Consider the following 57,671-nt stretch of genomic DNA (forward strand, 5'->3'; position numbering starts at 1 on the left):
GACTGGGCGGTCAGCCGTCGCCGCTGCTCGGTCGGGTCGACCAGCTCCGAGTACGCGGTGCCCAACTCCATCCCGAACGCCACCAGGTCCCACCGCTCGGCCAACCGGGGATCGGACCGGTGCTGCCGGGTCAACGGCGACATGTCGGTCGGGAAGTCCAGGTAGAACGTGGGCACGTCGGTACGCGCCTCGACCAGTCGCTCGTACAGCTCCAGCAGCAGTTCGGCGCGCTCCCACCCCGGGTCGTACGGCACCTGAGCCGTGTCGGCGAGCCGGCGCAGGGTGGCGACGTCGGTGTCGACGGTCACCTCCTCGCCCAGCGCGGCGGAGACCGCCCCGTGCACCGTGTGCACCGGCCACGGCCCGCCGATGTCGACCAGCTCACCGGTGCCCGGTCGACGGGCCAGTGGAGCCCCGTGCACCGCCACCGCCGCCGCGACGATCAGCTCCCGGGCCAGCTCCCGCATGTCGTGGTAGTCGGCGTACGCCTGGTACGCCTCCAGCACGGTGAACTCCGGGTTGTGGCTGAAGTCGACACCCTCGTTGCGGAACACCCGGCCCAGCTCGTACACCCGCTCGACGCCGCCCACGGCGAGCCGCTTGAGGTAAAGCTCCGGGGCGATCCGCAGGGTCAACCGCAGGTCGTAGGCGTTGCTGTGGGTGACGAACGGGCGGGCGTTGGCTCCGCCGTGCACCCGTTGCAGGATCGGCGTCTCCACCTCCAGGAAGTCCCGCGACACCAGGGTCCGCCGCAGGCTGGTCAGGGTGGCGCTGCGGGCGCGCAGCAGGTCCCGGGCCTGCGGGCTGGTCGCCAGGTCCAGGTAGCGGCGGCGGACCCGCGCCTCCGGGTCGGCCAGGCCGTGGTGCTTGTCGGGCAGCGGGCGCAGGCACTTGGCGGTGAGCTGCCAGTCGGCCACCCGGACCGACACCTCGCCGCGCCGGGTGGCGTACACCTCGCCGGTCGCGCCGACGTGGTCGCCGATGTCGACGGTGGCCCGCCACCGGGGCAGCTCCTTCTCCAGCACCAGTTGCAGGTCGCCACTGCCGTCACGGATGGTGACGAAGCAGATCCGACCGTGGTCACGGACCAGCAGCACCCGCCCGGCCACCGACACGGTCTCCCCGGTGCCGGTGTCCGGGGCCAGCCCGGCGTGCCGCGCCCGCACCGCCGCACACCCGTCGGTACGCGGCCACCCCACCGGGTACGCCTCGACGCCCTGCGCCCGTAGCCGGTCCAGCTTCGCCCGCCGGACCCGCACCTGCTCGGGCTGCTGCTCGCGGGCCGGTTCGGGGCTGACCGCGTGCACCGTGGCCGCGTCCGGCGGCACGAACCCCACCCCGCCACCGGCCGGGGGTGCCCCGTACAGCGGGGACGGCCGGCCGCCGGGCAACGCCACGAAGCCCTCCGCGACAGCGGCGGCCAACCCCACCCGGGCCAACTCCCGCCGCTCGCCGAAGCACAGGTAGCGGGGCGTCCAGTGCGGCTGGTACTTGGCGTTGGACAGGTACAGCGACTCCAACTGCCACCAGCGGGAGAAGAACAGCAGCGTACGCCGCCACAGCCGGATCACCGGGCCGGCGCCGATCCGGGCGCCCTGCTCGAAGACCGACCGGAACACGGCGAAGTTCAACGACACCCGCTCGACACCCAGCCGGGGGGCCGCACCGAGCAGCGCGGCCACCATGAACTCGGTGACCCCGTTCTCGGCGGTGCGGTCCCGACGCATCAGGTCCAGCGACAGGCCGTCGGTGCCCCACGGGCTCAACGACAGCAGCGCCCGCACCCGGCCGGTGCCGTCGCGGGCCTCCACCAGCACGCAGTCACCGTCGGCCGGGTCACCGAGCCGGCCCAGCGCCATCGAGAAGCCGCGCTCGTGCTCGGTGTCCCGCCAGCGGGTGGCCAGGGCGGCGAGGTCGGCCAGCTCGTCCGGCGGGATCTCGTGGTGCCGGCGGACCAGCGCGGTGTGACCGGCCCGCTCGACCCGGTGCACCGCCTGCCGGACCGGACGCATGTCCCGCCCGCCCAGGTCGAACTCCCGGGCCAGCAGGATCGCCTCGTCGCCCAGTTGCAGCACCTTCAACCCGTGCCGGTGGTAGGCCCGCGCGCCGGCCTCGCTGGCCCCCATCACCGCCGGGGTCCAGGCGTACTCCCGGGCCTGGTCCAGCCAGGCGGTGATGGCCGGACCCCACGCCTCCGGGTCACCCACCGGGTCGCCGCTGGCCAGGCTCACCCCGTTGACCACCCGGTAGGTCAGCGCCGCCTTCCCGCTGGCCGAGAAGATCGCCGCCTTGTCCCGTCGGGTGGCGAAGTAGCCGAGCGAGTCCCGGTCGCCGTAGCGGGCCAGCAGTTCCCGGATCCGCTGCTCCTCGTCGGGGTGCAGCACGGCGGCGGCGCGCTGGGAACGCAGCAGGGTGAACAGGCCGGCCAGGAAGGCGACCGCGCCCATCCCGCCGAGCAGCAGGTTGACCCAGCCGGGGGCCTGGCCCTGCCGGGTGACGTCCAGCGTGATGGCCCCGCCGAAGACCTTCTCGATGGCGTACCCGACCCGGTCCAGCAAGCTGCGCAGGCTGCCGGGCACGGCGGTGAGCAGCAGGTAACCGAGCCCGACGGCAGCCGCGGCGAGGCCGAAGAACACCCCGAGGGCGCGGCGGGTGCTGCCGCTGCGGACCCGGGCGTAGAACTCCCGCCGGGCGGTCAGCAGCAGGGTCAGGGCGGCGGCGGCGAACCCGATGCCCACCCAGACACCGACGGCGTCGATCAGGGTGAACAGCTGCCGGCCGGCGTCGTCGGTGAGCTGGTCCGCGCCGACGGTCACCAGCACCAGGCCGGTCAGCACCCCGACGACCAGGCTGAGGATGAAGTAGACGACCAGCACCCAGTACGCCAGCCGCTTGCGGCGCAGCACCGCCGCGGCGAGGGTGCCGAGGAACACCGCGTACGCCAGGTTGGCCGGTGCCGGCACCAGCAGCGTGTCGATGGTGGTCCGGACCGGCTGGAACTCGGCGTTGGCCGCGCTGCTCACCGCCGCCAGCGCGCAGATCGCGGCGATGAACCACAGCAGCGCCGCGAACATCCGGGGCACCTGCCGCCGCCAGTCCCGCCCGGCCGGCCGGGGCGGGTGGCCGGGCCGCCGCGCCGGGGTCGGGGGCGCCGACTGGGGCACCGTCGTCGGGGTCACCTGACCTCCCTCACGTTCCCGCCCCGACCCGCTCCAGGTCGGGGCGGGGGTGCGGCACGGCACCGGTCGGCGGGACCGGGTCATGGTAAGCATCCGGGGCGATGGCTCGCCGTGTCGCGTTTTCTCCGCCGGACACTGCGGGTAATGGGCCGGACAGCACCGTGGCGAACCCGCCGCGGCGGGACGGGACGGACGGTGATGGCGATGACCAGTGGGGTGGCGGCCGGGGCGGTGGCTCCGGAGCGGACCGGGCCCGACCGGCTCACGGTGGGCGTGGAGGAGGAGTTCCTCCTGGTCGATCCGCACACCGGTGCCGCGGTGCCCGCCGTCGACCTGGTCATGGCGCAGGTGCCGGCCGAACTGCGCGGGCAGGTGGAGCGGGAGTTCCAGACCAGCCAGATCGAGATCGGCAGCCCACCCGGGTTGGAGCTGAGTTCGATCCGGCACTCGCTGGGTGTGCTGCGCGGCGCGTTGGCCGACGCCGCCGAGCGGGCCGGCGTCCGGGTGCTGGCCATCGGCACCGGCCCGGTGGCGGGACCGGTGCCGCCGGTGGTGGACAAGCCCCGCTTCGACCGGATGATCGACCGGTTCCGGCTGCTGGTGCCCGGCCCCGGCAACAACGGCATGCACGTGCACGTGGGTGTCCCGGACCCGGACACCGGTGTGCAGGTGCTCAACCACATCCGGCCGTGGCTGCCGGTGCTGCACGCGATGACCACCAACTCGCCCTTCTCCGAGGGGGTCGACACCGGCTACGCGAGCTGGCGTTCCGTCGAGTGGGAACGCTGGCCGTCGGTCGCGCCCACCCCCTACCTGGAGTCGTACGAGCACTACGAGCGGCTGATCCGGCAGTTGATCGCCAGCGGGGTGATGCTCGACGAGGGGATGCTCTACTGGTACGCCCGGCTGTCGGCGAAGTACCCGACGGTGGAGGTCCGCATCGGTGACGTCTGCCCGTCGGTCGACGACGCGGTGCTGGTGGCGGGGCTGGTCCGGGCGCTGGTCGCCACCGCCATGGACGACGTGGCGGCGGGCCGCCCGCCGGTGAACACCGACCACCACCTGCTGGTGGCCGCGCACTGGCGGGCCGCCCACGACGGGTTGGAGGGCGACTGCGTCGACCTGACCAACGGTGAGCTGCGCCCGGCCTGGGAACTGGTCGACCGGCTCGTCGAGCGGGTCCGCCCGGCCCTGGAGGCGCACGACGACCTGGCCGAGGTCACCGAGCTGCTGGCCACGCTGCGCCGGCACGGCACCGGGGCGGCCCGGCAGCGGGCCGTGTTCGCCCGGTCGGGCCGGCTGGAGGACGTGGTCACCGAGGTCGCCCGGCAGACCCGTGGCTGACCGGCCCGCGCCTGAGCGGCGTCCCACCGGCCGCCGACCCACGGGTGGCCGGTCCGACGGCGGCCGACCTGACGGTGGCCGGCCCACCAGCCGCCGGCCTGACGGTGGCCGGCAGGTCGACGGGTGGCGTGCGGCGGGGCGACGTGCGGCAGGGCGGTCCAGGGGCGGCCGGCGCGTGGAAGACTGGGCGTCGTGACGGAGCGGCTGATCGTCGTCGGTGGGGACGCCGCCGGGATGGCGGCGGCCTCCCAGGCCCGCCGCCGCCGGGACGCCGACGACCTGGAGATCGTGGCGTTCGAGCGGGGACACTTCACGTCGTACTCGGCGTGCGGCATCCCGTACTGGATCAGCGGGCTGGTGCAGGAGCGGGACGCGTTGATCGCCCGCGACCCGGCCACCTTCCGCGACGACTTCGCCATCGACGTACGGCTGCGTACCGAGGTCACCGGCATCGACCTCGACCGTCGGGAGGTCACCGCCCGCCGGCTCGACGACGGCGGCGAGGTCCGGGAACCGTTCGACACCCTGATGTACGCCACCGGCTCCGTCCCGAACCTGCCCGACTGGGCGGACGACGACGTCGACGGAATCTTCGGCATCCAGACCCTGGACGACGCGGCGGCGCTGCGGGCCTGGCTGGACGCCGACCCGACGCCGACCCGGGCGGTGGTGGTCGGCGGCGGCTACATCGGGGTGGAGATGGCCGAGGCGCTGATCCAACGCGGGCTCGCCGTCACCCTGGTCGAGCGGGGCGAGCAACCGATGGCCACCGTCGACGAGGACATGGCCGGCCTGGTCGCCGACGCGATGCGCGGGCTGGGCGTCGAGATCCGTACCGGTGTCACGGTCAGCGGGGTCGAGCAGCGCGACGGCCGGGTGTCCGCGGTGGTCACCTCCGCCGGCCCGGTGCCGGCCGACGTCGTGGTCCTCGGCCTGGGCGTACGCCCCAACACCGCGCTCGCCGCCGCCGCCGGTCTCCCGCTCGGCCAGACCGGCGGGGTCCGCGTCGACCGCCGGATGCGGGTCGCCGGGGTGCCCGGCGTCTGGGCGGCCGGCGACTGCGTGGAGACCCTGCACCGGGTCACCGGCCTGTCGGTGCACATCCCGCTCGGCACCCACGCCAACAAGCAGGGCCGGGTCGCCGGGATCAACATCGGCGGCGGGTACGCCACCTTCCCCGGGGTGATCGGCACCGCCGTGACGAAGGTGTGCGACCTGGAGGTGGGGCGTACCGGGCTGCGGGAGCGGGACGCCACGGCGGCCGGGTTCGAGTTCGTCTCGGTGATCGCCGAGTCGACGAACCGGGCCGGCTACTACCCGGGGGCCCAGGCGATGACGGTCAAGCTGATCGCCGAACGGCCCACCGGTCGGCTGCTCGGCGCACAGATCGTCGGCCGTTCCGAGGCGGCGAAGCGGATCGACGCGCTGGCCGTGGCGCTGTGGAACGAGATGACGGTGGACGAGATGACCGCCCTCGACCTCGGCTACGCCCCGCCGTACGCGCCGGTCTGGGACCCGGTGCTGATCGCCGCCCGCAAGGCCGTCGACGCCCTCGACCGCTGACCCGCCGCCTCCCGCCCACCCCCACCGACCACCCCGCGCCACCCTGCCCCGCCCCGCTCTGCGCCGCACCGCCGCGCAAGGCGCGCCGTACCGCTCCACCGTGCGCCGCACGCCGCACCATCGCGTCACGGTGCGTCGGCACGCGTCCCTTTGTGGAGAGTTGTTGTCGCCCCGGCGACAACAACTCTCCACAAAGCATGGTCTGCTCGGCGCATGCGGATGCCTGGCGACGACGATGCCGCCCTCGACTGGTTGATCTTCACGCAGGCCGGGGTGGTGAGCTGGGCACAGGCCACCGCCGAACTCACCCCTTCCCGGGTCCGCCACCTGCTGGCCACCGGCCGCTGGGAGCGGGTGTGCCGGGGCATCCTGCGGGTCGGCGGCGGCCCGGTGACCGTCGACCAGGCACGCTGGGTGGCGGTGCTCGCCGCCGGTGCCGACGCCGTCCTGGCCGGTCTCGCGGCGGCGCAGGCGGGGGGCCTGCGCGGACGCTGGCGGCACGAGGCGGTGGACGTGCTGATCCCGTACCAACGGCAGGCCCCCGACCTGCTGCGCCGGCTGCCGCTCGGGATGCCTGCGGTGCGGGTACGGCGGACCCGGCACCTCGGGGACGAGGACCGGCAGCGGGGGCGACCGGACCGCACCACGATGGCCCGCTCGCTGCTCGACGCCGCGCAGTGGATGCGCAGCGACGACGACGCGCAGGCGGTGCTGGCGGCCGGCTGCCAGCAACGGCGGGTGACCCCGGGTGAACTCGACGCGGTGGCCCGCCGGTTGCCGCGCCTGCGTCGGTCGACCCTGATCCGGCAGACCATCGGCGACCTGGCCGGCGGGGCGGAGGCGCTGTCCGAGATAGACCTGGTCCGGCTCTGTCGCCGGTACGGGCTACCCCGGCCCGAGTTGCAGCAACGGCGACTCGACGCCGACGGGCGGACCCGCTACCTGGACGCCTACTGGCGGCAGTGGGGGCTGCACGTCGAGGTCGACGGGGCACACCACATGGACGTCCGGCACTGGGCGGCGGACCTGCGCCGGCAGAACGGGGTGTGGATCTCCGGGGACCGGATCCTGCGGTTCACCGCCTTCGACGTCCGCCACCGCCCCGACGAGGTGGCGGCCCAACTGCGCGCGGCGCTGACCGCCGCCGGCTGGCGCCCCTGACCAGCCCCACCCGCCTCACCGCCTGCCGCCCGGCGCACCCGGTCGTCGCGCGCTTTGGGGAGAGTTGTTGTCGCCAGGGCAGCAACAACTCTCCCCGATCCGCACAATGGGCCGATGGAGATTCCGGCGGGGTTGTCGTGGGTGCGGCAGACGCCGGAGGGGCGGGAGTGGCTGGCCACGCTGGCCCGGTGGCGGGACGAGTGCGCGCGACAGTGGTCGCTGCGGCTCGGGCCGCCCTTCCCGTACGCGTTCGCCTCGCTGGCGATGCCCGCCGACCTGCCCGACGGCACCCCGGCGGTGCTGAAGTTGCAGTACCCGGACCCGGACAGCCGGCACGAGGCCGACGCGTTGGCGCACTGGGACGGCGAGGCGGCGGTCCGGCTGCTCGCCCACGACCCGCAGCGGCGGGCGCTGCTGGTGGAGCGGTGCCGGCCCGGCTCACCGCTGCACGAACTGCCCGCCGACGAGGCGGTGGACGTGGTGGCCGGCCTGCTGCCCCGGCTGTGGCGGCGGGTGGCCGGGCCGTTCATCCCGCTCGCCGAGGAGGCGACCGGCTGGCGGCACCGGCTGCCGGAGAAGTGGGACCGGGCCGGCCGGCCCTACGAGCGGCGGCTGGTCGACGCAGCGCTCGACCAGCTCGACCGGCTGGTCGACAGCCAGGGCGAGCAGGTGCTGGTCAACCAGGACCTGCACGCCGGCAACGTGCTGCGGGCCACCCGCGAGCCGTGGCTGGTGATCGACCCGAAGCCGCTGCTGGGCGAGCGGGAGTTCGCGGTGGTGCCGATCGTGCGCGGCGTCGAGCTGGGGCACTCCCCCGAGGCGGTACGGCGTCGGCTCGACCGGGTCACCGGCGCGCTCGGCCTCGACCGGGACCGGGTGGTCGGCTGGACCATCGCGCACTGCCTCGCCTGGAGCCTGGACGGCGACACGGTCTTCACCAACCAGGTCGAGGTGGCCCGCTGGCTGGTCGACGGCACGTAGGCGTCGCCCGTGCTCAGGGTTGACAGGTGGGGCACCAGTAGAGGTTGCGGCCGGCCAGCCCGCCCCGACTGACCGGGCCGCCGCAGACGTGACACGGGGCGCCGTCGCGGCGGTAGACGTACACCTCGCCGCCGTGCCGGTCGACCCGGGCGGGGCGGCCCATCGCCTCGGGCAGGTGGGCGTCGCGGACGGTGTCGATCCGGCCGCGCGTCACCGCCAGGGTCATCAGCGCCACCAGGTCGGCCCAGAGCGCCGCCCAGCCGGCCGGGGTGAGCTGCCGGCCGGGCAGCGTCGGCCGCAGGCCGGCCCGGAACAGCGCCTCGGTCACGAAGATCAGCCCGGTACCGGCCACCACCGACTGGTCGAGCAGCAGCGCGGCCAGCGGGGTCGGGCTGCGGCCGATCCGGGCGTACGCCCGGTCGGGGTCGGCGTCGGCGCGCAGCGGGTCCGGGCCGAGCCGGCCGCGCAACGCCGCCACCTCGGGCGGGGTGAGCAGTTCACAGGCGGCGGGTCCGCGCAGGTCGAGCCAGTGCCGGTCGCTGGCCAGCCGCAACCGGACCTGCCCCACCGGTACGGGCGGCTCGCCGTCGCCGTCGGTGAACCTGCCGTACAGGCCCAGGTGGACGTGCAGGGTGCGCTCGTCGGCGTGGTGGTGCAGCAGGTGCTTGCCGTACGCCTCGGTGCCGTGCAGGACGGTGCCGGAGATCAGGGCGGCACCGTCGGCGAAGCGGCCCTGCGGGCTGCCGGCGGTGACCTTGTCGCCGGCGAACAGCTCGGCGTGCCGGGCCGCCAGCCGGTGGATGGTGTGTCCCTCTGGCACGGGCACCAAGGGTAGTCAGGCGACCGGACCCCACCGACGCCGGTGCCCGCCCCAGCCCGCACCGTCCCGGCCGGCACCGCCCCAGCCCAGCACGGCACGGCCCCAGCCCAGCCCGACAGGGCCCGGCACGACACGGTCCGGGCGGCTCGGCACGGCCCGGACCGGTCTGGTCCGGCACGACACGGTCCGGGCGGCCGGTCCGGCGCGGTGGAGTGTGGTCGATGGACGTGCGGGGTACATCCAGGTCGTTCCCGCGTGGCGGCCACCGACCCTTCCGAGGGCTCCACGCATCGACAAGGAGGTGTGGTGGTGAACGTTCCTTCGCTCCTGCGTCGTCGTACGGCGCAGGACAGCAACGGTGACGGGGTGGTCGACGCGCGCGACGACCAGCCGGTGGTGACGGACCGGGACGCCGAGCGGGCGACGTACCGCAGCGGGTCGCTGGCCACCGACGGTGAGCGCGACGCCGACGTGGCGCGACGCAGCGCCGAGCGTGCGGACGCCACCCGGCGTGGCGTCGACGGCCGCGTCGACGCGGGCGGGTCCGACCCGGATGCGGAGCGGCGGGCGGCGGAGCGCGGCGCGCTGGCGCGGGCGGCGACCGCCCGCAGCGCCGTCGACGGCAGCCGCAGCGCCGCCGCCCGACCCGGCACGGTCGACGAGGAGCCCCGGACGCCGACCGACCCGATCCGGGTCGCCGACGCCGGCCCGGTACGCACCGCGCCGCGCCCAGTGGACGCGGACCGCCCGACCGACCGGGACCGGACGACGCCCGACGACCGGACGGCACCCGCCGCACCGGCCGGCGTCCCCACCCGGAGCACCGACCGGGACCGGGTGACCGCCGACGAGGTCCGCCCGGAGCCGCCGGTGGTGGCCGGTCCGAAGCCGAGGACGAGCCTGCTCGCCACCCTCGGCCTGATCGTGTCGGTGGTGGGCGCGGCGTTCGTGCTCACCGGTCCCCTGGCCGGGTACGGCATCGCGCTCGGCGCGCTCGGCGCGGTGTTCTCGGTGCTGGGCCTGATCGCGACCCGCCGTCGACACGTGGCCGGCACGACGGACGCGCTGGTCGGCGTGTTGGTCGGCCTGGCCGCGGTGGTGCTGGGCGTGCTCGCCTTCACCGGCCAGTTCGACTGGCCGACCACCGACGGCGACTGGGTGGCCCGGTTCCGGGAGTGGCTTGACTCACAGTTTGTGGACCGGTTCTGAGGGCACATTTGATCTCGCCGGCGGTTCGCCGGCGACGTTGGACCAGCCGGTTCGCCGGCACCGCCCGACCAGTCTGGTGGTTCACCAGCCGGGCACCCACTCGTTCGGGGGCAGCGGTTCGCCGCCACCGATGCGCACAGGGGCCGTCACTCCCGCCGGGGTGACGGCCCCTTCGCTGCGCGCTGCCACGCAACGGATCGCCGTCGCGGTCGGATCACACGCAACGAACCGCTGCCGTACGCAAGTCTCGGCGGTGGTTGCCGCACCCCCGGGGCACATACCGTTGAGCCACGGCGCCAGCCCGTGGGCCACGGAGGCCGGGCGCGCCCGACCCCAGGAGCAGGACAATGACGATGGACGCCACCAGCCAGCGCTTCCTGATGTGCCGGCCGACGTACTTCGCCGTCGACTACGCCATCAACCCGTGGATGGACCCGACCGCACCGGTCGACACCGCGCTGGCGATCCGGCAGTGGGAGCAGCTGCGCCGCACCTACCTCGACCTCGGCCACACCGTCGAGCTGATCGACCCGGTCGCCGGCCTGCCCGACATGGTCTTCGCCGCCAACGGTGGCACGGTCATCGGGGACCGGGCGATGGCGGTGCAGTTCCGCGACCCGCAGCGCGCCGACGAGGCCCCCGCCTACCGGGCCTGGTTCGAGGCCGCCGGCTTCGAGGTGTACGACCCGAAGCACGTCAACGAGGGCGAGGGGGACGTGCTGCTGGTCGGCGACCACCTGCTCGCCGGCACCGGGTTCCGTACCGCGCACGCCTCACACGCCCAGTTGCAGGAGGTCTTCGGTCACCCGGTGGTCACCCTGCAACTGGTCGACCCGCGCTTCTACCACCTGGACACCGCGCTGACCGTGCTCGACGAGCGGACCGTGGCGTACCTGCCGGAGGCGTTCTCCCCCGGCAGCCGGGCGGTGCTGCGCCGGCTCTTCCCGGACGCCGTCCACGCCACCATGGCCGACGCCGAGGTGCTCGGCCTCAACGCGGTCGGCGACGGCCGGCACGTGGTGCTGCCCGCCCAGGCCACCGGGCTGGCCGCCAAGCTGCGCGACCGGGGTTACCAGACCATCGGTGTCGACCTGTCCGAGCTGCGCAAGGCCGGCGGCGGACCGAAGTGCTGCACGTTGCGACTCCGTCAGGGAAAGGCGAGCCAGTGATCGAGGACATGCTGCGGACCCCGTCCGCCGTCCGGGACGCGGAGCGGTACACCGCGCACAACTACCACCCGCTGCCGGTGGTGATCTCCTCCGCCGAGGGCGCCTGGCTCACCGACGTGGACGGCCGTCGCTACCTGGACTGCCTGGCCGGCTATTCGGCGCTGAACTTCGGCCACCGGCACCCCACCCTGATCCGGGCCGCCCACGAGCAGCTCGACCGGCTCACCCTCACCAGCCGGGCGTTCATCCACGACCAGTTCGCCGACTTCTGCCGGGAGCTGGCCGCGCTCTGCGGCAAGGACCTGGTGCTGCCGATGAACACCGGCGCCGAGGCGGTGGAGACCGGCATCAAGGTGGCCCGCAAGTGGGGCTACCAGGTCAAGGGGGTCACCCCGGGGCAGGCCAACATCATCGTGGCCGACGGGAACTTCCACGGCCGGACCACCACCATCGTCAGTTTCTCCACCGACGACGACGCCCGCGCCGACTTCGGGCCGTACACGCCCGGGTTCACGGTGGTGCCCTACGGCGACCTGGCGGCGTTGGAGGCGGCGATCGACGAGAACACCGTGGCGGTGCTGCTGGAGCCGATCCAGGGCGAGCAGGGCGTGGTGCTGCCGCCGGACGGTTACCTGCCGGGCGTACGCCGGGTCTGTACCGACCGCAACGTGCTGTTCGTCGCCGACGAGATCCAGTCCGGTCTGGGTCGCACCGGGCGTACCTTCGCCTGCGAGCACGAGGGTGTCGTGCCGGACCTGTACCTGCTGGGCAAGGCGCTCGGCGGCGGCATCGTGCCGGTCTCCGCGGTGGCCGGGAACGCGGACGTGCTCGGGGTGCTCAAGCCGGGCCAGCACGGCTCGACCTTCGGCGGCAACCCGCTCGCCTGCGCGGTCGCCACCGAGGTGGTCCGGCTGCTGGCCACCGGCGACTTCCAGCGCCGCTCCACCGAGCTGGGCGAACGGCTGCGGGCCGGGCTGGAGGGGCTGCTCGGCAAGGGTCTGGTGGCGGTACGGGTGCGTGGGCTGTGGGCCGGGGTGGACATCGACCCGACGCTGATGACCGGCCGGCAGGCGTGTGAGCGGCTGATGGAGCGGGGCGTGCTCGCCAAGGACACCCACGGCTCGACGATCCGGCTGGCCCCACCGCTGGTGATCACCGCCGACGAGATCGACCACGCGGTGGCGCAGCTCGCCGCGGTGCTGGCCGGCTGAGCCGCGTACCCACGGCGGGTGTCGGGTCGACGCCCGCCGTGGCGGCACACCTTGCCGTGGCGGCCCGCCGGTCACCGTGGCGGCCCGCCGGGGCATGTGAGCCGACGACCGGCCGGTCTGCGCGACCGGCCGGTCAGGGCGACCACCGGTCAGTTGCGGGGCAGCCGCATCGCCATGGTGGGTGCCTCGGCCATCACCGAGGTCGGGGTGAACGCCGCGCCCGTGGGCAGTTCCCGGGCCCGACCGACCTGCACCCCCGGGTACAGCTCCACCATGTCCGCGCCGCCGAGCACCCGGGACTGCTTCGGTGCCAGCGGGACCCGCTCCGCCTCGGCCATCGAGCCGTTCGGCCGGATGCCGGAGCCGTTGGTGCTCACGTCGGTGACGATCACCTCGCCGACCCGCAGCTCGAACCGGACGTGTGCCCGGCTGATCCACCGTCGCGTCTCGTCGTTGAGCCACTGGCCGAGCATCACGCCACCGGGCTCCTCGGGCGCCCGGCCGACCGTCACCGGCTGGTCCTCGGTGAGGACGAAGCGGCGACGGATCAGGCCACCGATCCGGATCGCCAGCACCTCGCTGCGCGGGCGCGGCCCGGCGTCGGAGAGCCGGGCACCGTGCCGGGGGCAGGTCGGCACACCCTGCCGCAGGGCCGGCGGCGGCTGGCCGGCCGGGGCACGGTCCACCCGGGCCAGGTCGGCGAACGCCCCGCCGCCCCCACCGCCGCCGAAGAGCGCGCAGCCCGGTTCCGGGCACCGCCACTGTCGGGCCAGCAACTGCCCACCGACCGGGGAACGGTCCCCCTCGACCGGGGTGTGCCCGCCGCCGACGTGCGCGACGAAGGCCGGGCCGCCGGCACCGGGCACCGGGGCGACCACCCGCCCCGGCTGTTCCACCAGCCAGGGGAACCGGCCGCGCAGCCCGTCGAAGCGGATCCGGCTGACCACCGGCAGACCGAGCAGGTCGGCCACCTCCAGCATCCGGTCACCCGGGTTGTCGAGCACCTCGACCAGGCCGTCGTCGGCCCACCGGCGGACCACCATCCGCTCGTTGGAGGTGAGGTCGGCGTCGGAGAGCAGCGCCCGGTGCACGATCGCGTAGACCGGGACGCTGTCCTCGGCCAGCTCGCGGGAGAGCGCGTCGATCACCATGCCGAGCCGCAGCAGGCTGGCCGGACGCCCGCCGTCGAGATCCTGGTAGCGGATCACCTCGGCCAGGTCCAGCACCGCTCGGGCCAGGGACGGATCGGTGCAGACCCGCCCCTCGATGGCGTCCAGCACCTTGCTGATCTCGAATCTCATCGCGCGCTCCGGAGGATCTCGTCGCTCTGCCGGGCCGCCACCGCCGGCCCGGTCGGCGTCCGCGCGCCGGCTCGGCGGTGCGCAGGCGCTGCCTTGGCACGACCCTACCGGTGGGCGGCTCAGCCCATCCGGCCCACCGCCGCCCGCAGCCGGCTCACATCCCGCCGACGCCGCTCGTAGGTGGCCGCGAGCGTGATCAACGCCAGCCCGCCGACGGCCAGGTAGATCCAGCGGGGCAGCAGGTCCCAGCCCCGGACCAGTTCGTGCAGCGCGAGCAGGACGAGGCTGCCGCCGCCGAGCACCACCGGCGCCTGCCAGCGCCGGACCGCGCCGACCAGCACCACGCCCAGCGCGGCACCGCCCAGCAGCAGCCGCCGCCAGGGCTGCGGGTCCGCCGCCACCAGCACCGACACCAGGCTGGGCAGCAGAGCGGCGGCGAGCCCGGGGCCGAGGGCCAGCCAACTGGTCAACCCGGGCCGGCTCCGCAGCGCCAGCAGGCCGGCCACCAACGTCAGCCCGGCCACCGGCAGGGTGTACGCCTCCAGCAGCACCACCTCGCCGCTGATCAGCAGCAGCCACGCGCCGAGCAGTTCACTGCCACCGGCCACCGCCCCGAAGACCCACCGCTGGCCGGCTGACTGACCCGGGTACAGCACCCGCAGCGCCACGGCGGCCCCCCAGAGCACGCAGATCACCGCCGCGTGTCGGATCGCACCGACGGTGAGCAGCAGGGCGAGCACGGCCACCGCCTGCGCGGCGGCCTCCAACGCCCGTACGGTGAGCGACCCGCGCCGGGCCAGCAGGGGTGCGCCGAGCAGCACCGCCACCGCCACCACGAGCACCGGGAACCCGGCCGTCCGGGTCGGCAGGCCGGCGGCCAGGGGCGCGGTCAACGCGAAGGAGGTGGCCGCCGCGACCGTGGTCAGGCAGCCGAGCAGCCGTACTCCGGGCCGCCTGCCGACCGCACCGATCACCGCCGTCACGATCACCAGCAGGGCCAGCGCGGCCAACGTACCGGCCCGGGTGGCGAGCAGCCCGACCAGGCCGAAGAACGTCCACAGCAGACCGATCGGGGTGGTGACCGGCACCAGCAGTTCCCCGCCACGCCGGTGGCCCACCGGCGGTCCACCCGCTGTCGGTGCCGCGCCGGAACCGGGCCCACCCGGGACAGCCGCAGGCGGGGTGGCCGTGGCAGCGGGGGCAGTCCGAACCGGGCCGGCGAGCGCGGCGGTGAGCAGCGCCGCGCTGCCGACGAGCAGGACCACCGCCGGCACCACCGGCCAGGGTGCGGGGCCGACGAGCAGCAGCACGGGCAGCGCCGCCGCCCCGAACGGCAGCGCGGCCACGGCCGACCCGGACCGGCGGCCGGTGTACCGGTGGACGAGCAGCGCGGCGGTGAGGGCGAGGACCAGCAGCGCCACACCGACCGCCGGGGCACCCGACGCGCCGTCCCCGGTCGGCACCCCCGACCAGGGTCGGACCGGGTCACCGTAGGGGGCGACCAACGCGGTGAGGGTCAGCGGAGCGGCGGCGACCAGGGCCAGCCCGGCCAGGCCGACGCCGACCACCCGGCCGGTCGTCACCGCAGCGGTACGCCGTTCGGCCAGCACCAGCATGCCGAGCGCCGCCGCGGCATAGAGGGCCAACGACTCCCCACCCGGTACGACGGTCGGCGTGACCACGGCGGCCAGCGCCACGGCGAGCGCGGTGCCGGCGTACCCGTCGAGGTCGGGACGGCGGCGACGGAGCGCGAGCAGCGGGACCAGCAGCAGCACGGCGGCGGCGAACCCGACCCGCAGCTGCCACCAGGCCGGCGACCCGGCGGCCCGCAGCGCGACCGCAGCGCCGGCCGGCACGGTGAGCAGGGCGACCGTCAGGGCGACCCCGGCGACCCGGGCCGCGACGGCGTTCGCCGGGCGGGGGGGCAGCGCCACCGCCAGCCCGACGACCAGTACCACCCCGAGTGCCGCCAGCAGCCCCACCGGTTCTGCCGCCGCCACCAGCAGGCCGTGCCCGAGCAGCACGGCGGCACCGGCCGCGCCGACCAGCACCGTCGCGGCACGACGGCACCGCAGCACCGCCACCGGCAGCAGTGCCGCCCCGACGACCAGGTCGACCGCGAGGGTGGCCGGCCACGGCGTGGTGGTCACCGCCGGTAGCGCGGCGGCGGTGACCACCACGCCCAGCAGTACGGTCACCGGACGGGCCGTCCTCGACAGCAGCAGGAGGCCGGCGCCGACGGTGAGCAGGGCGGTGAGCGGGAGCTGCCAGCCCCACGGGAGATCGGGACCCGCGGCGGCCCCCTGCCAGGCGGGCAGCGACCGGCCCACCGCGAGCGCCGCGAGGGAACCGGTGGCGAGCACGGTGACCTGGGCCGCACCGGCCGCCACCAGCAGCGCGCCGACCCGGGGGCCGGTGCGGTGCCGCTGCGGCAGCAGCCGGACGCCGCCGGCCAGAGCGGCCGCCACCAGGCCGACGGCGAGCAGCAGGAACCCGGCCCGCAGCTCGGCCACCGGCCGCAGCATCGCGACGGCGAGCAACGGCACCAGCAGCCCGGTGGTGAGCTGGCGGAACACCCCGGCACCCGCGACCCGGGCCGCACCGGCCAGGACCAGGCCGACGAGCAGCATCGGCAGGCCGGCCAGCAGCGGCTGACCGCCGGCCCGGCCGAGCACCAGCGGCACCAGCGCGCAGCTCGCGGCGACCGTCGTCGCGGCACCGAAGCCGAGCCAACCGAGCACCCGGCCAGCGAGCACAGCGGTGGAACCGGGCGGTCCGGCGACCGGCCCCCCGCCGGCCGCCGGTCCCCCGTCCGCCGGGACGGTGGTGGCGCCCGACCCCCCGGCGGGCACCACCACCGCTTCCCCGGGACCCGCAGCGGCCGGAGCCGCCCCGGGTGGCACCGCTCCGGCCAGTGGCGGAGCGGCGGGATCAGGCCCGGCCGGCACCGGGCGGTTCGCTGCCGACCCGGTGACCGCCGGGACCGGGCCGGTCGGAACCGGGCCGGTCGGAACGGCGAGCGGGGCCGGCGAGCGGCGGCGCAGCGCGACCACCACCGCGAGGTCGAGCAGCGCCACCCCGAGGAACGTCAGCGTCCAACCGGTGGCTCCGGGCCGGGACTGCGCCACCGCCAGCGGCAGCACCGGCTGGACGACGAACAGCGCCGCGAACCACGGCACGGTGAGCCGGCTGAGCAGGGCGTACCCGGTGGCGACCGCCGCGCTGAGCCCGGTGACCAGGGCGGCGTACCGGGTGCCCGACCAGTCGGCGGTGCCGAGCAGGTTCACCGACCAGGCGGCGTACCCGTCGAGGACCACCAGCAGCAGACCCACCGCCGCGAACGTCTCGGCGGTGCCGCGCAGGCCGCGCCACTTCGCCACCAGCGGCACCGCCAGGGCGAGCGCGGTGAACCCGGCCAGGATCAGCGCCCGGCCCGCCACCCCCACCGCCGCCCAGGCGACCGCGGTGAAGACCACCGCCGCCGTGCCCAGCAGCAGGCCACCGAGGACGAACAGCAGCCACTGGATCGTCCGGGTCGAGGTCTCCGGGCGGCCCGGCGTACCCACGGGTGGGGGTCCGGACCCGGCGGGCGGCACGGACCCGCCGGACCCGACGACACCGCCGGGACGCACCGGGACCACCGGGCGCGCGGCCGGGACGACCGGGTGGCCTGCCGGACGAACAGCCGGCGGGACGGGACGTCCGGCCGGCGCGGGTACGCGGACCGCCGCACCGACCGGGACCGGCGCGGGGATCTCCCGGCGGATCCGGGCCGCCAGTTCCGCCCGCTGGCGCTGCGCCGCGAGCAGGCGCGCGCCGAGCCCCTGGTACGCCTCCCGGGCCCGCTCCACCTCCCGGCCGAGCGAAACGATCTCCCGGTCCAGCCGGACCACCTCGGCGGCGGGCGGGTACGGCCCGAACCCGCAACCGACGCACCCGCGGGTCAGTTCGGCGGGCGCACCGCAGCGGGGGCAGGGGTAACCGGTGTTCTGCACCCGGCCATCCTGCCGGTGGGCGGCAACCCCTGGCCAGAGTGCCCGTACCTAGGTACGGGTGTTCTCGTGCACCCAGAGCGCGTACGCCGGGTCGCCGCTGTCCACCCGGGTGACCAGGATCTCGGGCACCTCGTAGGGATGGTTGGCCCGGATCTGGCCGACCAGCGCGGTGGCCCGGTCCGGGGCGGTCTTGAACTGCACCGACCATTCGGTGCTGGTCTCCACCCCGGCCCGCCACCAGTACGTGCTGTCGACCTGGCCGCCGACCTGGGCGCAGGCGGCCAGCCGCCCGGCCACCGCGGCAGCCGCCATCAGGTCCGCGACGGAGCGCGAGTCCACCACCGTCGTCACCACGCAGATCTGGTCCACCTGCGCACCCTACGTGGGATCGGCGGCGAAACGGTCGACCGTCACGGTGCGTTCACTCAGCGGTCACGCCGTCCCGGTTGGCGGCGATCCACCTGTCGATCCGGTCCCACCAGTCGAAGAGCCAGTCGATCCGTTCCTGCCGGCCGGTCGGGACGTCCTCGGGCGGCACCGACCAGAACCGCATCACGATCCGTTTGTCCATCGGCAGCTCCCGCCACACGTCGGCGACGGTGAGCATCCGGTCCAGGCCGGTGTGCGCCACGAAGATCACGCCGGCCTCGGGTGCGGCGTCCAGGGCGGCGAGCACCCCGCCGGGCTGCGGGGCGAGCACGTGCTGCATCCGCTCGGCGCGCACCGCCATCCGCTCCAGCCCGAGCGCGCGGAGCCGGTCGATGGCCCGTACGCGTCGGCCGGGGGTGAAGTTGCCGCCCTCCGGGAAGATCACGAAGGCGTCGTCGTCGTCCAGGCCGGTGGCGAGGTGGCCGATCTGCCGGACCGCCGCGTCCCGGCCGTCACCGGCGGCGACGAACCGGTTGGGCAGGCGGTTGAGCAGCACGTCGATCGCCGGGTCCCACTGGAGCGCCTCCTTGAGCACGATCCGGGGCTCCCGCTGGAACCAGTTGACCAGGGAGTGGATCAGGATGAACGAGTCACCCGGGCCGGCGTGCCGGCAGAGCACCAGCTCCGGCCGGCCCGGCAGGGCGGTGTCCGGGTCGGTGCCGACCACGTCGATGCTCAGCCGCAGCGTCCACCGGGCCTGCCAGAACAGCACCCGCAGGAACCAGCCGGCGAGCACGTAGTGTGCCCGCTGGAAGGACGGCGTGCGCTTCCACCGGCCGAACCCGGAGGCCAGCCACAGCACGAAGAGGGCGACCAGTGCGGCGGCGTCCCAGACCAGGTAGACGCACCCGATCCAGAGCAGCCGCAGCGGGCGCAACCGGCCCGGCACGAACGGCGACGCGGCCAGCGCGAGCAGCGCCCAGACCGGCACCGCGGTCAGCACCGTGACCGCGAGCAGGATCACCCCGGGTGCGAACAACAGCCGGCGTACCCACCGAGGGGGCAGCGGCATCAGCGGTCCAGGCTCGCCAGGTAGTGCCGGGAGGCGGTGTAGGCGCGGCTGATCCGCCGTCCCACCGCCGCCATGTCCCGGTAGGCCCACGGGCTGTCGTCGCGTGGTTCCAGCCCGCCGGTCGGCAGCACGTGCACCCGTACCCCCTCGGGCAGGGCCGCCATCTCCCGGGCGAACCGGTGCCGGCGGGCGATCTCGAATGCGACCTGGGCGATCTCCCACGGTCGGCGGGGCGGCGTCAGCTCCCGCTCGATCCGCCCCACCTGGAGGACGAAGATCTGCGTCGCGCCGACCGCGACCGCCTCGCCGATCGGGATGGAGTTGACGATCCCGCCGTCTATGTAGTGCTGGCCGTCGATCTGTGCCGGCGGCAGCAGCCCCGGTACGGAGGCGGAGGCGAGCACCGCCGGCACCAGCGGTCCGGTGTGGAACCAGTGTTCGGCGGCCCGCTCGATGTTGGCCGCGCAGCAGCGGAACGGCACCTTCAGGTCGGCGAAGGTGGTGTCCGCGCCCAGCTCCCCCTCCAGCAGCTTGCGCAGCGGCCGGGGCGAGTGCAGGTGGGTACGGGCGGCGAAGCGGCGCAGTTGCCGGGCGACCGAGTCGCCGTACACCTCGCTCGCCTCCGGGGACGCCCACAGCCGGACCAGCCGGTCGGTGACCGCCTCGGACGGGTCGGCGGCGACCAAAGCGCCGTTGACCGCGCCGATCGAGGTGCCGAGCACGACGTCGGGGCGGATCCGGGCCCGGAACAGGGCACGCAGCATGCCCACCTCGACCGCGCCGAGCACTCCCCCGCCGCCGAGCACGAACGCCACCGGACCGCCACTCATGTCGTTCATCCTGGCACGCCACCGCCCGTGCCTGCCGGCGCAGCCGCTGGTCACCGGCGTCGATCAGGAACCGGTGGCGGTGGGCGAAACGGCCACTGCAGAGGGTCACCGGACAAATGGACAACCGTTGACAGGGGGGACACATTCGCGCAACCTGACACCACCCCGAACCCCAGGCAGGTGCGAACACTGATGGCAGCCCTGAACGCCGGTAGGTTGCTGGCCCGCAGGTACCGGCTCCTCGACAGGATCGGGGCCGGCGGGATGTCGGTGATCTGGCGGGCCCGCGACGAGGTGCTGGACCGGGTCGTCGCGGTCAAGGTGCTCGCGCCGTCGCTGGCCGCCGACGCCCGCTTCCGGGACATGGTCCGCGAGGAGGCCCGGTCGGCCGCCCAACTGGTCCACCCGCACGTGACCGCGGTGCACGACTACGGCGAGGCGCTCGCCCCGGACGGCGAGATCACCTCGTTCGTGGTGATGGAGCTGCTCACCGGCGAGGAGCTGGAGCACCGGCTGAGCGAGGGCCCGCTGCCCTGGCCGGAGGCGGTCGAGGTGGGCGCCCAGGTCGCCGAGGCGTTGGCGGCGGCGCACCGGCTGGGCATCGTGCACCGGGACATCACCCCGGCGAACGTGATGATGACCCGGACCGGGGCGAAGGTGCTCGACTTCGGCATCGCCACCCAGGTCGGCACCCCCGACGACGACGAGGACGGGGGCACCTTCGGCACCCCGGCGTACGTGGCCCCGGAACGCCTGGACGGGGCGCCGGCCCAGCCGTCGACCGACGTCTACTCCCTCGGCGTGCTGCTCTACGAGACGCTGACCGGCCATCCGCCGTACCCGGCGGAGACCTGGGAACAGCTCGCCGACGCGATCGTCGACGAGACACCACCGTCGCTGGACGGCGTACCGGGGCTGCCTCCGGTGGTGGTGGACGTCTGCCTGCGCTGCCTGGCCCGGGACCCGCACGACCGGCCGACCGCGCACCAGGTCGCCACCGCGCTGCGGGACCAGCTGCTGCCCGGTGATCCGCAGGCGGCCACCATGCTCTCCCCCACGGTCACCCTGCCCGCACTGGCCGGCACGCCGGGCACGGCGTCGGGGGTCGGTGCGGCGGGCGGCGTCGGCGCGGCTTCGGGGGTGGGCGCAGTGGCCGGCGTCGGTGCGGCCGGCACCGGCATCCCGGGGGCCGAGCTGGCCGGGGCGGGGTCCGGCGGCGCAGCCGGCGACCGGTCCCCCGCAGGCGGGCCGCCGGGCCCTGGCGCGGCGGCCGGCCGGCACACCGCCTACGGCGCGGCGAACAACGGCGCAGGTGGCACAGGTGGCACAGGTGGCACGGCCAACGGTGGCGCAGGTGCCGGCGGCGCGGGTAACGGTGGTGCGGCGACCGGGCCCGACGAGCCGGAGCCGGAGCTGCCGCCGTCGCGGCGGCCGTTGGTGGCGGTGGGCGCGCTGGTGGTGTTCACCGTCGCGGCGGTCCTCCTGCTCGCCCCGCTACTGGAGCCGGGGACCCACACCACCCCGCCGGTCGCCCGGCAGACCGAGGCCCCGGCGACGGAGCCGTCGCCGCCGCGCACCCAGCCACCGGCGGGCCCCACCGCGCAGCCGGCGCCCCGGCGGGCCACCACGACGCCCACACCGCCCCGCCCACAGCCCACCACCACCCCCGACGGCGGGCAGGGCGGCGGCGGGTTGACCGAGGCGGCCGACCGGATGCGTCAGCTGATCGACGACGGGGTCCGCACCGGCGAGGTCCGCGAGGACGTCGGCCTGGACCTGCGCAACGTGCTCGCCAACCTGACCCGGTCCGCCGCCGAGGGCCAGGCCGACGTGCCCGCGCAGGCGACCGCGCTCCGCGAGAAGGTCACCCGCCGGATCGACGAGGGTGGCATCACCGCGGCGTACGGCCGGCAACTCGAAGCCGCCGCCCGGAAACTGGCCGCGACCGCCGTCTGACACCCCGCGCCGGCACCGGAACCACCGTCCGCTGCACCGCCCCGCACCCCGCTCAGCGGGTACGCAGTGCGACGGGCCGGTGCACGGGCGGGGCCACGCCGAGTGCCACGGCCCGGTAGATCGCCTCGTAGCCGCGCGCCATCCGCCCGGTGGAGAAGTTGTCGGCCACGTGGGCGGTGCAGGCCGCCGGGTCGAGCCGGACCACCTCGCGCAGAGCCGCCGGCAGCTCCTCGGCCCGGTCGCGGACCAGTCCGGTCACCCCGTCGACCACCACCTCCGGCACCGCGCCCCGGCGCAGCGCCACCACCGGTGTGCCGGTCGCCATGGCCTCCACCATCACCATGCCGAACGGTTCCTCCCACTGGATCGGCATGATCAGGCAGCGGGCGTCGACCAGTAACCGCAGGGTCGCCTCCCGGTCGGCGTTCATGATCACGTCGACGTCGTCGCCCAGCATCGGCTGGACCACCTCGGCGAAGTAGTGGCGCTCGGCCGGTTCGTTGCACTTGCCGGCCAGGGTGAGCGGCAGGCCGGCCGCCCGGCAGGCCCGGATCGCCGTGTCGGGGCCCTTGTCCGGGCTGAACCGGGCCAGCCAGAGCACCGGGCCCCGGCCGGGTTGCCGCTTGGTCGGCACGTCCCGGGCGTTGAGGGCGTTGTGCACCGTGCCGACCCAGGGCAGGCCGGGGTTGGCCCGCCGTTGGGCGTGGGAGATCGCCACCAGGCCCACCCCGTGGTCGGTGTCGCTGAGCACCGCGCCGTACTCGCCGACCGGGTTGCCGTGCACGGTCGCCACGGTGGGCACCGCACGCCGGCCGGCGACCAGCGGCCCGATCGTGGTGTGGTCGTGGATCACGTCGAAGTCGGCGGCAGAGATCAACTGGTTGGCCCGCGCCAGGTGGGCGAGCTCCGGCAGCGACTCACCGAGCCGGTCGTACTGCACCTCGTCGATGGTGGAGACGAAGTCGGCGGCGGTGCCGTGCTGCCGGCCCGCCCCGAAGAGGGTCACCTGGTGGCCGTGGCTGGCCAGCATGTCGACCAGCCCGTGCACCACCTGCTCCAGCCCGCCGTAACCGGGCGGCGGCACCGACAGCCAGGGCGGAACGAGCATCGCGATCCGCAGTGGCGGCCCGGACGGTGGGCGTTCCGACGGACGGTGGGTCACGGCCACGAATCCTCCCCCGTTGTCCCGCTACGGAACCTCGTCCCGACCCGGGATCGGCGGCGATTTCCCGCTGGCCGGACAACCAAACGCACCCCGGTCGGGTGGGGCCCGGCCGGGGTGCGTACGGCGACGGGCGGTGGAGCCAACCCCCTTGGCTCCGCCGCCCGCCGCCCGGAGGAGGTAGGTCTGAGGACTATGACGTCTCGGCGAGCGTCACGGTTGCAGTCGCCTCCGTACCATTTCGCTTGTAGGTCACCTGGACCCGGTCGCCGACCTTGCCGGCCTGCACCGCGCCGACCAGATCGTTGGAGTCGTTGATCACCTTGTCGCCGAACCTGGTGATCACGTCTCCCCGCTGGATGCCGGCCTTCTCGGCGGCGCTGCCCCCGGTGACGGCGGCCACCAGGGCCCCGCCGTCCTCGGCCGCGTTGACGCTGACGCCGAGGGACGGGTGGCTGACCTTCTCACCCCGCTGGAGCTTCTCGGCGACGTTCTTGGCCTTGTTGCTCGGGATGGCGAAGCCGACCCCGATGTTGCCGGTGCTGCCCTGCCCGGCGGTGGCGATGGCGGTGTTGATGCCGATCACCTCGCCCCGGGTGTTGACCAGCGCGCCGCCGGAGTTGCCCGGGTTGATCGGGGCGTCGGTCTGGAGCAGGCCGGAGATCGAGCTGGCGCCACCCTGCGGGGCCTGCTGCGGGCTGTCGCCGCTGCCGGCCTGGATGGTGCGGTCCCGGGCGCTGAGGATGCCGGCCGTCACCGAACCCTGCAGACCGAGCGGGCTACCCAGGGCGAGCACCTGGTCGCCCACCTGCATGGCGTCGCTGTCGCCGAACTTCGCCGCCTTGAGGTTGTCCAGGCCGCTGGTCTTGACCACCGCGAGGTCGGTCTTCGGGTCGGTGCCGCGGATCTCGGCGGAGGCGGACTGGCCGTTGGCGAACACCACCCGGACGGTCTTGCCGGAGGCGGACGCGACCACGTGGTTGTTGGTCAGCACGAAGCCGTCGGAGCTGAGGACCACGCCCGATCCCTCACCGCTGTCGGTCATGATCGAGACCACGCTGTCCTGCACCGAGGCGGCGATCTTCGGCAGGTCGGCGCTGTTGATCACGGGGGCGGCCGAGTAGTTGCGGGTGATGCCGCCCCCGTCGCCGTCGACCGCCAGGGCGAGCGCCCCGCCGGCCACGCCCGAACCGAGCATCAGGGCGAAGACCGCCACCCCCGCGCCGACGAACTTGGCCACCCTGCCGGCCTGCGGCGCCGGGCCGGACGCCCACGGCGGGGCCGGCTGGCCGGGCTGCTGCGGCCCGCCGGGGCCGGGCTGACCCGGGTAGCCGGCGGACGGCTGCCCCGGGTAACCCCCCGACGACTGCGCGCCGGGCTGGCCGGGGTAACCGGCACCCGGCTGACCGCCGACGGCGGAACCGGGCTGACCGGGATAACCGGCGGACTGCGCCGCCGCGCCCGGCTGGCCGGGGCGGTGCTGGCCGGGGTAGCCGCCGGCCCAGCCGGACTGGTGCTGGCCGGGCTGCGGGTAACCGGCCGACGGGTACTGCCCCGCCTGCGGGTAGCCGGTGGACGCCGGATAGCCGGGCCGGTACGCCTGGTCACCGGAGGCCGCCGCAGGCTGGTACGACGACTGCGGGTACGCGCTCGCGGCGGGCGGCGCGTACGGCGACGACGGTGGCGCGTACGGCGATCCGGGGTGGGATGTGCCGGCCGGCGCCCCCGCGGTGCCGGCGGCGTCGCCCGGAGAGGCGGTGGTGTCGGACTCGCCGCGCTCGACGCGGGACGGCTCGGCGGAGGGGTGCGACGGCTCGGCGTCGGTGGCAGCCGGCCGACGCTGCGGGTCGGTCTCGAACTCGGTCATGCCACTAGTTTTCCCTGTGCCACTGTCACCAGCCTGGAATCCCCCTGGAAGTTTTCTGAAAGCCACTCCCGGCCCGGAGTGGGATCACTCACCGTCACCGCCGGACTCGGACAGCAGCGGCAGCCGGACCCGGAAGGTCGCCCCGCCGCCGGGCGTCTCGGCCACCTCCACCGTGCCCTGGTGTGCGGTGACCAGGGCGGCGACGATGGCCAGCCCCAGCCCGGTGCTGGTGATCCCGCTGGCCCGGCGGGTCCGGGCCGCGTCGGCCCGGTAGAACCGCTCGAAGACCCGCTCGGCCTGCTCCGGGGCGAGCCCCGGCCCGGTGTCGGCCACCTCCACCACGGCCAGGTTCCCGGCCTCGGAACGCAGCCGCAGGGTCACCGACGCCTCCGGTGGGGTGTGGGTCAGCGCGTTGGTCATCAGGTTGCCGATCACCTGCCGCAGCCGGGCGTCGTCGGCGTGCACCACCAGCGGGCCGGAGCCCGGCGCGATCTCCAGCTCGATGCGCCGTTGCGGAGCGACCACCCGGGCCGCCTCGACCGCGTCGGAGGCGAGCACCGGTAGCTCCACCGGGGCCAGCGACAGCGGGCGTTCCCGGTCCAGCCGGGCGAGCAGCAGCAGGTCCTCCACCAGCAGCCCCATCCGGGCCGCCTCGTCCTCGATGCGGCGCAGCAGGTCGGCGGTCTGCTCGGGGGCGCGGGCCGCGCCCTGCCGGTACAGCTCGGCGAAGCCCCGGATGGTGGTCAGCGGGGTACGCAGTTCGTGCGAGGCGTCCGCGACGAACTGCCGCATCCGCTCCTCCGACCGCCGGGCGCGGGCCTCCGACGCCAGCGCGGCGTGCGCCGCGTCCCGGGCGCCGGCCTCGGCCGTACGGGCGGCCATCTCCGAGGCGGCGCGGGCGGTGAAGGCGGCCTCGATCTGGGCCAGCATCGCGTTCAACGCCCGGGAGAGCCGGCCCAGCTCGGAGGTGGCGCACTCCTGCCCCTCCTCGGGGTCGGGCACCCGGCGGGTCAGGTCGCCACCGGCGATCGCCGCAGCCGTCCGTTCGATCTCCACGAGCGGTTTCAGGCTGGTCCGCACGATGGCCGCGCCGATCGAGGCGAGCAGGATCAGCACCGCCCCGCCGACCAGCATGTCTATCCAGATCAGCCGCTTGACGGCCAGGTCGACGTCGGTGAGGTGCTGCCCGACGGCGAGGACCCGGCCGTCGGACAGCTCCCGGTAGAGCATCCGCCACCGTTCCCGGCCGTCCTGCGAGCGGACCGTGAACGGTTCGCCCTCGTCAGCCCGGAACCCGGGCAGGTCCGCCGGGACCGGGGGAAGGTCGTCCGGTTCGAGCGCCGGGTCGTACCCGATGAACCGGGAGGTGTCCTCGTCGGCGAGCGCGACGACGTAGTCGGTGGGCAGCGCGGCCTTGACCCGTCCGCTCTCCAGGTCCGGTAGCGCCCGGCCGACCTGGACGCTGGCCGACTGCAACTCGCCGTCGACCTGCCCGATCAGGTACTCCCGCAGGAAGTACGTGGTGAGCGAGCTGATCACCACGAGGGCGACGGCGACCAGGGTGAGGACCGCCGCGACCAGCTTGACCCGCAGCGGAACGCTCCGGATCCGTCCCTTCGCCTCGTCGAGCGGATTCACGCCGCCGGCTTGCGCAGGACGTAGCCCACGCCGCGCAGGGTGTGGATCAGGCGGGGCTGGGTGTTGTCGACCTTGCGGCGCAGGTAGGAGATGTAGGACTCGACGATGTTGTCGTCGCCCCGGAAGTCGTAGTTCCACACGTGGTCGAGGATCTGCGCCTTGGACAGCACCCGGTTGGCGTTGAGCATCAGGTAACGCAGCAGCTTGAACTCGGTCGGCGAGAGCTGCACCCGCTGACCGGCCCGGTGCACCTCGTGGGTCTCCTCGTCCAGCTCCAGGTCGGCGAAGGTGAGCCGGGACGGGGCCTGCTCGCCGGTCGCGGTGCGTCGCAGCACCGCCCGGATGCGGGCGGTCAGCTCCTCCAGGCTGAACGGCTTGGTGACGTAGTCGTCGCCGCCCAGGGTGAGCCCCCGGATCTTGTCGTCGGTGGCGTCCCGGGCGGTCAGGAACACCACCGGGGTACGCGTGCCGCCCTCCCGGAGCATCCGGATGACCTCGAAGCCGTCCAGGTCGGGCAGCATCACGTCGAGCACCACCAGGTCGGGGCGGTGGTCCTTGGCCGCGTGCAGGGCCGCGCTGCCGCTGGTGGCGGTCGCCACGTCGAACCCCGCGAAGCGGAGGCTGGCGGAGAGCAGTTCGAGGATGTTGGGGTCGTCCTCGACGACGAGCAGTCGCGCCTCAGTCTGGGTAGCGGCCATGCTGGCCATCATCCGTGATGTCGCTGCGGCGGCGCTGGACGGTTGCTGCAAAAATCCTGTGAAGCCGTCCGGTGCCCCGGTCGCGGCCGGCGGAGAGCACGACGACCGGGGCGACGCCCGCGACACGTGGCCGTCAGCGCAGTAGCCGGCTCAGCCCGTCCAACGCGCCGTCGAGGACCCGGATCGCGGTACGGAGCTGGGTGTCGCTGAGCCGTCCGGCCCGGACCAGCGCCCCGACCTCGACGGTGAACGCGGCCAGCCGCTGGTCGAACTCCGCCAGCAGTGGGGAGTCGCCGTCGGCGGGGGCCGCCGGACGCGACGGCGAGGTGGGGGTCGCCGGGCGGGGCTGCGGGGTCGGGGTCGGGCGGTCCCAGCGGGTCAGCCGGGTCTGCCGGGTGGCCTCGCGCAGTTCGCGTTTGAGGTCGCGCACCGAGCCGCGTACCTCGGTCTGGATCTCCCCGGCCAGGGCGGAGAGATCCTCCACCGAGGCGGTGATGTCGGATTCCAGGGTGGTCACCTCGTCGGCGCGCTGGCGCAGCTCGGCCCGGCCCGCCTCGGTGATCTCGTAGACCTTGCGGCCCCCGGCGGCGGTGTGGGTGACCAGGCCGTCGGCCTCCAGCCGTTGCAGCCGGGGATAGATGGTGCCGGCGCTGGGGACGTAGAGGCCGAGAAAGCGCTCCTCCAGCAGCCGGATCAGCTCGTAGCCGTGCTTGGGGCCGTCGTCGAGCAGCCGGAGCAGATAGAGCCGCAGCCGCCCGTGACTGAACACGGCGGTCACGGCAGCTCCTCCTGGTCGGCGTCCACCGGCCGAGCGAGCAGGGCGATGCTGCCGGACGTCGCGGACGCCCAGAGCTTACCCTCGCCCGCGCCGAGCACCCCGTGGCTGTCCTTGACCGGGCCGACGCCGACCCCGCCACCGACCTGCGGGAAGCCGCTGGTGATCCGCCCGGAGGTGGTGTGCAGGTGGACGGCGAGGTCGCTGTCCTCACGGACCCGTACGGTGATCGGCCCGGAGATGGTGGTGAGCCGGATCTCGCTGCGCCGGGGGTTGTCCAGGTCGCAGGTGATCGCCCCGGAGATGGTGTTGGCGTGCACCCGGCCCGCCGCGCTCTCGGCGAGGGTCACCTCGCCGGAGACCGTGTCCAGGGTGAGGTCACCGGTGACCCCGAGGGCCTCGACCGGGCCGGAGACGATCCGCGCGTTGGTTCGCCCGGCCAGCCCCATCAGGGTGATCTGCCCGGAGGTCACGTTGACGGTGGTGTCGTTGACCAGCCCGGAGGCGACCAGTGCGCCGTCGACCAGGTGCAGGTCGGCCAGGACGGCGGCCGGGACGGCGATGGACACCTCGGCCCGGAACCGGCGACCGAGCTGGCCGAGCCACCAGAGGAACCCGGGCCAGCGCGGGTGGCGCTCGTGGCCGACCCGGAGCACGCCGTCGCGGTGTTCGACGATGACCGGCCGGCTGCTGACCCGGGTGACGTCGACCCGGGCCGGGCCGTCGGTGCCGACCACGTTGAGCCGGCCGGTGATCAGTCGTACGTCGAGTTGGGTGACCGGCCCCTCGATGGTGATCCGTTGTGGTCTGTCGACCGTCCAGTTGGTCATGACGTCTCCCTCCGGGGTCGCGGCCGACGGCCGCGCCACTGCACGGAGGAAGCGTAACGCGATACATCGCGATAGAACAAGACTGTCGCGAGTCGCAAACCCACCAATGCCCACCCCCGCCTCGCCCCCACCTCCGCTTCACTCACTTGGGCCGATGTTGCGGTAACCGGTCGCCAGGGCGCCGCAACAACGGCCCACCCGAGTGGATCATGCCGTCGAAGCAGCCCTCGGATGAGATCGGGTCAGGCGGCCAGGCCGAGGCCCTTCCCGGCGGCCGGCGCGGACGCGGACCCGGGCGGGGCGACCCCGGGCACAGCGGCCAGGGTGGGCCGGCTGACGACCGGGCGGGGCGGGAGCAGGTGCACGGCCGACTCGGCGGCGCGGGCCAGCAGCCGACGGTCCGCGCCGGGGGCCGGATGCAGGGCGGCGGTCACCGCGACGTGCACCACCAGGTCCCGGGCGGCCAGCACCCGACGCACCGAGCGCCACAGGGTCTCGTCGCCGAGGAAGGCGGCGGTGGTGGTCGTCGCCCCGGTGGCAGCAGAGCGGTAGCTGATCCGCAGCGGCACCACGGGGACCCGGGCGTCGATCGCCGCCTGGAAGACCGCCGGCCGGAATCCCCGCGACGGTCGACAGCCGGCCGAGGGAGCGACGCCGCACCAGGTCGTACCCTCGGGGAAGACCGCGACCGGGTGACCGGCCCGCAGCGTCGCCGCGAGCCGGTCCACCGTGCGGGGCAGGTCCCGGGGTCGCGACCGGTCCACGAAGAGTGCGCCCCCGGCGCGGGCCAGCAGCCCGAGCAGCGGCCAGTTCCGCACCTCCCGCTTGGCCAGCAGCCGGGCCGGAGCGACCGTCAGCACCGCGAGGATGTCCAGCCAGGAGACGTGGTTGGCGACCAGCAGCGCCCGCCGCCGGGGCAGCCGCCCGCGTACCGCCAGCCGCACCCCGAGCGCACCGGCGGTCCACCGGGCCCAGCCCCGCAGTGCCGACGCCCGCCCCGCCGTCGGCAGCACCGGCAGCAGTACGACCAGGACGGCCCCGACCAGCAGCATCCCGAGCACGCCCAGCAGTCGGGCCACCTGCCGGCCGGGCGACACCTCCACCCGCCGCGCCCCCGGCAGGCAGTCCGGGCCGCAGCCGGCGGTCGGACGCCACAGTTCGGCGCTCACCGCGCCGCCCCGCCCAGGAAGTGCCGCAGGTAGCGCGGGTTCATCCGGTCCAGCGCGAACAGCACGTAGAAGTCGGCGCAACGGAAGTCGGGGTCGTACGCCGGTTCCCCGGCGATCCACGCGCCCAGCCGCAGGTAGCCGCGCAGCAGCGGCGGGACCAGTGCCCGCCCGGCGGAGTCCCCGGTGGCGGTCTCCGCCGCCGCCGCGCCCGGCTCGGCGAACCAGGGCCGCAGCGGACGGACCCGCAGCAGCGGCGGGGCCAGGTGACCGGCGCGGCCCAGCGCCCACGCCTGCGCGGCGGCCCGGCCACCGTCGTCGACCGGCACCGAGGCGCAGCCGCCCAGCCAGTTGGAGCCGCGCAGGTGCAGGTAGCGGGTCAGCCCGGCCCACATCAGGTTGATCACCGCGCCGGAGCGGTGGTCCGGGTGGACGCAGGAACGCCCGGTCTCGACCAGCAGGTCACGCAGCGGGTCCAACGCGGTCAGGTCGAACTCCTCGGCGGCGTACCGACGCCCGGTGCGGCCCGGTGGCAGCAGCCGGTAGGTGCCGACCACCGCGCCGGTGCGCTCCTCACGGACGATCAGGTGGTCGCAGTGGGCGTCGAGGTCGTCGGTGTCCAGTCCGGCGGCATCCGGACGCAGGGTCGCGCCGAGTTCGGTGGCGAACACCTCGTGGCGCAGGCGTTGCGCTGCCGCGACCTGGGTCGGGTCGTCGGCGATCAGCAGGGTGTATCCACTGGTCGTCAGGGGTGCGCCAGCGGCATGCAGAACAGCCATGGGACCTGTGTAGGTGCCCCGGGTGGCCGGGCCCCCGCCTGACGGGTGTCGATCCGGTGAACGCCGGTCGGCGGGCCGCCCCCGCAGTGACCTGCGGGGCCGCCGGGGCCGGCCCGGATGTCGGTCGGCAGTCGGGTGGGCCCGGGTCCGGCGGCGCGTGCCGTGGTGCGGGTGGGGCGTGCGAGGCTGCCTGCGGGCGTCCGGCCATCCGGGGCGGACGACGACGTGCGGAGTGGCGATGATCATCGAATCCCGGTACAACGGCCCGCCCGGTTCGGGCAACGGCGGGTGGAGCGCCGGGGTCTTCGCCGGGGCGTACGACACGGACCGGCCGGTCGAGGTGACGCTGCGTCGTCCGCCGCCGCTGGACATCCCGCTCACCCTCACCGACGGCGACGTGTACGACCCCGACGGGCACCTGGTCGCCGAGGTACGCCCGGCCGGCGACCTGCCCGACCCGGTCGCCCCGGTGGACCCGGTGACCGCGCGTGCCGCCTCGGCCGGCTATCCGGGACTGGTGGACCACCCCTTCCCCGGCTGTTACGTCTGCGGCCCGGAGCACCCGGACGGGCTGCGGATCTTTCCCGGTCGGCTGCCCGACGGCCGGACCGCCGCGTCGTGGCGTACCCCCCGACGGGTGACCGCGCCGACCGCCTGGGCGGCGCTGGACTGCCCCGGGGGCTGGGCGGTGATCGCCCCCGGCCGGCCGTACGTGCTGGGCCGGATCGCCGTGGCGCTCGACGCGCTTCCCGAACCCGGTGAGGAGTGCGTGGTCACCGGTAAGGTGATCACCGCGGAGGGACGGCTGGCGGTGGTGCACACCAGCCTCTACGGCAGCGCCGGCGCGCTGCTCGGTCGGGCCCGCGCCACCTGGGTGGCGCTGCCGCCCGTGTCTCGTCCCTGAGGACGACCGCCTCCTGCCTGAGACGGAGCACGACTTACCGACCCGGGCTGATGGCATATCTTGACCAGGCCAGTCAGGCTGGTCAGCGGCGCGTTGCGTAACGACGCCGCAGACTGCGGCGCGCGAGGCGCCGCCGCACGGGAGGAGAACGATGTCCGACGGGCAGTGGAGCCCCAGCACCGGCCAGATCGTCGTGTCCGGACTGACCAAGCAGTACAAGAACGTACGGGCGGTCGACAACCTGTCCTTCACGGTCGAATCCGGCCGGGTGACCGGCTTCCTCGGCCCGAACGGGGCGGGTAAGACGACCACTCTGCGGATGCTGCTGAACCTGGTCACCCCGAGCGGTGGCACGGCGACGATCGGCGGCCAGCGGTACGCCGACCTGACCGACCCGCTGCGGCACGTGGGCGCGGTGCTGGAGGCGTCCAGCGCGCACAAGGGTCGTACCGGGATCAATCACCTGCGGGTGATCTGTGCGGCGGCGGGCCTGCCGAAGAGCCGGGCCGACGAGGCGTTGGCCCTGGTCGGGCTCACTCCGGCGGCGAAGCGCAAGTTCAAGGGGTACTCGCTGGGCATGAAGCAGCGGCTCGGTATCGCCGCCGCGATGCTCGGCAACCCCCGGGTGCTGATCCTCGACGAGCCGGCCAACGGTCTGGACCCGGAGGGCATCCGCTGGATGCGGGGCTTCCTCAAGGGGCTGGCCCACGAGGGGCGTACGGTGCTGGTCTCCAGCCACCTGCTGTCCGAGATGCAGCTCCTCGCCGACGACGTGGTGATCATCGCGGCCGGCAAGCTGATCCGGCAGGGGCCGGTGGAGCAGGTGCTCGGCTCGATGGCGCAGGGCGGCCGGGTTCGGGTGCGTACCCCGCAGGCCGAGGAGTTGACCGTGGCGCTGCGTGAGCAGTCCGCGACGGTGGAGACCGACGAGCACGGTGTGCTGCTGGTCAGCGGGCTGGAGGCCCCGGCGATCGGCCGGGCCGCGCTGGCCGCGAAGGTCGAGCTGCACGAACTGACCCCGGAACGACCCGACCTGGAACGGGTCTTCCTGGAGCTGACGGCCGGGAAGGCGGGCATCCGATGAACCTGGTCCGATCCGAGCTGTTGAAGATCCGCACCACCAGCACGTGGTGGATCTTCGGCCTGATCACGGTGCCGCTGTGGGCACTCACCGCCCTGATCAACTGGTTGCAGACCGACGCGCTGGCCAACAACAACTTCGGCGACGTGCCGGCCGACCAGGCCGACCAGATCCAGGCCGCGCAGTCGGTGGACAGCCTGGCCGCCAACGTCTACACCAACGGGCAGTTCTTCGGTCTGATGATCGTGATGCTGCTCGGCATCATCGTGGTGACCAGCGAGTTCTTCCACCAGACGGTCACCACCACCTTCCTCACCGTGCCGCACCGCACCGCGGTGATGTTGGCCAAGCTGGCCGCCGCGGCCGTCCTGGCCGTGCTGTTCTGGCTGGTCACCACCGGGTTCAACCTGATCTTCGGGGCACTGGTGATGAGCAGCGTCGACCTGGGCTCCCAGCTCGGCAGCGGCGCGGTCTGGCGGGCCACCGCGCTCAACGGCCTGGCCTATCTGCTCTGGTCGGTGCTCGGCGTCGGGATCGGGGTGCTGATCCGCAGCCAGATCGGTGCCACGGTCACCGGCATCCTGCTCTACCTGGGTGGCGCGGTCGGCGCGGCCATCGCGATCAGCATCCTGGCCGCCCGCTGGGGTGACTGGATCAACGACCTCCAGGTGCTGGTGCCGTCGCTGGCGTCGTCGCTGATGGTCAGCGGGACCGAGATCCCCGGCAACCCGCCCCGCTGGGCGGGCGCGGTGGTCCTGATCGGGTACGCGGTGGTGGCCGGCGCGATCGGCACGCTCACCATGCGGCGGCGGGACATCTCCTGACCGACCGTGCTCCGACCGGCCCGGCCCGGCGTGACGACCGTCACGCCGGGCCGTTCCGTCTCCGCCCGGTGCCCCCATCCGGGAGGCCCGGATGGAAACCGGGAGGCCCGGGTGGGAGCCGGTGGCCCGCCCGGCGCGGGTGACCAGCTGACTCCGATCCGGATCATCAGAACAGTCCGGAGCCAGGTGGACACGAAGAGCTGATTGACTTCCTACAATTTTTGTGAAAAGGACCACCTGGCCGAGGCGGAAATGCCTATCGTATTTTCACGGCGTAGCCTGGGACTCGTCTCCGTCCCACGACACTTCGCATGACGGCGGCACCGCGTGACACACAAAACCGCGTGACACACAAACCCGCGTGAAAGAGGCGATTACCGGCCGTGTCGACCCAGCAGACTTCGCAGGAGAACCCACTGGCGGGTTTCGGCCCGAACGAGTGGATCGTCGAGGAGATGTACCAGCGCTACCTCGCCGACCCATCAAGCGTCGACTCGGCCTGGCACGACTTCTTCACCGACTACCGACCTGCCCCGGGCGCCGCGACACCGCGCCCGGCCGACGGTAGGGCCGCGTCGCCCCAACCGGCCGCAGCGCCGGAGCCGGCCGCAGCCACCAAGGCCGAACCGGCAGCGAAGGCTCCGGCGGCCGGCGCGAAGCCGACCACGACCGCGAAGCCGACCGCCGCTGCCGCACCGACCGCGACCACGAAGCCGGCCACCGCCCCCAAGCCGGCCACCGCCACGAAGTCGGCCACCAGGTCCGCCGGCAAGCCGGCGTCGACCGAGAAGCCCGCCCCGGCGAAGGCACCGGCGGCCAGCTCCGCGGGCACCACGCCGCTGCGCGGGGTGGCCGCCCGGATCGTGCAGAACATGGACGCCTCGCTGTCCGTGCCGACCGCCACCAGCGTGCGCGCCGTGCCGGCCAAGCTGCTGGTCGACAACCGCATCGTGATCAACAACCACCTCGCCCGGGGGCGCGGTGGCAAGGTGAGCTTCACCCACCTGATCGGGTACGCGCTGGTCCGGGCCGTGGTCGAGCACCCGGAGCTGAACAACTCCTTCGCCGAGGTCGACGGCAAGCCGGCGATGGTCCGCCCCGAGCACGTCAACCTGGGCATCGCCATCGACCTGACCAAGCCCGACGGCTCCCGCAACCTGGTGGTGCCGTCCATCAAGGGCTGCGAGCAGATGGACTTCCGGCAGTTCTGGCAGGCGTACGAGGACGTGGTCCGGCGGGCCCGCCGCAACGAGCTGACCATGGAGGACCACAGCGGCACCACGATCTCGCTGACCAACCCGGGCGGCATCGGCACGGTGCACTCGATCCCCCGGCTGATGCAGGGGCAGAGCGCGATCATCGGGGTCGGCGCGATGGAGTACCCCGCGCCCTACCAGGGGATGAGCGAGGCGACCCTGGCCGAGCTGGCGGTCAGCAAGATCATCACGCTGACCAGCACGTACGACCACCGGATCATCCAGGGCGCGCAGTCCGGCGAGTTCCTCAAGGTCATGCACGAGCTGCTGCTCGGCGAACGCGGCTTCTACGACGAGGTCTTCACCTCGCTGCGCATCCCGTACGAGCCGGTGCGCTGGATGCGGGACGTGGCCGTCGACTCCGAGGGCCAGATCAACAAGACCGCGCGGGTGCACGAGCTGATCCACGCCTACCGGGTCCGGGGCCACCTGATGGCCGACACCGACCCGCTGGAATTCACCATCCGCAAGCACCCCGACCTGGACGTCCTCCAGCACGGGCTGACCCTGTGGGACCTGGACCGCACCTTCCCGGTCAACGGCTTCGCCGGCAAGCAGCGGATGAAGCTGCGCGAGATCCTCGGCGTGCTGCGCGACTCGTACTGCCGTCGGCTCGGCATCGAGTACATGCACATCCAGGACCCGGAGGAGCGCCGCTGGATCCAGGAACGGATCGAGCGCCGCTACGAGAAGCCGGCCGCCGACGAGCAGAAGCACGTGCTCAACCGGCTCAACGCCGCCGAGGCGTTCGAGACGTTCCTGCAGACCAAGTACGTCGGCCAGAAGCGGTTCTCGCTGGAGGGCGGCGAGTCGCTGATCCCACTGCTCGGCGAGGTGCTGGAGGCGTCCGCCGAGGACGGGCTGGACGAGGTCGTCATCGGTATGGCGCACCGGGGCCGGCTCAACGTGCTGGCCAACATCGTCGGCAAGCCGTACGAGAAGATCTTCTCGGAGTTCGAGGGGCACCTCGACCCGCGCTCCACCCAGGGCTCCGGCGACGTGAAATACCACCTGGGCCAGAACGGCAAGTTCACCACCCCGGCCGGCGACCACTCGGTCAAGGTGTCGTTGGTGGCGAACCCGTCGCACCTGGAGGCGGTGGACCCGGTGCTGGAGGGCATCGTCCGGGCCAAGCAGGACCGGATCGACCTCAAGCTGGAGGGTTACACCGTGCTGCCGTTGGCGGTGCACGGTGACGCCGCGTTCGCCGGCCAGGGGGTCGTCGCCGAGACGCTCAACCTGTCCCAGCTGCGCGGTTACCGCACCGGCGGGACCGTGCACGTGGTGGTCAACAACCAGGTCGGCTTCACCACCGCCCCGGAGTACAGCCGGTCCAGCCTCTACAGCACCGACGTGGCCCGGATGATCCAGGCGCCGATCTTCCACGTCAACGGCGACGACCCGGAGACCGTGGTCCGGGTCGCCCGGCTGGCCTTCGAGTACCGCCAGGCGTTCAACAAGGACGTCGTGATCGACATGGTCTGCTACCGGCGGCGCGGGCACAACGAGGGCGACGACCCGTCGATGTCCAACCCGCAGATGTACAAGATCATCGACTCGAAGCGGTCGGTCCGCAAGCTCTACACCGAGGAGCTGATCGGCCGGGGCGACATCACCGTCGAGGACGCCGAGGAGCTGCTGCGCGACTACCAGTCGCAGCTGGAGCGGGTCTTCAAGGCCACCCGCGACGCCGCCACCACCCCGCGCCAGGTCAGCCGGCCCAGCCGCGAGGACGAGCCGGAGCCGCAGGTGGCGACCGCCACCGACGCCGCCGTGGTCAAGGCGATCGGCGAGGCGCACGTCAACCTCCCCGAGGGCTTCACCCCGCACAAGCGCATCCAGCAGTTGCTCGACCGGCGGGCCAGGATGTCCGCCGAGGGCAACATCGACTGGGGGTACGGCGAGATCATCGCCTTCGGCTCGCTGCTGCACGACGGGGTCACCGTCCGGCTCGCCGGCCAGGACTCCCGCCGGGGCACCTTCGTCCAGCGGCACGCCTCGATCGTCGACGCCAAGACCGGCGAGGACCACCTGCCGCTCAAGTCGCTCACCGCCGACGGCGAGCGGTCCCGGTTCTTCGTGCACGACTCGCTGCTGAGCGAGTACGCGGCGATGGGCTTCGAGTACGGCTACTCGGTGGAGAACGTCAACGCGCTGGTCTGCTGGGAGGCGCAGTTCGGTGACTTCGTCAACGGCGCCCAGTCGGTGATCGACGAGTTCATCTCCTCCGGCGAGGTGAAGTGGGGCCAGCGTTCCGCGGTGACCCTGCTGCTGCCGCACGGCCACGAGGGGCAGGGCCCGGACCACACCTCCGGTCGTCCCGAGCGGTTCCTGCAGATGTGCGCCGAGGACAACATGCGGGTGGCGATCCCGACCACCCCGGCGAACTACTTCCACCTGCTGCGCCGGCAGGCCCTGTCGCCCAAGCGCAAGCCGCTGGTGGTGTTCACGCCGAAGTCGCTGCTGCGGCACAAGCTCTGCGTCAGCCCGGTGGAGGACTTCACCACCGGCACCTTCGCCCCGGTGCTGGCCGACACCGCCGCACCCGCGCGGGAGCAGGTCAAGCGGGTGCTGCTCTGCTCGGGCAAGGTCTACTACGACCTGTTCTCCGCCCGGCAGGAGCGGGGCGTCACCGACACCGCGATCATCCGGATCGAGCAGCTCTACCCGCTGCCGGTGCAGGAGATCCGCGACGCGCTCGCGGCGTACCCGAACGCGGAGGACTTCGCCTGGGTGCAGGAGGAGCCGGCCAACCAGGGGGCGTGGAGCTTCGTCGCGCTCAACCTGCTGGAGCACCTGGCCGACGTCCGGCTGCGTCGCATCTCCCGCCCCGCCGCCGCCGCCCCGGCGGTCGGCTCGGCCAAGATGCACGAGGTGGAGCAGACCGGGCTGATCGACGCCGCCCTGCCCCGCCCCTGACCCATTCCGACCCACCCGGCCCGCCCCCCTGACAGGGGGGCGGGCCGGGCCCGTCAGCAAGGAACGAGGAGCCCCGGTGTACTTCACCGATCGTGGCATCGAGGAACTGGTGCAGCGGCGCGGCGACGAGCAGGTGACCCTGGAGTGGCTCGGGGAACGACTGCGCGACTTCGTCGACCTCAACCCCGAGTTCGAGACGCCGATCGAGCGCTTCGCCACCTGGCTGGCCCGCCTCGACGACCTCGACGAGGACTGACCGGGGCCGCCCCGGGCAGGCCCCGGGGCGGGCGGAACGCGGGACGCGGACGACCCACCCCGTACCGGGGACCGGCGGCGGTCAGCCGTTGCGGACGGCCGGTTCCAGGCCGGTGCGGCGCAGCTTCTGCCAGCCCAGCCGACCACCGGTCAGCGCGGTGACCACCGCCTGGACCATCACCAGGTACATTAGCTGCCGGTAGACGAACTGTTGCAGGGGCAGCACCCACAGCACCCCCAGCTTCTCCCGGTCCAGCCGGAACGCCACCACCGCGGTGGCCGCCTGCACCCCGAGCATGGCCAGCCAGGCCACCGCCGTGGCCTTACGGTCGAGGAAGAACAGGCCGTACAGGGCCAGCAGGTCGATCACCGGCGCGAGCAGGGGCAGCAGCACCCCGAACAGGCTGAGGAAGAACAGGCAGCGCCTGGTGAACCGGCCGGACGCGCCCCGGTCGAAGACCGAACGCCGGTGCTTCCACATCGCCTGCATGGTGCCGTAGCTCCACCGGTAACGCTGCTTCCACAGTTGGCCGATGGTCGCCGGGGCCTCCGTCCAGGCACGGGCGGTCTCCTCGTAGACCACTTTCCAGCCGGCCCGGCCCAGGGCGATGGTGATGTCGGTGTCCTCGGCCAGGGTGTCGTCGGTCATCCCCCCGGCGTAGCGCAGCGCCTCCCGCCGGAACCCGCCGATCGCGCCCGGCACCGTGGACATGCAGCGCAGCGTCTCGTAGAGCCGCCGGTCCAGGTTGAACCCGATGACGTACTCGATGTGCTGCCACTTGGCGATCAGGCTGCGCCGGTTGCCGACCTTGACGTTGCCGGCCACCGCGCCGACCTGCGGGTCGGCGAAGGGCTGCACCAGCCGGCGGACCGCGTCGGGCTCGAACACGGTGTCCCCGTCGACCATCACGATCAGGTCGTGCCGGGCCAGCGCCAGGCCGGTGTTCAGGGCGCTGGGTTTGCCGCCGTTGGGCTTGCGGACGACCCGGACGTTGGGCAGGCCGAGCGCGTCGACGATGTCGGCGGTGCCGTCGGTGGAGCCGTCGTCGACGACCACCACCTCGATCCCACCGGGGTGGTCGCCACCGGCGAGGGAACGGACCGCGGCGGCGATCCCCTCCTTCTCGTTGTACGCCGGGACGATCACCGAGACCGGCGCGGTGACCGGCGGCCCCCAGCTCCAACCCTTGGCCCGCCGTCGTCGGGCGTGCCGCCCGGCCAGCACGAACAGCACGAACGTGCGGCCCACGGTGAGCAGGCCGACGACGACGAAGAGCCCGCCGAACACGGTCAGCATGCTGTCGGCGCCCTGCACCGCCCAGATCAGCATCCGGCCGCGCCACCGGTCGGCGGCGGTGGCGGGCACGGCGGCGTCCACCCGGTGGTCCGCCCCGGCGGCGGCGAAGGCGAGGTTCAACCCCTCGGTGGCGGTGACGAACCGGTACCCCCGCTGCTTCATCATCGGGATGAACCGGTCGAGGGCGGCGACGGTCTGCGCCCGGTCACCACCGGCGTCGTGCCAGAGGGTGATCGCACCGGCCCCGTCGTCGGGGGTGGCGTTGTCGATGATCCGGTCCACCCCGGGCAGCGACCAGTCCTGGCTGTCGGTGTCGTTGAGCAACGTCAGGTAGCCCAGGTCACCGGCGGCGGTCATCACCGGCCAGTCCCGGTTGTCGATGGCGCCCGGGTGTGAGGAGTAGGGGAAGCGGACCAGCGAGGTCCGCAGGCCGGTGGCGCTGGCCACGGCGAGCTGGGTCTGGGCGTACTCCAGGCGTTGCCGCCACGCTGGCAGCTCGGCGAGGTCGGGGTGGGTGAAGGTGTGCACACCGAGCTGGTGACCGCCGTCGGCCAGCTCACGGGCCACCTCGGGGTGCCGGGCGACCTGGGTGCCCAGCACGAAGAACGTGCCCTTGACCTGGTGGGCGTCCAGGACCCGCAGCACCTCCCGGGTCCAGACCGGGTCGGGGCCGTCGTCGAAGGTCAACGCGATGGTGCGCGGCGGCAGCCGGTAGGAGCGGACCACGTCGCTGCTGGCGCTGATGATCGGGCCACCGGTCACCACCGAGGTGGGCACTTCCCGTTGCCCGGCGGTGCTCTCCCGGCGGTCCGGGGCGAAGGACGCGTTGGCGTACGCGCCGACGAGCAGCACGCCGGCCAGCAGGGCCAGCACCGTACCCAGCAGGATCCAGCTCGGTGGTGGCACCGCCCGGCGTCGCCTGGCGGACCGGACGACGCGACGGCGCCCCGGCCGGACGGCCGGCTCAACCATCGAGGCGTGCGCCGTCGACGCCGCCGGGCAGCGGGTCGGGCAGGGACGGTGGTTCGTCGGTCGGGTCCGGGGGGTTCGGCGTCGTCGGTTCCGGGCTCGGCCGGGTGGGCCGGGGTGAGGCCGACGCGGAGGCCGGGCTGCGGCTCGGCGAACCGGTGGCGCTCGGCGACGGCGAGGCGGTGCCGGTGGTGGGGCGGACCGTGGACGGGGTGACCGGGACGGCGGCGCGTGTGCCCGACCCGGGCGTGCGGGGGGCGACGGTCGGCGGCACGGTGGTGGCGGGGGCGGGCGGGGTGCCCGTCGCGGGCGACGGGGAGGGCGACGGCGACCGTTCGGGTTGCGCGACCTCGTCGACGAAGGGAAGCACCGCGTGCGGCGCGATGCCGCCCGCGAAGCTGACGCCCACCAGCCCGGTGTAGATCAGGCCCACCAACCCGAGGGCGTACGCCAGCCAGCGCAGTCGGGAGTGACGTCGGCCGCTGGGGTCGACGAAGACGGGGGTCAGCTGGGGTACGGCGGCGATCGTCGCGGTGGGCCCGTCGGCGCGGCTGATCGTCACGGTCGGCCCATCGAGGCCCGTCACGCCGTTGGTACGATGTGGATCCTGAGCCGACTGACCGCCAATTGCGCCCTCAGGCTTCGATCTCTCGGAGGGAGCATTTTTCCTGCTCAGAGGGTCGGCAGTCATGGGATGCGAGTTTAGGCACGAGGATCACTCAGCTCCTAGCGCGTCCCACGAATGAGACTCGGGTCGCACCGACGGCCGCTGGCGGGTGCCGGCCGGCACCGCTTGGCGGCACCGGTACGGGACGAAGGTCCCGGGCGGGGGACGACGTGATCTCCTAGGGTGGGGGCGTGGCCCGCAGCGTCTACCTGACCAGCGTGGGGTCCGGCGGCGGCAAGTCGACCATCGCCCTCGGCCTCGCGGAACTCCTCTCCCGGCAGGTCGAACGGATCGGGGTGTTCCGGCCGCTGGTCTCCGACGCCGGCCCCGACCCGATCCTCGCCCTGCTGCACGACCGCTACCGGATCGACCTGCCCGACGACGAGCTGACCGGCACCACGTACGCCGAGGCGTCGGCCCTGATCGCCGACGGACGGCGGGAGGAGCTGATCTCCCGGCTCGTCGAGCGGTACCGGGCGGTGGAACGACGCTGCCCGGCGGTGATCGTGGTGGGTAGCGACTTCGCCGACGGCGGGGACACCGCCGGGCCCCGCGAACTGGCCTTCAACGCCCGGTTGGCCACCGAGTTCGGCAGCGTGGTGGTGCCCGTGGTGGACGGCTTCGGGCAGCAGCCGGAGGCGGTCACGGCGGCGGCGCGGGGGGCGTACCACGATCTGGCCGACCTGGGCGCGACGGTGCTGGCGGTGATCGCCAACCGGGTGACCGGGGCGCTGACCCTGCCGGAGCTGCCGGTCCCCGCGTACGCCATCCCGGAGGTGCCGAGCGTGTCGGCGCCGACGGTGGCCGAGGTGGCGGCGGCGCTCGACGCCACCCTGCTGGCCGGGGACGCCGCCGCCCTCGGCCGGGACGTGCTCGACTACGTGGTCGGCGCGGCGCACGTGCCGATCCTGCTCGACCACCTCACCGAGGGGGCCCTGGTGATCACCCCGGGTGACCGGGCCGACCTGCTGGTCGCGGCGAGCACCGCGCACGTCGCCGGGCAGGTCTCGCTGGCCGGGGTGGTGCTCACCCTCGGCGAGCAGCCCGACCCCCGGGTGATGCGCCTGGTCGAACGGCTCAACACCGGCTTCGCCGTGCTCTCGGTGACCAGCGACAGCTACGACACGGTCGAGGCGTCCAGTCACATCGAGGGCCGGCCCGGCCCGGCCAACCCGCGCAAGGTGGAGGCTGCGCTCGGCGCGTTCGAGCGCCACGTCGACACCGTCGACCTGGCCCGCCGGCTGCGGGTCACCCGCTCCGAGCGGGTCACCCCGCTGATGTTCGAGTACGACCTGATCGACCGGGCCCGCGCCGACCGTCGCCGGTTGGTGCTGCCGGAGGGCTCCGACGAGCGCATCCTGCGGGCCACCGAGATCCTGCTCCGCCGGGGGGTCGCCGACCTGACCCTGCTCGGCCGCCCCGACGAGGTGGCCCGCCGCACCCGTGAGCTGGGCATCGACCTGACCGGCGCGGAGGTGGTCGACCCGGCCGGCAGCGCCTGGCGGGACGAGTTCGCCACCCGGTACGCGCAGCTGCGCGCCCACCGGGGCGTCACCGCCGAACTGGCCCACGACATCGTGGCCCAACCCAACTACTTCGGCACCATGATGGTGGCCACCGGGCACGCCGACGGGATGGTCTCCGGGGCCACCCACACCACGGCCGCCACCATCCGTCCCGCCTTCGAGATCATCCGTACCGTGCCGGGCGTCTCGGTGGCGTCGAGCGTGTTCTTCATGCTGCTCGCCGACCGGGTGCTGGTCTACGGCGACTGCGCGGTCAACCCCGACCCGGACGCCGCCCAGCTCGCCGACATCGCCATCTCCTCGGCCGACACGGCGGCCCGGTTCGGCATCGAGCCCCGGGTGGCGATGCTGTCCTACTCGACCGGGGACTCCGGCGCGGGGGCCGACGTGGAAAAGGTCGCCGCCGCCACCAGGCTGGTCCGCGAGCGCCGGCCCGACCTGCTGGTCGAGGGGCCCATCCAGTACGACGCGGCGATCGACCCGCAGGTCGCGGCGACGAAGCTGCCCCAGAGCACGGTCGCCGGGCGGGCCACCGTGTTCGTCTTCCCGGACCTCAACACCGGCAACAACACGTACAAGGCGGTGCAGCGGTCGGCGGGGGCGGTGGCCGTCGGGCCGGTGATGCAGGGCCTGCGCCGGCCGGTCAACGACCTGTCCCGGGGCGCGAAGGTCGCCGACATCGTCAACACGGTGGCGATCACCGCCATCCAGGCGGCCGGATCGCCGGAGGAGGGGTCGTGACCGACCGGGTGCTGGTGCTCAACTGCGGGTCGTCGTCGGTGAAGTACCGGCACTACGACGGGGAGTCGGTGCTCGACTCCGGCACGGTGGAACGGGTCGGCGAGCCGGGTGGCGGGCCGGCCGACCACGCCACCGCCGTGCGGGACATCCTCGGCCGGCTCGACCTGACCGGGCTGACCGCGGTGGGGCACCGGGTGGTGCACGGTGGCCGCCGGTTCAGCGCACCGGTCCGGATCGACGACGCGGTCGTCACCGCGATCGGGGAGCTGGTGCCGCTGGCCCCGCTGCACAACCCGGCCAACCTGGCCGGCATCGAGGTCACCCGGGAGCTGCTGCCGCAGGTCGCCCAGGCGGCGGTCTTCGACACCGCGTTCCACCACACCCTGCCCGAGTCCGCCGCCACGTACGCCATCGACCTGGACACCGCCCGCCGCCACGACATCCGCCGGTACGGCTTCCACGGCACCTCCCACGCGTACGTGTCGCGGCGCACCGCCGAGCTGCTCGACCGGCCGTACGACCGGTTACGCACGATCAGCCTGCACCTGGGCAACGGGGCGAGCGCCTGCGCGGTGGACGGCGGACGCAGCGTGGCCACCTCGATGGGGATGTCGCCGCTTGCGGGGTTGGTGATGGGCACCCGCAGCGGCGACCTCGACCCGACGGTGATCTTCCACCTGCGCCGGGAGGGCGGGATGGGGGTCGACGAGATCGACGACCTGCTCAACCACCGCAGCGGGCTGCTCGGGCTGACCGGGGCCAACGACATGCGGGAGGTGCAGTCCCGTCGGGCCGCCGCGGATCCCGCCGCCGTCCTCGCCTTCGACGTCTACTGCCGGCGGATCACCGCCTACGTCGGGGCCTACCACGCGCTGCTGGGCGGGGCGGACGCGATCACCTTCACCGCCGGGGTGGGCGAGCACTCCCCCGAGGTGCGGGCCGCCGCCCTGGCCGGGCTGGAGCGGCTCGGCATCGCCGTCGACCCCGACCGCAACACCGGCACCGGCGACCGGGTGATCTCCCCGGCCGGCGCGCAGGTCAGCGTCTGCGTGGTCGGCACCGACGAGGAACGGGAGATCGCCCGGCAGACCCGGGCGGTGCTGGCCGAGGCGGGCTGAGCGGTGGAGGCCGACCGACCGGGGTGGTGACCACCATCGGTCCGGACGGCGGGGCCGGACCGGGCCACCGACCACCTACCGTGCAGGCATGGGGGTGAGGCGGCTGTGCGCCGTGGTGCTGGCCGCGTTGCTCGCCGGTTGCGGCCCGGCCACCGCCGCCACCGATGCACCGCCACCGCCGGCCCGGCACGCCCCGGAGCAGGCCCTGCCGGTCGCGGTCCGCACCCTCACCGTCGACCCGTCCGGGCCGCGCCCACTGCCGGTGACGCTGTGGTACCCGACCGTGGGTGGCCGGGTCGCCCCGGGCCGGTTCCCGGTGGTGGTGCACAGCCACGGCCTGCACAGCCTCCCCGCGCTGCACGCCGCGTTGGCGGTCCGGTGGGCCGCCGCCGGTTTCGTGGTGGCCGCGCCGACCTACCCGTTCACCAACCGGCGGGCGGCCCGGTTCAGCCGCGCCGACGTCCGCAACCAGCCCGCCGACGCCTGGCGGGTGATCCGGCACCTGGTCCGGCTGGACGCCCGCGCCGGTGACCCGCTGGCCGGGCACCTGGACGTCGGCCGGTTCGCCGCGACCGGCCACTCGGCGGGCGGCTTCACCACCGCCGGCATGTTCACCTCCGGTCACCCGGCCCGACTGCGCTCCGGCGTGATCATCGCCGGGGGCGGACTGGCCGGTGCCTTCGCCGGGCCGGCCGCCCCGCTGCTCTTCGTGCACGGCACCGCCGACCCGGTGGTGCCGTTGACCGTCGGTCAGGCCGGTTACCGGCGGGCGACCGGCCCGAAGGGGTTCCTCAGCGTGCTCGGGCAGGGCCACGGCGAATACCTGACCCCGGGCCGCCCAGGCTTCGCCGAGGTCCTCGCCGCCACCACCGACTTCCTCCGGTGGACCCTCTACGACGACCGGGACGCCGGCCGCCGGCTGCGTACCGGCGCCGCCCGTCCCGGCGTCACCACCCTCGACGACCGGTGGGCCCTGAACGGCCGGGGCGGGTCGGCGGGCTGACCGTCCCGCCGGGGCGGCCGTAGCCGGTCGGGTGGCCCGGCGGGCGAGGCACAATCGGGTTCATGTCCCGTCGCCTCACCCCGGTCCTGCTGACCGCCGCGCTGCTCGCCGCCGGCCTGGCCGGCTGCTCGACGCAGACCCCCGACCGCGCCGTCGCCCCACCGGAACCGCCGAAGACCAGTGCGCCGGCACCGCGCGTCCCCGCCGGCACCGCGCCGGCCGAGGCGTTCGCGGTCGGCGTACGACAGCTCAAGCTCAACCGGGGCGGCGACCGCCCGCTGCCGGTGACCCTGTGGTATCCGGCCCGGGGCGCCGCCGGCGAGGCGGCCCGGCGCGACGCGACGGCGGCGACCGGACGGTTCCCGGTGGTGGCGTTCAGCCACGGCCTGGACGGGCGGCCGGTCGACTACCAGGTGCTGCTGACCCGCTGGGCGGCGGCCGGTTTCGTGGTGGCCGCGCCGACCTTCCCGCACACCGGCAAGGGCACCGACGGCAGTGTCCTCGACGTGCTCAACCAGCCCGCCGACGTGTCGTACGTGCTGGACAAGGTGCTGTCCCTGGACGCGAGGGCCGGTGACCCGCTGCGCGGCCGGCTCGCCACCGACCGGGTGGGCGCGGCCGGCCACTCGGCCGGTGGGGTGACCACCATCGGTCTGTTCACCACCGGCCGCGACGAGCGGCTGAAGGCCGGGGTGGTGCTCGCCGGGACGGGTCTGGGCGTGGGCACCGCCTTCGCCGGGGCCGCCGCCCCGCAGCTCTTCGTGCACGGCGAGGCCGACGAGGTGGTCGACTACGCCGCCGGCAAGGCCGTCTATGACGCGGTGCCCTGGCCCAAGGCGATGCTCAGCCTGCCCCGGGGTGACCATGGTCGGGCGCTGCTCGGTGACGGCCCGGCCCTGCGGGTGGTCGCCGACACCACGATCGAGTTCCTCCGCTGGTCCCTCTACGGCGACGAGGCCGCCAAGGGGCGACTTCCCGCCTCGGCGGCCCGGGGCGACGTCGCCGTCCTCGACGACCGCCTCTGACCGCGCCGGTCGCCCGACCGGCGGCCGGCCCCACGGGCCGCCCGGCACCGCCGGGCAGTCAGGCGGCCCGGCGGCCCGGCACCGCCCGTCGGTCAGGTGGTCAGGCGGCCCGGCACCGCCGGGCGGTCAGGCGGTGTGGTCGACGACGACCTTGCCGAAGACCTCGCCGGAGCGCAGCCGGGCGAAGGCGTCGGCCACCCGGCTGAACGGGACCACGCTGTCCACCACCGGGCGCACCTCGTGTTCGGCGCAGAAGGCGAGCAGCTCGGTCAGCTCGTCCGGGGTGCCCATGGAGGTGCCGAGGATCTCCAGCTGCATGGCGAAGACCCGGCGCAGGTTCACCGGCGGCAGGTGGCCGGAGGTCGCGCCGGCGACCACGATCCGGGCCATCGGGGCGGCCGACTTCAACGAGTGGTCGAAGGTGGCCGCACCGACCGTCTCGATGACCACGTCGACCCGCTCCGGCAGCCGGGCGCCGGGCTCCACCGCGGTCGCCCCCAGCGCGGCGACGCGTTCCCGCTTGGCGGCGTCGCGGCTGGTGGCGTACACCCGCTTGCCGAGCGCCAGGCCGAGCGCGACCGCCGCGGTGGCGACACCCCCGCCGGCCCCCTGCACCAGCACCGCCTCGCCGTCGGCGATCCGGCCCCGGGTGGTGAGCATCCGCCAGGCGGTGAGCCAGGCGGTCGGCAGGCAGGCCGCGTCGGTCGCCGACAGGCCCGCCGGCAGCGGCAGCAGGTTCATCCGGGGTACGGCCACCCGCTCGGCGAGGGTGCCCTGGTAGTGCTCGGAGAGGATGGAGACCCCGCGCGGGTCGCCGGGGGTGGGCAGCACCGGGTAGATGACCACCTCGTTGCCGTCCGGGTCGGTGCCGGCCGCGTCGCAGCCGAGGATCATCGGCAGTTGACCGTCGGCGAGCCCCACGCCCTGTAGCGACCACAGGTCGTGGTGGTTGAGCGAGCTGGCCCGCACCTGCACCGTCACCCAGTCGTCTGCCGGGTGGGCGGGCTCGGGACGGTCACCGACGGTGAGCGCGGCGAGCGGGTTGTCGGCGTCGAACCGGGAAGCATAGGCGGCACGCATGATCCGCACCGTAACAGCGTAACGATCGTTCACGAAGGGTCCGGGCCGTCGGCCCGGACCCTTCGCACCTGCTCGGGGCGCGTCGTGCGGCACGCGACCGGTCGATTCAGGCGCGGGCGACCCCGTCGTGGCGGGCCGCCTCGGCGACCGCCGCCGCCACGGCTGGGGCGACCCGGGGGTCGAGCGGGGACGGCACGATGGCGTCCGCGCTGAGCGACCCGTCGACCACCCCGGCGATCGCGTCGGCGGCGGCCACCTTCATCCCGTCGGTGATCCGGGTGGCCCGCGCGTCCAGCGCGCCCCGGAAGACCCCCGGGAAGGCGAGCACGTTGTTGATCTGGTTGGGGTAGTCGCTGCGCCCGGTGGCGACCACCGCCGCGTGCCGGGCGGCCACCTCCGGGTCGACCTCGGGGGTCGGGTTGGCCAGCGCGAAGACGATGCCGCCCGGGGCCATCCCGGCGACCGCCGCCTCGGTGATCCGCCCGCCGGAGACGCCGATCAGCACGTCCGCGCCGCGCAGCGCCTCGGCGACGTCACCCCGGCGGCCCTCGGCGTTGGTGGTCTCGGCGAGGTGCGCCTTGGTCGCGGTCAGGTCGGTGCGGTGCGGCCCGATGACGCCCCGGGAGTCGCAGACCACCACCTGTGCGGGGTCCACTCCCCCGGCGACCAGCATGTGGGTGACCGCCACCCCGGCGGCACCGGCCCCGCTGACCGTCACCCGCAGATCGCCGAGCTTGCGGTGCAGCAGGGTCGCCGCGTTGCGCAGCGCCGCCAGCACCACGATCGCGGTGCCGTGCTGGTCGTCGTGGAAGACCGGGATGGGCAGCATCTCGTCGAGCCGCCGTTCCACCTCGAAGCAGCGTGGGGCGCTGATGTCCTCCAGGTTGATCCCGCCGAACGACGGGGCGAGGGCCCGCACCGTCGCCACGATCTCGTCGACGTCCTGGGTGTCCAGGCAGATCGGCACCGCGTCGACGTCGGCGAACTGCTTGAACAGCACCGCCTTGCCCTCCATCACCGGCAACGAGGCACGTGCGCCGATGTTGCCGAGCCCGAGGACGGCGGAGCCGTCGGTGACCACCGCGACGGTGTGCGACACCCAGGTGTAGTCGTCGGCCAGGGCCGGGTCGGCGGCGATCGCCTCGCACACCCGGGCCACCCCCGGGGTGTACGCCAGGGAGAGGTCCTCGCGGGTGCTCAGCGGGACCGTCGGGGCGACGGCGAGCTTGCCGCCCCGGTGCAGCAGAAAGACGGGATCAGCGGGATCCACGGTGGACGCAGACATGGTGACTCCAGGATCTGTCGAGCAGACGGAGCGGCCGGCGCGAGGGCGCGAGGTGAGGCGGAGCGGCGACACGCGGTACGGGGGTCACCCGGGCACCTCCCGAGCATAGTCAGCCGACCCGTACCCGGTTGTGAGGAGGGTCATATCGGCGTGGTCGCCAGCCGGCCGGGACGGGGCCAGTAGCGCAGCACCACCCGGCCCAGCACGTCGGCCACCCCGTACGCCCGGGAGTCGTCGGTGACCAGCGCGTTGTCACCGTGCAACCACCAGCCGCCCTCCTGGGGGCGGACGGCACGCTTGACCACCAGCAGTTCCGGGCGGCTCCGGAAGACGGCCACCACCACGTCACCGGGGCGGACCGGCCGACCGCCCCGCCGGACCAGGACGGCGTCGCCGTGGCGCAGGGTCGGCGACATGGACGGCCCGGTCACGCCCACGGCGGTGAGCGGGGCGGACAGCCGTGGGGGGGAACCGGACCCGTCGACCGCCACGAGGTTTCCCCTCCGCCCCTGCCGGGGACGTGCTCAGGAGTAGTGTCGGCTCGGATCATCGCAAACATCCCATGGAGGACCCTGATGCGACTTGCCCGCATCCTTTCACCCCGTGTGACCGCCAGCGCGCACTGCGACCTGCCGTGCGGCGTGTACGACCCGGCGCAGGCCCGGATCGAGGCCGAGTCGGTCAAAATGATCTGCGAGAAGTACCAGGCGAACACCGACCCGGAGTTCCGCACCCGGGCGATCCTGATCAAGGAGCAGCGCGCGGACCTGGTCAAGCACCACCTGTGGGTGCTGTGGACCGACTACTTCAAGCCGCCGCACTTCGAGAAGTACCCGCACCTGCACCAGCTGTTCAACGAGGCCACCAAGGCGGCCGGCGCGGCCGGCGCCAAGGGTGCGACCGACCCGGCCAAGGCCGACGAGCTGCTCCAGAAGATCGACGAGATCTCCAAGATTTTCTGGGAGACCAAGCAGGCGTGACCGTGCCCGCCACGGCACCGACGATCCGGCCGGCACGTCCTGAGGACGTGCCGGCCGTCGTCGCGATGGTGCACGAGTTGGCCGACTACGAACGGGCCGCCGACCGGTGCCGGCTCACCACGGCGCAGCTGGACACCGCGCTGTTCGGCCCCGCACCGGCCCTGTTCGGGCACGTCGCCGTGGACGACGACGACCAGCCGGTCGGCTTCGCGCTGTGGTTCCTCAACTTCTCCACCTGGGCCGGTGTGCACGGCATCTACCTGGAGGACCTGTACGTCCGCCCGACCCACCGGGGCACCGGGGCCGGTCGGGCGCTGCTCGCCACCCTCGCCGGGATCTGCGTCGAACGCGGTTACCAGCGGCTCGACTGGTGGATGATCGACTGGAACCCGGCCGCCCGGTTCTACGCCTCGATCGGGGCCGGGCCGATGACCGAGTGGGTGCCCTACCGGCTCGACGGGGCGGCCCTGCGCGCGCTCGCCGCGGTAGGGGTGACGTCGGCCACGCGTCCGGATGCCCGGCCGGGTAGAGTCCCGGACCGGGGGGATGAGGCGTGACTCAACTGACCGGCCAGCCAGCGACCGACGACGACGTGGTGCACCTCACCGTGCCCGCCGACGGCGGCTACCTGGGCGTACTGCGCACCGCCACGGCGGGCCTCGCGGCCCGTCTCCAGTTCGCCCTCGACGAGATCGAGGACCTGCGCATCGCGGTGGACGAGGCGTGCGCGATGCTGCTCGCCATCGCCACCCGCGACGCCGAGTTGGAGTGCCGCTTCGCGGTCACCGAGGACGCGCTGACCGTCGAGGTGACGGTGCCGACCGTGCGCGGGGCCGCCCTCCCGGGCGAGTCCTCGTTCGCCTGGAAGGTGCTCACCGCGCTGACCACGGCGGCGGCGGCCGAGTCGACCGACGGCCGGGCCACCATCTCACTGTTGACCCGCCGCTCCGGTTACTGAGCTCGTCGCCGGGGGCGGGGCGTCCCGGTCGCTCACGGCGGCCCACCCGGCACGGTGGACCCCGGTTCGAGTCGGCTCTCGACCGGTGGGCCCGTGCCGGTCGTCGCCACCGGGTCGGTCAGCCGAAACCCAGCGCCTTCGTGGTGGGTGGGCTGACCAGCAGCGCGCAGACGCCGAGACCGAGCACCATCAGCGGCACGCCGAGCCAGCCCAGCCCGCCGGAGATCATGAACCAACCGACCGGCAGCAGCATCAATTCCAGCACCATCGCCGGGGCGCGGGCACCGGCCCGGCGGCCCGCCAGCGCCCCACCCAACGCCCAGAGCGCCGCCGCCCCGCCGACGGCGAACCCCGTCACGAAGAGTGCCGAGACCAGGTCGGTCCGGGTGGCGGTGAGGTCGGCCCAGGCCAGCCAGCCGGCGAGTGCCGCCAGCGCGACGGCCTCGGCCCGCAGCAGGCGTACCGCCCAGCGCAGGGTGTCGGGAACCGGCGCGGAGTCGATCGTCACGCGGGCCACGATACCCCCACCCGATCACGTAAAGTGCCGGCCATGCGGGCCGTCCTGGTGGTCAATCCGAAGGCCACCACCACCAGCGAACGCAGCCGGGACGTGCTGGTCCGGGCGCTGCGCAGCCAAGTAGACCTGTCGGTGCGGTACACCCGACGTCGGGGTCACGCCACCGACCTGGCCCGGGAGGCCGCCCAGGAGGGCGTCGACCTGGTGGTCACGCTCGGTGGTGACGGCACCGTCAACGAGGTGGTCAACGGCCTGATGACCGCCGATCCGCCGACGATCCGCACCGGTGGCTCCCCGGCGGAGCGGTTGCCGGCGCTGGCCACCGTGCCGGGTGGTTCGACGAACGTCTTCGCCCGGGCCCTCGGGCTGCCCCGGGAGTGGGCGGACGGCACCAGCATGATCCTGGAGGGGCTTCGGCTGGGCCGGTCCCGCACGATCGGGCTGGGGCGGGCCGACGACCGTTACTTCACCTTCTGCGCGGGCTTCGGCCTGGACGCGGCGGTGATCCACCGGGTGGAGCAGGCCCGGCGACGGGGCCGGGTGTCCTCGCCGTCGCTCTACTTCCGTTCCACCCTCAGTCACTACTTCCTCGGTTCGCACCGCCGGCATCCGGCGATCAGCCTGGAGCGGCCCGGGGAGCCGGCCGAGGGCGAGCTGGGCACGGTGATCATCCAGAACACCGCGCCGTGGACGTACCTGGGCGACCGGGAGGTCAACCCGAACCCGGAGGCGTCGTTCGATCTCGGGCTGGACGTGCTGGCGCTACGTCAGCTGCGCGTCGCCAGTACGACACGCACAGTGACACAGTTGCTGTCCCGACACCCCGATCCGCGCGGCAAGCAGGTGCTGCGGTTGCACGATCTGGGCGAGTTCACGCTGGTCTCGGCCCGCCCGCAGGCCTTCCAGTTGGACGGGGACTACCTCGGCGAGCGACACAAAGTCAGATTCACCTCCGTTTCCGGCGCACTGAGAGTAATCTGCTAGGTCTCGGGTAACGCCCTAGGTCGAGCGGTCGGGACACCGCGCGGCGCGGTGGCCGCCACACCGAGGAGGAGTGCCGGAAATGTCAGCAATGTCACGCGGACTGTACTATATTGATCCTCGACTGTGGTACGCCGGGTAACAGGGAAGCCTGAAAACCCGACAAAAGGGTCGTGAGCTTGCTCACCGAGCGGAGTTTTTCCGAGCGTCACCCCTTGACATCGCGTTCGTTCGTGAAAGTATTCACAAGCGAACTTGAGTTACCGGGACATTGCCAGGACATGCTCGGCCGGTTGAGCAGTTCCAGCAGGCCCAGGCGCTGAACGAGTCTGCTCACGCAATGCTGAATAGTCGTACGCGAACCGTGACGACCGGCACTGCGGACGCAAATAAGAAAAGCACCAGCGTTATCTGCCATCCATCCAGAATGAGGAGTGTTGCCGCCATGGACTGGCGTCACAATGCCGTCTGCCGCGACGAGGACCCGGAGCTGTTCTTCCCGATCGGGACGTCCGGCCCGGCTGTTCTTCAGGTCGAGCAGGCCAAGGCCGTCTGCCGGCGCTGCTCCGTGACCGACCAGTGCCTCCAGTGGGCACTGGAGTCCGGTCAGGACGCCGGCGTCTGGGGCGGGATGAGCGAGGAGGAGCGCCGCGCGGTCAAGCGCCGTGGCGGGCTCCGGGTGCTGCGCGCTCACTCCGCCTGAAAACCATCACACGCTGTTCGCCCCGGCCGGGTTCACACCCCGCCGGGGCGTTCTGCTTTCCACACTCTGCGTAATCAAACGGACCGAAATGCCGGTGTCGGCGCAATCACGGAAAGTAGCACCCGGGCGGTGACGCACATCACTCCACAGCGGTGGCGTCGACCCGGCGCAGCACCAGGTCGACCAACTCTGGCGAGTCGTCCAACGGTCCGCTGACGGCCACCGCACCCGCCCGGTCAGCCGCCGCCACCACCGAGTCGTGGAACAGCCCCGGGGCCAGGAAGTACGCCACCACCGCCACCCGACGGGCACCCGCCCCGCGCAGCCGGGTCACCGCCACGTCGGCGGTCGGCGGGGCCGCCGAGGCGTACGACACGGTGCAGGGCACCCCGAAACCGTCCGCCAGGGCGGCGGCGACCCGCCCCACCGAACCACGGGCCCGCGCATCCCGGGTGCCCGCCGCCGCCAGCACCAACGCGTCCACCGGCCCGGGTCGGGCCTCGGCCAACCGGCCGGCCAGCCCGGCCAGCAGCCCCGCGTCCACCGTCCCGTCGGCCGGACCGAGCACGTCGGTCACCCGTACCGTCAGCCCGGGCGCGACCTGCCGGGCCGCCGTGACCGCCGCCGGGACGTCCACCCGACGGTGGTAGGCGGCGGTGAGCAGCAGCGGCACCACGACCGCCGTCCGGTGACCGGCGGCAGCCAGCCCCCGCAGCACCTCCGTCGGCCCCGGATCGGTGTGGTCCAACCAACTGGGCAACACCGGGGTGCCCGGCCGGGCGGCCTCGACGGCACCGGCCAACGCCCGGGTCGCCGCCGCCGCCCGCAGGTCCCGGCTGCCGTGCGCCACCAGCACCACCGGCACCCCGGAGCCGGGCCGCGCCGCGCCGGACGCGACGGCGGCACCGGGCCGCACCACGGTGGGCGCGACGGCGGCACCGGACAGGCCGGTGGCCGGCGTGGTGAGTCCCACGCCGGCCACCGGAACGCGCTCCGGGCCGGTCAGAGGTGCAGACCGCACTCGGTCTTCTCGAACATCGCCCACCGGCCGGACCGGGGGTCCTCCCCCGCCTTGGTCCGGCGGGTGCACGGCCAGCAGCCGATCGAGCCGTAGCCCCGGCCGAGCAACTCGTTGACCGGGATGTCGTAGCGGGAGATGTAGGAGTCCACGTCGGCCTGCGACCAGGCGGCGATCGGGTTCACCTTGACCTTGCCGCGCCGGGGGTCGAACGTCACCACCGGCGTGTTCGCCCGGGTCGGCGACTCGTCCCGGCGCAGCCCGGCGGCCCAGGCGTCGTAACCGGACAGGGCCCGCTCCAACGGCTCCACCTTGCGCAGCTGGCAGCAGTCGTCCGGGGAGCGGTTGAACAGTCGGGGGCCGTACTCGCCGTCCTGCTGGCCGACGGTCTGCCGGGGCCGGATCGAACGCACGTTCACCGGCAGGCGGCGGGCCACCTCGTCGCGGACCCGCAACGTCTCCGGGAAGTGCAGCCCGGTGTCGAGGAAGACCACGTCCACCCCGGGGGCGACCCGGGACACCAGGTGGGCGAGCACGGCGTCGGCCATCGAACTGGTCACGCAGAACCGGTCGCCGAAGGTGTCGGCCGCCCAGCGGGCGATCTCCAGCGCCGGGGCGCCCTCCAGTTCGCGGCCGGCCCGCTCGGCCAACGCCCGCAACTCGGCCGGGTCACGCCGGGTGGGGTCACGGCGGGCCGGATCGGTCAGCTTCGGGCCGCCGGAACCGACCAGGCCCAGGCCCGTGGCGGACAGCAGGCGGGTCACCGGGCCACCGCCCGACTCAGCAGGCCGTTGAACTTCACGGTGAAGACCCGGGCGCAGGCGTGGCACTCCCAGGCGCCGTGTCCGGCCTCGTTCGGCCGCAGGTCCTCTTCGCCGCAGTACGGGCAGTACAGCGGCGCGGATCGGGTTTCGCTCATCGGAGTTCCTCCTCGTCGACCCTGATCACCCAGTTGGCGAACGTCTCGCCCTCGGTCCGGCCGGCCAGGTAGCGGCGGGCCAGTCGTTCCACGTACTCGGGAAGCTCGTCGGCGGTGGTCTTCAGGCCACGCAGCTTGCGGCCGAACCCGGCGGTCTGGCCCTGGGCCATCCCCAACCCGCCGCCGAGGTGCACCTGGAAGCCCTCCACCTGCCGGCCGTCCGGGCCGACCACCAGCTGGCCCTTGAGGCCGATGTCGGCGACCTGGGTGCGCGCGCAGGCGTTCGGGCAGCCGTTGAGGTGGATGGAGATGTCGGCGTCGAAGTCGCGCAGCCGCTCCTCCAGCCGGGCCACCAGCTCCTCGCCGCGCGCCTTGGTCTCGACGATGGCCAGCTTGCAGAACTCGATGCCGGTGCAGGCCATGGTGCCGCGCCGCCAGGCCGACGGCCGGGCCTCCAGGCCGATCCCGCGCAGCTCGTCGACCAGGGACTCGGTCCGCGCCGGCGGCACGTCCAGCACCAGCAGCTTCTGGTACGGCGTGAGCCGCACCCGGTCGCTGCCGTGCGCCTCGACCACGTCGGCGAGCTTGGTCAACTGCCCGCCGGACACCCGCCCGACCACCGGGGCGGCCCCGACATAGTTGAGCCCGTCGCGCTGCCGGTGCACGCCGATGTGGTCGACCGGCTTGTCGGGCAGCTGCGGGGCCGGGCCGTCGAGCAGGGTACGGCCCAGGTACTCCTTTTCCAGCACCTCGCGGAACTTCTCCACGCCCCAGTCGGCGACCAGGAACTTCAACCGGGCCCGGTTGCGCAGCCGGCGGTAGCCGTAGTCGCGGAAGATGCCGACCACCCCCGCCCAGACGTCCGGCACCTCGGCCAGCGGCACCCAGACGCCGAGCCGCTTGGCCAGCATCGGGTTGGTGGACAGGCCGCCACCGACCCAGACGTCGAAGCCGGGGCCGTGCTCCGGGTGCTCCACCCCGAGGAAGGCGATGTCGTTCGCCTCGTACGGGGTGTCGACCAGCCAGGAGATCGTGGTCTTGAACTTGCGGGGCAGGTTCGAGTACGCCTTGTCGCCGACGTACCGGCTGACGATCTCGTCGAGCGCGGGGGTCGGGTCGAGCACCTCGTCCTCGGCGACCCCGGCGACCGGGCTGCCCAGCACGATACGGGGGCAGTCCCCGCACGCTTCGGTGGTCTGCAGGCCGACCGACTCCAGCCGACGCCAGATCTCCGGCATGTCCTCGACCCGGATCCAGTGGTACTGGATGTTCTGCCGGTCGGTGATGTCGGCGGTGTCCCGGGCGAACTCCCGGGAGATGTCGGCGATGACGCGCAACTGGGCCAGGGAGAGCTGGCCGCCGTCGACCCGGACCCGGAGCATGAAGAACTCGTCCTCCAGCTCGTGCGGCTCCAGCACGGCGGTGCGCCCGCCGTCGATCCCGGCCTTGCGCTGGGTGTAGAGGCCCCACCAACGGAACCGGCCGCGCAGGTCCTGTGGGTCGATGGAGGCGAAACCGCCGTGGGCGTAGATGTTCTCGATCCGGGCCCGGACGTTCAGCGGGTCGTCGTCCTTCTTGATCCGCTCATTGGGGTTGAGCGGCTCACGGTGGCCGAGGGCCCACTGTCCCTCGCCACGGGGACGACGGGGGGCACGGGTGGCGGGAACGGCGGTGGCCGTCGGGGTCCCGGGACGGGCCGGGGTGCTGCTGACCGCCATCGCGGCGTCCTCCGTTGTCTCTGCGGTGCCTCGGTGGGAGCGCGCTCGCGGCGGCAGCCGGCCCGGGAAGGGCCGAGGACAACGGTGTCGGAACGGCCGGCGCGGAACACGCGCCCGAGACGAATGAGTCGGGCGTCGTCAGTGGGCCGGACAGATCGCGCTGCGCACGCGGCCGTAGTCGACGTGGCGACGGGCCACGAAGCGGCGGACGACAGCGGCGGTCATGCAGCCATGCTCCCACACCCTGCGGAGGTGGGCCAATGACCACGTGCGGGATCCCACATCACGGGCCGCATCCCCACCGTCACCGCCCCTGCCCGCCTCCCCGGCTCCCGGCGGGCCGGCAGGGCCAGCGGAGGGCCGGTGGGCAGACCAGGGGGCCGGCCGGCGAGCGGTAGATCGGCAGCTCGATCCCCCTATAGCCGTCCCCGCTGATGTCTCATGGACGCCCTGTCGAGCTGATGACGTAGACGAATCGCCACTCCGGCCGACAGACCATGCAGAGCATTGATGAACACCATCCACGAAAAGAAGGGTCCGCTCCGACCGCCGACGACCGACGGGTCGGGATCGGGATCAGTGGCTGACGGCGGGATCGGTGCCGGTCACCGGGACCGGGATAGGGAAAGGGATAGGGATCGAGAACGGATGTAATCCGGGGTCGGCGGGTCGGCGGGTCGGCGGGTCGGCGGGTCGGCGGGTCGAGGGGTCGGCGGGGCCGGCGGGGTCGGCGACCGTGAATCGTTTACGGCATCAGCTCTAAAGGAAGCGAACCACTACCACCCTGCCCGCCAGGAGGATGCCGTCCCGTTGGACGCCGGCCGGGCCAAGCCCCGAGGGCGGCACCATCAC

At 73.8% G+C, this 57,671-nt stretch carries 47 protein-coding genes (1 of these 47 only partly in view); 22 read left to right on the forward strand and 25 right to left on the reverse strand.

Annotation, left to right across the window (positions count from 1 at the left end):
* On the reverse strand, positions 1 to 3,179 hold the 5' portion of the coding sequence (gene lysX, locus AB0C22_RS13165) for a bifunctional lysylphosphatidylglycerol synthetase/lysine--tRNA ligase LysX (protein WP_357535037.1). 184 nt of this gene lie to the left of the window's left edge; 3,179 of the gene's 3,363 nt are visible here — the first part of the coding sequence; the start codon lies at positions 3,177 to 3,179; its stop codon lies off the left edge, out of view.
* Positions 3,180 to 3,383: 204 nt separating this feature from the next.
* On the opposite strand from lysX, the gene AB0C22_RS13170 reads away from it, so the two are divergent.
* The 4 genes from AB0C22_RS13170 to AB0C22_RS13185 all read left to right on the forward strand — a co-directional run bounded on the left by AB0C22_RS13170 (position 3,384) and on the right by AB0C22_RS13185 (position 8,228).
* Entirely contained in the window at positions 3,384 to 4,523 is a 1,140-nt protein-coding gene (locus tag AB0C22_RS13170; RefSeq protein ID WP_357535039.1) for a glutamate--cysteine ligase, read from the forward strand.
* Positions 4,524 to 4,715: 192 nt separating this feature from the next.
* A complete protein-coding gene (locus tag AB0C22_RS13175) occupies positions 4,716 to 6,086 on the forward strand; it encodes an FAD-dependent oxidoreductase (protein WP_357535041.1) in 1,371 nt (456 codons plus the stop codon).
* Between the two features lie 213 nt (positions 6,087 to 6,299).
* On the forward strand, positions 6,300 to 7,247 hold the full coding sequence (locus AB0C22_RS13180) for a hypothetical protein (RefSeq protein ID WP_357535043.1): 948 nt from the start codon (positions 6,300 to 6,302) through the stop codon (positions 7,245 to 7,247).
* A gap of 114 nt (positions 7,248 to 7,361) precedes the next feature.
* Entirely contained in the window at positions 7,362 to 8,228 is an 867-nt protein-coding gene (locus AB0C22_RS13185; RefSeq protein WP_357535045.1) for an aminoglycoside phosphotransferase family protein, read from the forward strand.
* 13 nt (positions 8,229 to 8,241) lie between these two features.
* Here the strand turns inward: AB0C22_RS13185 and AB0C22_RS13190 are convergent, their stop codons facing one another.
* Entirely contained in the window at positions 8,242 to 9,048 is an 807-nt protein-coding gene (locus AB0C22_RS13190; protein WP_357535047.1) for a DNA-formamidopyrimidine glycosylase family protein, read from the reverse strand.
* A 309-nt stretch (positions 9,049 to 9,357) separates the two neighbouring features.
* Between AB0C22_RS13190 and AB0C22_RS13195 the strand changes: the two genes are divergently transcribed.
* The 3 genes from AB0C22_RS13195 to rocD all read left to right on the forward strand — a co-directional run bounded on the left by AB0C22_RS13195 (position 9,358) and on the right by rocD (position 12,637).
* A complete protein-coding gene (locus AB0C22_RS13195) occupies positions 9,358 to 10,257 on the forward strand; it encodes a thrombospondin (protein ID WP_357535049.1) in 900 nt (299 codons plus the stop codon).
* A gap of 353 nt (positions 10,258 to 10,610) precedes the next feature.
* Positions 10,611 to 11,426, forward strand: a complete 816-nt coding sequence (gene ddaH, locus AB0C22_RS13200; protein WP_208568495.1) for a dimethylargininase — start codon at positions 10,611 to 10,613, stop codon at positions 11,424 to 11,426.
* Complete coding sequence (gene rocD / locus AB0C22_RS13205) at positions 11,423 to 12,637, forward strand: ornithine--oxo-acid transaminase (protein WP_357535051.1); 1,215 nt, start codon at positions 11,423 to 11,425, stop codon at positions 12,635 to 12,637. Before ddaH ends, rocD begins: the two co-directional genes overlap by 4 nt.
* 149 nt (positions 12,638 to 12,786) lie before the next feature.
* On the opposite strand, the gene AB0C22_RS13210 is transcribed toward rocD, so the two are convergent.
* From AB0C22_RS13210 to AB0C22_RS13230, 5 genes are all read right to left on the reverse strand, one after another.
* On the reverse strand, positions 12,787 to 13,938 hold the full coding sequence (locus tag AB0C22_RS13210) for an FHA domain-containing protein (protein ID WP_219464486.1): 1,152 nt from the start codon (positions 13,936 to 13,938) through the stop codon (positions 12,787 to 12,789).
* A gap of 119 nt (positions 13,939 to 14,057) precedes the next feature.
* A complete protein-coding gene (locus AB0C22_RS13215; protein WP_357535054.1) occupies positions 14,058 to 17,933 on the reverse strand; it encodes a hypothetical protein in 3,876 nt (1,291 codons plus the stop codon).
* A 48-nt stretch (positions 17,934 to 17,981) separates the two neighbouring features.
* The gene (cutA, locus tag AB0C22_RS13220; RefSeq protein ID WP_208568358.1) at positions 17,982 to 18,302 is read right to left on the reverse strand and encodes a divalent-cation tolerance protein CutA; all 321 of its coding nucleotides are present in this window, start codon (positions 18,300 to 18,302) and stop codon (positions 17,982 to 17,984) included.
* 52 nt (positions 18,303 to 18,354) lie between these two features.
* Positions 18,355 to 19,374, reverse strand: coding sequence for a 1-acyl-sn-glycerol-3-phosphate acyltransferase (locus AB0C22_RS13225; protein WP_219464489.1), 1,020 nt, complete (start codon positions 19,372 to 19,374; stop codon positions 18,355 to 18,357).
* Positions 19,374 to 20,204: a patatin-like phospholipase family protein gene (locus AB0C22_RS13230; protein ID WP_208568494.1), complete on the reverse strand. Its 831-nt coding sequence runs from the start codon at positions 20,202 to 20,204 to the stop codon at positions 19,374 to 19,376. The genes AB0C22_RS13225 and AB0C22_RS13230 overlap by 1 nt, the downstream gene beginning before the upstream one ends.
* A 192-nt stretch (positions 20,205 to 20,396) precedes the next feature.
* On the opposite strand from AB0C22_RS13230, the gene AB0C22_RS13235 reads away from it, so the two are divergent.
* On the forward strand, positions 20,397 to 22,160 hold the full coding sequence (locus tag AB0C22_RS13235; RefSeq protein ID WP_357535057.1) for a serine/threonine-protein kinase: 1,764 nt from the start codon (positions 20,397 to 20,399) through the stop codon (positions 22,158 to 22,160).
* 52 nt (positions 22,161 to 22,212) lie between these two features.
* Here the strand turns inward: AB0C22_RS13235 and AB0C22_RS13240 are convergent, their stop codons facing one another.
* The 8 genes from AB0C22_RS13240 to AB0C22_RS13275 form a co-directional block, all read right to left on the reverse strand.
* Entirely contained in the window at positions 22,213 to 23,268 is a 1,056-nt protein-coding gene (locus AB0C22_RS13240; RefSeq protein WP_208568493.1) for a glycosyltransferase family 4 protein, read from the reverse strand.
* Between the two features lie 247 nt (positions 23,269 to 23,515).
* Positions 23,516 to 25,189, reverse strand: coding sequence for a trypsin-like peptidase domain-containing protein (locus tag AB0C22_RS13245; protein ID WP_357535059.1), 1,674 nt, complete (start codon positions 25,187 to 25,189; stop codon positions 23,516 to 23,518).
* An 84-nt stretch (positions 25,190 to 25,273) separates the two neighbouring features.
* Positions 25,274 to 26,827 carry a HAMP domain-containing sensor histidine kinase gene (locus AB0C22_RS13250; protein ID WP_219464495.1) on the reverse strand — a complete coding sequence of 518 codons (1,554 nt, stop codon included), beginning with the start codon at positions 26,825 to 26,827 and terminating at the stop codon, positions 25,274 to 25,276.
* Positions 26,824 to 27,525, reverse strand: a complete 702-nt coding sequence (locus AB0C22_RS13255) for a response regulator transcription factor (RefSeq protein ID WP_091068807.1) — start codon at positions 27,523 to 27,525, stop codon at positions 26,824 to 26,826. The genes AB0C22_RS13250 and AB0C22_RS13255 overlap by 4 nt, the downstream gene beginning before the upstream one ends.
* Positions 27,526 to 27,658: 133 nt before the next feature.
* Complete coding sequence (locus AB0C22_RS13260) at positions 27,659 to 28,303, reverse strand: PadR family transcriptional regulator (RefSeq protein ID WP_219464497.1); 645 nt, start codon at positions 28,301 to 28,303, stop codon at positions 27,659 to 27,661.
* Positions 28,300 to 29,130 carry a DUF4097 family beta strand repeat-containing protein gene (locus AB0C22_RS13265; RefSeq protein WP_219464498.1) on the reverse strand — a complete coding sequence of 277 codons (831 nt, stop codon included), beginning with the start codon at positions 29,128 to 29,130 and terminating at the stop codon, positions 28,300 to 28,302. The genes AB0C22_RS13260 and AB0C22_RS13265 overlap by 4 nt, the downstream gene beginning before the upstream one ends.
* A 242-nt stretch (positions 29,131 to 29,372) precedes the next feature.
* A complete protein-coding gene (locus tag AB0C22_RS13270) occupies positions 29,373 to 30,299 on the reverse strand; it encodes a lysophospholipid acyltransferase family protein (protein ID WP_219464499.1) in 927 nt (308 codons plus the stop codon).
* The gene (locus tag AB0C22_RS13275) at positions 30,296 to 31,075 is read right to left on the reverse strand and encodes a GNAT family N-acyltransferase (protein WP_357535062.1); all 780 of its coding nucleotides are present in this window, start codon (positions 31,073 to 31,075) and stop codon (positions 30,296 to 30,298) included. Before AB0C22_RS13275 ends, AB0C22_RS13270 begins: the two co-directional genes overlap by 4 nt.
* Before the next feature lie 238 nt (positions 31,076 to 31,313).
* On the opposite strand from AB0C22_RS13275, the gene AB0C22_RS13280 reads away from it, so the two are divergent.
* The 5 genes from AB0C22_RS13280 (at position 31,314) to AB0C22_RS13300 (ending at position 38,315) form a co-directional block, all read left to right on the forward strand.
* Complete coding sequence (locus AB0C22_RS13280) at positions 31,314 to 31,979, forward strand: hypothetical protein (protein WP_219464501.1); 666 nt, start codon at positions 31,314 to 31,316, stop codon at positions 31,977 to 31,979.
* Positions 31,980 to 32,130: 151 nt separating this feature from the next.
* The gene (locus tag AB0C22_RS13285; RefSeq protein WP_219464502.1) at positions 32,131 to 33,063 is read left to right on the forward strand and encodes an ABC transporter ATP-binding protein; all 933 of its coding nucleotides are present in this window, start codon (positions 32,131 to 32,133) and stop codon (positions 33,061 to 33,063) included.
* Positions 33,060 to 33,884: an ABC transporter permease gene (locus tag AB0C22_RS13290; RefSeq protein ID WP_208568347.1), complete on the forward strand. Its 825-nt coding sequence runs from the start codon at positions 33,060 to 33,062 to the stop codon at positions 33,882 to 33,884. The genes AB0C22_RS13285 and AB0C22_RS13290 overlap by 4 nt, the downstream gene beginning before the upstream one ends.
* Before the next feature lie 383 nt (positions 33,885 to 34,267).
* Positions 34,268 to 38,059 (forward strand): multifunctional oxoglutarate decarboxylase/oxoglutarate dehydrogenase thiamine pyrophosphate-binding subunit/dihydrolipoyllysine-residue succinyltransferase subunit, encoded by a 3,792-nt coding sequence (locus tag AB0C22_RS13295; RefSeq protein ID WP_357535064.1) that lies wholly within the window; start codon positions 34,268 to 34,270, stop codon positions 38,057 to 38,059.
* A gap of 76 nt (positions 38,060 to 38,135) precedes the next feature.
* On the forward strand, positions 38,136 to 38,315 hold the full coding sequence (locus tag AB0C22_RS13300; RefSeq protein WP_091241170.1) for a DUF6104 family protein: 180 nt from the start codon (positions 38,136 to 38,138) through the stop codon (positions 38,313 to 38,315).
* 81 nt (positions 38,316 to 38,396) lie between these two features.
* On the opposite strand, the gene AB0C22_RS13305 is transcribed toward AB0C22_RS13300, so the two are convergent.
* A complete protein-coding gene (locus AB0C22_RS13305; RefSeq protein WP_255598597.1) occupies positions 38,397 to 40,583 on the reverse strand; it encodes a glycosyltransferase in 2,187 nt (728 codons plus the stop codon).
* Positions 40,576 to 41,166 (reverse strand): hypothetical protein, encoded by a 591-nt coding sequence (locus tag AB0C22_RS13310; RefSeq protein ID WP_357535067.1) that lies wholly within the window; start codon positions 41,164 to 41,166, stop codon positions 40,576 to 40,578. Before AB0C22_RS13310 ends, AB0C22_RS13305 begins: the two co-directional genes overlap by 8 nt.
* Positions 41,167 to 41,438: 272 nt before the next feature.
* On the opposite strand from AB0C22_RS13310, the gene pta reads away from it, so the two are divergent.
* From pta to AB0C22_RS13330, 4 genes are all read left to right on the forward strand, one after another.
* Positions 41,439 to 43,514, forward strand: a complete 2,076-nt coding sequence (gene pta, locus AB0C22_RS13315) for a phosphate acetyltransferase (protein ID WP_357535069.1) — start codon at positions 41,439 to 41,441, stop codon at positions 43,512 to 43,514.
* Positions 43,511 to 44,632, forward strand: a complete 1,122-nt coding sequence (locus tag AB0C22_RS13320) for an acetate kinase (protein WP_357535071.1) — start codon at positions 43,511 to 43,513, stop codon at positions 44,630 to 44,632. The genes pta and AB0C22_RS13320 overlap by 4 nt, the downstream gene beginning before the upstream one ends.
* Positions 44,633 to 44,720: 88 nt before the next feature.
* Entirely contained in the window at positions 44,721 to 45,635 is a 915-nt protein-coding gene (locus AB0C22_RS13325; RefSeq protein ID WP_219464509.1) for an alpha/beta hydrolase, read from the forward strand.
* 62 nt (positions 45,636 to 45,697) lie between these two features.
* Positions 45,698 to 46,660 (forward strand): chlorophyllase, encoded by a 963-nt coding sequence (locus tag AB0C22_RS13330; protein ID WP_219464510.1) that lies wholly within the window; start codon positions 45,698 to 45,700, stop codon positions 46,658 to 46,660.
* Between the two features lie 126 nt (positions 46,661 to 46,786).
* Here the strand turns inward: AB0C22_RS13330 and AB0C22_RS13335 are convergent, their stop codons facing one another.
* The 3 genes from AB0C22_RS13335 to AB0C22_RS13345 all read right to left on the reverse strand — a co-directional run bounded on the left by AB0C22_RS13335 (position 46,787) and on the right by AB0C22_RS13345 (position 49,516).
* Complete coding sequence (locus tag AB0C22_RS13335; protein WP_357535074.1) at positions 46,787 to 47,749, reverse strand: zinc-binding dehydrogenase; 963 nt, start codon at positions 47,747 to 47,749, stop codon at positions 46,787 to 46,789.
* A 97-nt stretch (positions 47,750 to 47,846) separates the two neighbouring features.
* Complete coding sequence (locus AB0C22_RS13340) at positions 47,847 to 49,025, reverse strand: NADP-dependent malic enzyme (protein WP_219464511.1); 1,179 nt, start codon at positions 49,023 to 49,025, stop codon at positions 47,847 to 47,849.
* Between the two features lie 140 nt (positions 49,026 to 49,165).
* On the reverse strand, positions 49,166 to 49,516 hold the full coding sequence (locus AB0C22_RS13345) for a S24/S26 family peptidase (protein ID WP_219464512.1): 351 nt from the start codon (positions 49,514 to 49,516) through the stop codon (positions 49,166 to 49,168).
* A gap of 84 nt (positions 49,517 to 49,600) precedes the next feature.
* Between AB0C22_RS13345 and sodN the strand changes: the two genes are divergently transcribed.
* Genes sodN through AB0C22_RS13360 form a run of 3 tightly spaced genes read left to right on the forward strand, consistent with a single transcriptional unit; the run spans position 49,601 to position 50,963 of the window.
* Positions 49,601 to 50,005, forward strand: coding sequence for a superoxide dismutase, Ni (sodN, locus tag AB0C22_RS13350; RefSeq protein ID WP_091241196.1), 405 nt, complete (start codon positions 49,601 to 49,603; stop codon positions 50,003 to 50,005).
* The gene (locus AB0C22_RS13355; RefSeq protein ID WP_308290903.1) at positions 50,002 to 50,562 is read left to right on the forward strand and encodes a GNAT family N-acetyltransferase; all 561 of its coding nucleotides are present in this window, start codon (positions 50,002 to 50,004) and stop codon (positions 50,560 to 50,562) included. The genes sodN and AB0C22_RS13355 overlap by 4 nt, the downstream gene beginning before the upstream one ends.
* Positions 50,559 to 50,963 carry an ATP-binding protein gene (locus tag AB0C22_RS13360; protein WP_208568337.1) on the forward strand — a complete coding sequence of 135 codons (405 nt, stop codon included), beginning with the start codon at positions 50,559 to 50,561 and terminating at the stop codon, positions 50,961 to 50,963. Before AB0C22_RS13355 ends, AB0C22_RS13360 begins: the two co-directional genes overlap by 4 nt.
* A gap of 118 nt (positions 50,964 to 51,081) precedes the next feature.
* Here the strand turns inward: AB0C22_RS13360 and AB0C22_RS13365 are convergent, their stop codons facing one another.
* Positions 51,082 to 51,471 carry a hypothetical protein gene (locus tag AB0C22_RS13365; RefSeq protein ID WP_357535077.1) on the reverse strand — a complete coding sequence of 130 codons (390 nt, stop codon included), beginning with the start codon at positions 51,469 to 51,471 and terminating at the stop codon, positions 51,082 to 51,084.
* Positions 51,472 to 51,513: 42 nt separating this feature from the next.
* Between AB0C22_RS13365 and AB0C22_RS13370 the strand changes: the two genes are divergently transcribed.
* Both AB0C22_RS13370 and AB0C22_RS13375 read left to right on the forward strand, forming a co-directional pair.
* Entirely contained in the window at positions 51,514 to 52,464 is a 951-nt protein-coding gene (locus AB0C22_RS13370) for a diacylglycerol kinase family protein (protein WP_219464514.1), read from the forward strand.
* Between the two features lie 442 nt (positions 52,465 to 52,906).
* Positions 52,907 to 53,164, forward strand: coding sequence for a WhiB family transcriptional regulator (locus AB0C22_RS13375; protein WP_067311984.1), 258 nt, complete (start codon positions 52,907 to 52,909; stop codon positions 53,162 to 53,164).
* A 139-nt stretch (positions 53,165 to 53,303) separates the two neighbouring features.
* Here the strand turns inward: AB0C22_RS13375 and AB0C22_RS13380 are convergent, their stop codons facing one another.
* From AB0C22_RS13380 to AB0C22_RS13395, 4 genes are all read right to left on the reverse strand, one after another.
* Positions 53,304 to 54,080: a CbiX/SirB N-terminal domain-containing protein gene (locus tag AB0C22_RS13380; protein ID WP_308291116.1), complete on the reverse strand. Its 777-nt coding sequence runs from the start codon at positions 54,078 to 54,080 to the stop codon at positions 53,304 to 53,306.
* Between the two features lie 86 nt (positions 54,081 to 54,166).
* On the reverse strand, positions 54,167 to 54,946 hold the full coding sequence (locus AB0C22_RS13385; RefSeq protein ID WP_219464516.1) for a phosphoadenylyl-sulfate reductase: 780 nt from the start codon (positions 54,944 to 54,946) through the stop codon (positions 54,167 to 54,169).
* The gene (locus tag AB0C22_RS13390; RefSeq protein WP_208568333.1) at positions 54,943 to 55,101 is read right to left on the reverse strand and encodes an IS1 family transposase; all 159 of its coding nucleotides are present in this window, start codon (positions 55,099 to 55,101) and stop codon (positions 54,943 to 54,945) included. The genes AB0C22_RS13385 and AB0C22_RS13390 overlap by 4 nt, the downstream gene beginning before the upstream one ends.
* Positions 55,098 to 56,819, reverse strand: coding sequence for a nitrite/sulfite reductase (locus AB0C22_RS13395; RefSeq protein WP_219464517.1), 1,722 nt, complete (start codon positions 56,817 to 56,819; stop codon positions 55,098 to 55,100). The genes AB0C22_RS13390 and AB0C22_RS13395 overlap by 4 nt, the downstream gene beginning before the upstream one ends.
* Positions 56,820 to 57,671: the final 852 nt, after the last annotated feature.

This window comes from Micromonospora sp. NPDC048894, assembly GCF_040649765.1.
In the GTDB taxonomy this organism is placed as follows: Bacteria; Actinomycetota; Actinomycetes; order Mycobacteriales; family Micromonosporaceae; genus Micromonospora; species Micromonospora antibiotica.

Excerpts from the sequence above, each read along its gene's own strand:
- sodN (WP_091241196.1), top strand. The coding sequence starts at position 49,601 with ATGCGACTTGCCCGCATCCTTTCACCCCGTGTGACCGCCAGCGCGCAC.
- AB0C22_RS13255 (WP_091068807.1), bottom strand. The coding sequence starts at position 27,525 with ATGGCCGCTACCCAGACTGAGGCGCGACTGCTCGTCGTCGAGGACGAC.
- AB0C22_RS13340 (WP_219464511.1), bottom strand. The coding sequence starts at position 49,025 with ATGTCTGCGTCCACCGTGGATCCCGCTGATCCCGTCTTTCTGCTGCAC.
- AB0C22_RS13305 (WP_255598597.1), bottom strand. The coding sequence starts at position 40,583 with ATGGTTGAGCCGGCCGTCCGGCCGGGGCGCCGTCGCGTCGTCCGGTCC.
- AB0C22_RS13245 (WP_357535059.1), bottom strand. The coding sequence starts at position 25,189 with ATGACCGAGTTCGAGACCGACCCGCAGCGTCGGCCGGCTGCCACCGAC.
- AB0C22_RS13370 (WP_219464514.1), top strand. The coding sequence starts at position 51,514 with ATGCGGGCCGTCCTGGTGGTCAATCCGAAGGCCACCACCACCAGCGAA.
- AB0C22_RS13265 (WP_219464498.1), bottom strand. The coding sequence starts at position 29,130 with ATGACCAACTGGACGGTCGACAGACCACAACGGATCACCATCGAGGGG.
- AB0C22_RS13240 (WP_208568493.1), bottom strand. The coding sequence starts at position 23,268 with ATGCTCGTTCCGCCCTGGCTGTCGGTGCCGCCGCCCGGTTACGGCGGG.
- AB0C22_RS13170 (WP_357535039.1), top strand. The coding sequence starts at position 3,384 with ATGACCAGTGGGGTGGCGGCCGGGGCGGTGGCTCCGGAGCGGACCGGG.
- AB0C22_RS13285 (WP_219464502.1), top strand. The coding sequence starts at position 32,131 with ATGTCCGACGGGCAGTGGAGCCCCAGCACCGGCCAGATCGTCGTGTCC.
- AB0C22_RS13275 (WP_357535062.1), bottom strand. The coding sequence starts at position 31,075 with ATGGCTGTTCTGCATGCCGCTGGCGCACCCCTGACGACCAGTGGATAC.
- AB0C22_RS13230 (WP_208568494.1), bottom strand. The coding sequence starts at position 20,204 with ATGAGTGGCGGTCCGGTGGCGTTCGTGCTCGGCGGCGGGGGAGTGCTC.
- AB0C22_RS13375 (WP_067311984.1), top strand. The coding sequence starts at position 52,907 with ATGGACTGGCGTCACAATGCCGTCTGCCGCGACGAGGACCCGGAGCTG.
- AB0C22_RS13185 (WP_357535045.1), top strand. The coding sequence starts at position 7,362 with ATGGAGATTCCGGCGGGGTTGTCGTGGGTGCGGCAGACGCCGGAGGGG.
- AB0C22_RS13290 (WP_208568347.1), top strand. The coding sequence starts at position 33,060 with ATGAACCTGGTCCGATCCGAGCTGTTGAAGATCCGCACCACCAGCACG.
- AB0C22_RS13210 (WP_219464486.1), bottom strand. The coding sequence starts at position 13,938 with ATGAGATTCGAGATCAGCAAGGTGCTGGACGCCATCGAGGGGCGGGTC.
- AB0C22_RS13225 (WP_219464489.1), bottom strand. The coding sequence starts at position 19,374 with ATGCCGCTGCCCCCTCGGTGGGTACGCCGGCTGTTGTTCGCACCCGGG.
- AB0C22_RS13395 (WP_219464517.1), bottom strand. The coding sequence starts at position 56,819 with ATGGCGGTCAGCAGCACCCCGGCCCGTCCCGGGACCCCGACGGCCACC.
- AB0C22_RS13235 (WP_357535057.1), top strand. The coding sequence starts at position 20,397 with ATGGCAGCCCTGAACGCCGGTAGGTTGCTGGCCCGCAGGTACCGGCTC.
- AB0C22_RS13330 (WP_219464510.1), top strand. The coding sequence starts at position 45,698 with ATGTCCCGTCGCCTCACCCCGGTCCTGCTGACCGCCGCGCTGCTCGCC.
- ddaH (WP_208568495.1), top strand. The coding sequence starts at position 10,611 with ATGGACGCCACCAGCCAGCGCTTCCTGATGTGCCGGCCGACGTACTTC.
- AB0C22_RS13180 (WP_357535043.1), top strand. The coding sequence starts at position 6,300 with ATGCGGATGCCTGGCGACGACGATGCCGCCCTCGACTGGTTGATCTTC.
- AB0C22_RS13390 (WP_208568333.1), bottom strand. The coding sequence starts at position 55,101 with ATGAGCGAAACCCGATCCGCGCCGCTGTACTGCCCGTACTGCGGCGAA.
- AB0C22_RS13280 (WP_219464501.1), top strand. The coding sequence starts at position 31,314 with ATGATCATCGAATCCCGGTACAACGGCCCGCCCGGTTCGGGCAACGGC.
- AB0C22_RS13325 (WP_219464509.1), top strand. The coding sequence starts at position 44,721 with ATGGGGGTGAGGCGGCTGTGCGCCGTGGTGCTGGCCGCGTTGCTCGCC.